The organism is Arthrobacter sp. R4-81 (assembly GCF_054792365.1).
Window position 1 is genome coordinate 1,030,828 of record NZ_CP096445.1, and the last position, 56,851, is coordinate 1,087,678.

Annotated in this window: 53 protein-coding genes (2 of these 53 running past the window's edge); 32 read left to right on the plus strand and 21 right to left on the minus strand. The window is 62.6% G+C overall.

Going from position 1 to position 56,851, the window contains the following annotated elements; translation table 11 throughout:
• Positions 1-754: the 3' portion of a MarP family serine protease gene (locus M1E05_RS04840; RefSeq protein WP_461164619.1), read on the plus strand. Its footprint begins 431 nt before the window's first position; only the last 754 of its 1,185 coding nucleotides appear in the window; the start codon falls outside the window, past its left edge; its stop codon occupies positions 752-754.
• Between the two features lie 15 nt (positions 755-769).
• Here the strand turns inward: M1E05_RS04840 and M1E05_RS04845 are convergent, their stop codons facing one another.
• Together M1E05_RS04845 and aroQ are read right to left on the minus strand one after the other, a co-directional pair.
• Complete coding sequence (locus M1E05_RS04845; protein WP_461164620.1) at positions 770-1,795, minus strand: DUF2332 domain-containing protein; 1,026 nt, start codon at positions 1,793-1,795, stop codon at positions 770-772.
• A 3-nt stretch (positions 1,796-1,798) separates the two neighbouring features.
• Positions 1,799-2,275, minus strand: coding sequence for a type II 3-dehydroquinate dehydratase (aroQ, locus tag M1E05_RS04850; protein WP_458111900.1), 477 nt, complete (start codon positions 2,273-2,275; stop codon positions 1,799-1,801).
• 110 nt (positions 2,276-2,385) lie between these two features.
• On the opposite strand from aroQ, the gene M1E05_RS04855 reads away from it, so the two are divergent.
• The 6 genes from M1E05_RS04855 to M1E05_RS04880 all read left to right on the plus strand — a co-directional run bounded on the left by M1E05_RS04855 (position 2,386) and on the right by M1E05_RS04880 (position 8,969).
• Positions 2,386-2,751: a hypothetical protein gene (locus M1E05_RS04855; RefSeq protein WP_461164621.1), complete on the plus strand. Its 366-nt coding sequence runs from the start codon at positions 2,386-2,388 to the stop codon at positions 2,749-2,751.
• A gap of 53 nt (positions 2,752-2,804) precedes the next feature.
• A complete protein-coding gene (locus M1E05_RS04860) occupies positions 2,805-4,466 on the plus strand; it encodes a sensor histidine kinase (RefSeq protein ID WP_461164622.1) in 1,662 nt (553 codons plus the stop codon).
• Positions 4,463-5,122, plus strand: a complete 660-nt coding sequence (locus M1E05_RS04865; RefSeq protein ID WP_458111897.1) for a response regulator transcription factor — start codon at positions 4,463-4,465, stop codon at positions 5,120-5,122. The genes M1E05_RS04860 and M1E05_RS04865 overlap by 4 nt, the downstream gene beginning before the upstream one ends.
• On the plus strand, positions 5,119-6,642 hold the full coding sequence (locus tag M1E05_RS04870) for an SLC13 family permease (protein WP_458111896.1): 1,524 nt from the start codon (positions 5,119-5,121) through the stop codon (positions 6,640-6,642). The genes M1E05_RS04865 and M1E05_RS04870 overlap by 4 nt, the downstream gene beginning before the upstream one ends.
• A 22-nt stretch (positions 6,643-6,664) precedes the next feature.
• The gene (locus M1E05_RS04875; protein WP_458111895.1) at positions 6,665-7,873 is read left to right on the plus strand and encodes a glycerate kinase family protein; all 1,209 of its coding nucleotides are present in this window, start codon (positions 6,665-6,667) and stop codon (positions 7,871-7,873) included.
• Between the two features lie 124 nt (positions 7,874-7,997).
• Positions 7,998-8,969, plus strand: a complete 972-nt coding sequence (locus M1E05_RS04880; RefSeq protein WP_458111894.1) for an SMP-30/gluconolactonase/LRE family protein — start codon at positions 7,998-8,000, stop codon at positions 8,967-8,969.
• 111 nt (positions 8,970-9,080) lie between these two features.
• Here the strand turns inward: M1E05_RS04880 and M1E05_RS04885 are convergent, their stop codons facing one another.
• The 4 genes from M1E05_RS04885 to M1E05_RS04900 all read right to left on the minus strand — a co-directional run bounded on the left by M1E05_RS04885 (position 9,081) and on the right by M1E05_RS04900 (position 14,725).
• Complete coding sequence (locus tag M1E05_RS04885; protein ID WP_461164623.1) at positions 9,081-11,285, minus strand: alpha-galactosidase; 2,205 nt, start codon at positions 11,283-11,285, stop codon at positions 9,081-9,083.
• Between the two features lie 103 nt (positions 11,286-11,388).
• Positions 11,389-12,729 (minus strand): ABC transporter substrate-binding protein, encoded by a 1,341-nt coding sequence (locus M1E05_RS04890; RefSeq protein WP_458111892.1) that lies wholly within the window; start codon positions 12,727-12,729, stop codon positions 11,389-11,391.
• Between the two features lie 63 nt (positions 12,730-12,792).
• Positions 12,793-13,764 (minus strand): carbohydrate ABC transporter permease, encoded by a 972-nt coding sequence (locus M1E05_RS04895; protein ID WP_461164624.1) that lies wholly within the window; start codon positions 13,762-13,764, stop codon positions 12,793-12,795.
• A 10-nt stretch (positions 13,765-13,774) separates the two neighbouring features.
• Entirely contained in the window at positions 13,775-14,725 is a 951-nt protein-coding gene (locus tag M1E05_RS04900; RefSeq protein ID WP_458111890.1) for a carbohydrate ABC transporter permease, read from the minus strand.
• Positions 14,726-14,932: 207 nt separating this feature from the next.
• Here M1E05_RS04900 and M1E05_RS04905 point away from each other — a divergent pair, with 207 nt between their 5' ends.
• The gene (locus tag M1E05_RS04905) at positions 14,933-16,135 is read left to right on the plus strand and encodes a Gfo/Idh/MocA family protein (protein WP_461164625.1); all 1,203 of its coding nucleotides are present in this window, start codon (positions 14,933-14,935) and stop codon (positions 16,133-16,135) included.
• Positions 16,136-16,149: 14 nt separating this feature from the next.
• Positions 16,150-17,181 carry a LacI family DNA-binding transcriptional regulator gene (locus M1E05_RS04910; RefSeq protein WP_458111888.1) on the plus strand — a complete coding sequence of 344 codons (1,032 nt, stop codon included), beginning with the start codon at positions 16,150-16,152 and terminating at the stop codon, positions 17,179-17,181.
• Positions 17,182-17,212: 31 nt separating this feature from the next.
• Here the strand turns inward: M1E05_RS04910 and M1E05_RS04915 are convergent, their stop codons facing one another.
• Together M1E05_RS04915 and acs are read right to left on the minus strand one after the other, a co-directional pair.
• Entirely contained in the window at positions 17,213-18,016 is an 804-nt protein-coding gene (locus M1E05_RS04915; RefSeq protein WP_461164626.1) for a DeoR/GlpR family DNA-binding transcription regulator, read from the minus strand.
• 199 nt (positions 18,017-18,215) lie between these two features.
• A complete protein-coding gene (acs, locus tag M1E05_RS04920; RefSeq protein WP_461164627.1) occupies positions 18,216-20,285 on the minus strand; it encodes an acetate--CoA ligase in 2,070 nt (689 codons plus the stop codon).
• 402 nt (positions 20,286-20,687) lie between these two features.
• On the opposite strand from acs, the gene M1E05_RS04925 reads away from it, so the two are divergent.
• The 3 genes from M1E05_RS04925 to M1E05_RS04935 are packed head-to-tail and all read left to right on the plus strand — an operon-like array spanning position 20,688 to position 23,613.
• A complete protein-coding gene (locus M1E05_RS04925; RefSeq protein WP_461164628.1) occupies positions 20,688-22,055 on the plus strand; it encodes a hypothetical protein in 1,368 nt (455 codons plus the stop codon).
• An 8-nt stretch (positions 22,056-22,063) separates the two neighbouring features.
• Positions 22,064-22,939, plus strand: coding sequence for an endonuclease III (nth, locus tag M1E05_RS04930; RefSeq protein ID WP_458111884.1), 876 nt, complete (start codon positions 22,064-22,066; stop codon positions 22,937-22,939).
• On the plus strand, positions 22,936-23,613 hold the full coding sequence (locus M1E05_RS04935) for an NUDIX hydrolase (RefSeq protein ID WP_461164629.1): 678 nt from the start codon (positions 22,936-22,938) through the stop codon (positions 23,611-23,613). Before nth ends, M1E05_RS04935 begins: the two co-directional genes overlap by 4 nt.
• A gap of 31 nt (positions 23,614-23,644) precedes the next feature.
• On the opposite strand, the gene M1E05_RS04940 is transcribed toward M1E05_RS04935, so the two are convergent.
• Positions 23,645-23,869 (minus strand): YegP family protein, encoded by a 225-nt coding sequence (locus M1E05_RS04940; protein WP_461164630.1) that lies wholly within the window; start codon positions 23,867-23,869, stop codon positions 23,645-23,647.
• 110 nt (positions 23,870-23,979) lie between these two features.
• The gene (locus M1E05_RS04945; protein ID WP_458111881.1) at positions 23,980-25,686 is read right to left on the minus strand and encodes a bifunctional 3'-5' exonuclease/DNA polymerase; all 1,707 of its coding nucleotides are present in this window, start codon (positions 25,684-25,686) and stop codon (positions 23,980-23,982) included.
• Positions 25,687-25,930: 244 nt separating this feature from the next.
• On the opposite strand from M1E05_RS04945, the gene ssd reads away from it, so the two are divergent.
• The 7 genes from ssd to M1E05_RS04980 all read left to right on the plus strand — a co-directional run bounded on the left by ssd (position 25,931) and on the right by M1E05_RS04980 (position 31,241).
• On the plus strand, positions 25,931-27,181 hold the full coding sequence (gene ssd, locus M1E05_RS04950) for a septum site-determining protein Ssd (RefSeq protein WP_461164631.1): 1,251 nt from the start codon (positions 25,931-25,933) through the stop codon (positions 27,179-27,181).
• Positions 27,178-28,443, plus strand: coding sequence for a TadA family conjugal transfer-associated ATPase (locus M1E05_RS04955; RefSeq protein ID WP_461164632.1), 1,266 nt, complete (start codon positions 27,178-27,180; stop codon positions 28,441-28,443). Before ssd ends, M1E05_RS04955 begins: the two co-directional genes overlap by 4 nt.
• Positions 28,444-28,661: 218 nt before the next feature.
• Complete coding sequence (locus M1E05_RS04960; protein ID WP_461164633.1) at positions 28,662-29,336, plus strand: type II secretion system F family protein; 675 nt, start codon at positions 28,662-28,664, stop codon at positions 29,334-29,336.
• Positions 29,333-30,022 carry a type II secretion system F family protein gene (locus tag M1E05_RS04965; protein ID WP_461164634.1) on the plus strand — a complete coding sequence of 230 codons (690 nt, stop codon included), beginning with the start codon at positions 29,333-29,335 and terminating at the stop codon, positions 30,020-30,022. Before M1E05_RS04960 ends, M1E05_RS04965 begins: the two co-directional genes overlap by 4 nt.
• A 145-nt stretch (positions 30,023-30,167) precedes the next feature.
• Positions 30,168-30,515 carry a DUF4244 domain-containing protein gene (locus tag M1E05_RS04970; RefSeq protein WP_461164635.1) on the plus strand — a complete coding sequence of 116 codons (348 nt, stop codon included), beginning with the start codon at positions 30,168-30,170 and terminating at the stop codon, positions 30,513-30,515.
• 14 nt (positions 30,516-30,529) lie between these two features.
• A complete protein-coding gene (locus tag M1E05_RS04975; RefSeq protein WP_461165188.1) occupies positions 30,530-30,898 on the plus strand; it encodes a TadE family type IV pilus minor pilin in 369 nt (122 codons plus the stop codon).
• Positions 30,888-31,241 carry an Rv3654c family TadE-like protein gene (locus M1E05_RS04980; protein WP_458111875.1) on the plus strand — a complete coding sequence of 118 codons (354 nt, stop codon included), beginning with the start codon at positions 30,888-30,890 and terminating at the stop codon, positions 31,239-31,241. Before M1E05_RS04975 ends, M1E05_RS04980 begins: the two co-directional genes overlap by 11 nt.
• A gap of 16 nt (positions 31,242-31,257) precedes the next feature.
• On the opposite strand, the gene M1E05_RS04985 is transcribed toward M1E05_RS04980, so the two are convergent.
• Both M1E05_RS04985 and M1E05_RS04990 read right to left on the minus strand, forming a co-directional pair.
• On the minus strand, positions 31,258-33,642 hold the full coding sequence (locus M1E05_RS04985) for a DEAD/DEAH box helicase (protein ID WP_458111874.1): 2,385 nt from the start codon (positions 33,640-33,642) through the stop codon (positions 31,258-31,260).
• Between the two features lie 53 nt (positions 33,643-33,695).
• On the minus strand, positions 33,696-34,388 hold the full coding sequence (locus tag M1E05_RS04990) for a GNAT family N-acetyltransferase (protein ID WP_458111873.1): 693 nt from the start codon (positions 34,386-34,388) through the stop codon (positions 33,696-33,698).
• A gap of 172 nt (positions 34,389-34,560) precedes the next feature.
• Here M1E05_RS04990 and trhO point away from each other — a divergent pair, with 172 nt between their 5' ends.
• Positions 34,561-35,454, plus strand: a complete 894-nt coding sequence (gene trhO, locus M1E05_RS04995; protein WP_458111872.1) for an oxygen-dependent tRNA uridine(34) hydroxylase TrhO — start codon at positions 34,561-34,563, stop codon at positions 35,452-35,454.
• Positions 35,455-35,471: 17 nt separating this feature from the next.
• On the opposite strand, the gene M1E05_RS05000 is transcribed toward trhO, so the two are convergent.
• The 3 genes from M1E05_RS05000 to M1E05_RS05010 all read right to left on the minus strand — a co-directional run bounded on the left by M1E05_RS05000 (position 35,472) and on the right by M1E05_RS05010 (position 37,465).
• The gene (locus M1E05_RS05000) at positions 35,472-36,008 is read right to left on the minus strand and encodes a hypothetical protein (RefSeq protein ID WP_461164636.1); all 537 of its coding nucleotides are present in this window, start codon (positions 36,006-36,008) and stop codon (positions 35,472-35,474) included.
• A gap of 78 nt (positions 36,009-36,086) precedes the next feature.
• Positions 36,087-36,662 carry a hypothetical protein gene (locus tag M1E05_RS05005; RefSeq protein WP_461164637.1) on the minus strand — a complete coding sequence of 192 codons (576 nt, stop codon included), beginning with the start codon at positions 36,660-36,662 and terminating at the stop codon, positions 36,087-36,089.
• Positions 36,659-37,465 (minus strand): hypothetical protein, encoded by an 807-nt coding sequence (locus M1E05_RS05010; protein ID WP_461164638.1) that lies wholly within the window; start codon positions 37,463-37,465, stop codon positions 36,659-36,661. Before M1E05_RS05010 ends, M1E05_RS05005 begins: the two co-directional genes overlap by 4 nt.
• Positions 37,466-37,639: 174 nt before the next feature.
• On the opposite strand from M1E05_RS05010, the gene M1E05_RS05015 reads away from it, so the two are divergent.
• Positions 37,640-38,212: a GNAT family N-acetyltransferase gene (locus tag M1E05_RS05015; protein WP_458111868.1), complete on the plus strand. Its 573-nt coding sequence runs from the start codon at positions 37,640-37,642 to the stop codon at positions 38,210-38,212.
• A 37-nt stretch (positions 38,213-38,249) separates the two neighbouring features.
• Here the strand turns inward: M1E05_RS05015 and M1E05_RS05020 are convergent, their stop codons facing one another.
• On the minus strand, positions 38,250-38,693 hold the full coding sequence (locus tag M1E05_RS05020) for a hypothetical protein (RefSeq protein WP_461164639.1): 444 nt from the start codon (positions 38,691-38,693) through the stop codon (positions 38,250-38,252).
• A gap of 138 nt (positions 38,694-38,831) precedes the next feature.
• Positions 38,832-39,230 carry a hypothetical protein gene (locus M1E05_RS05025; RefSeq protein ID WP_458111866.1) on the minus strand — a complete coding sequence of 133 codons (399 nt, stop codon included), beginning with the start codon at positions 39,228-39,230 and terminating at the stop codon, positions 38,832-38,834.
• A gap of 280 nt (positions 39,231-39,510) precedes the next feature.
• Between M1E05_RS05025 and M1E05_RS05030 the strand changes: the two genes are divergently transcribed.
• The 8 genes from M1E05_RS05030 (at position 39,511) to proC (ending at position 49,578) form a co-directional block, all read left to right on the plus strand.
• Entirely contained in the window at positions 39,511-40,290 is a 780-nt protein-coding gene (locus M1E05_RS05030; RefSeq protein WP_461164640.1) for a MerR family transcriptional regulator, read from the plus strand.
• 176 nt (positions 40,291-40,466) lie between these two features.
• On the plus strand, positions 40,467-42,056 hold the full coding sequence (locus M1E05_RS05035) for a DUF7059 domain-containing protein (protein ID WP_461165189.1): 1,590 nt from the start codon (positions 40,467-40,469) through the stop codon (positions 42,054-42,056).
• 60 nt (positions 42,057-42,116) lie between these two features.
• Positions 42,117-42,770, plus strand: coding sequence for an ArsR/SmtB family transcription factor (locus M1E05_RS05040; protein ID WP_461164641.1), 654 nt, complete (start codon positions 42,117-42,119; stop codon positions 42,768-42,770).
• Between the two features lie 180 nt (positions 42,771-42,950).
• A complete protein-coding gene (gene topA, locus M1E05_RS05045) occupies positions 42,951-45,677 on the plus strand; it encodes a type I DNA topoisomerase (RefSeq protein WP_461164642.1) in 2,727 nt (908 codons plus the stop codon).
• A 133-nt stretch (positions 45,678-45,810) separates the two neighbouring features.
• The gene (locus M1E05_RS05050; protein ID WP_458111862.1) at positions 45,811-46,257 is read left to right on the plus strand and encodes an SseB family protein; all 447 of its coding nucleotides are present in this window, start codon (positions 45,811-45,813) and stop codon (positions 46,255-46,257) included.
• Between the two features lie 63 nt (positions 46,258-46,320).
• On the plus strand, positions 46,321-47,349 hold the full coding sequence (locus tag M1E05_RS05055; RefSeq protein ID WP_458111861.1) for a Ppx/GppA phosphatase family protein: 1,029 nt from the start codon (positions 46,321-46,323) through the stop codon (positions 47,347-47,349).
• A complete protein-coding gene (locus M1E05_RS05060) occupies positions 47,350-48,183 on the plus strand; it encodes a sugar phosphate isomerase/epimerase family protein (RefSeq protein ID WP_461164643.1) in 834 nt (277 codons plus the stop codon).
• 561 nt (positions 48,184-48,744) lie between these two features.
• Positions 48,745-49,578: a pyrroline-5-carboxylate reductase gene (gene proC / locus M1E05_RS05065; protein WP_461164644.1), complete on the plus strand. Its 834-nt coding sequence runs from the start codon at positions 48,745-48,747 to the stop codon at positions 49,576-49,578.
• 22 nt (positions 49,579-49,600) lie between these two features.
• On the opposite strand, the gene M1E05_RS05070 is transcribed toward proC, so the two are convergent.
• Complete coding sequence (locus M1E05_RS05070) at positions 49,601-50,287, minus strand: potassium channel family protein (RefSeq protein WP_458111858.1); 687 nt, start codon at positions 50,285-50,287, stop codon at positions 49,601-49,603.
• Positions 50,280-51,713 carry a TrkH family potassium uptake protein gene (locus tag M1E05_RS05075; protein ID WP_458111857.1) on the minus strand — a complete coding sequence of 478 codons (1,434 nt, stop codon included), beginning with the start codon at positions 51,711-51,713 and terminating at the stop codon, positions 50,280-50,282. The genes M1E05_RS05070 and M1E05_RS05075 overlap by 8 nt, the downstream gene beginning before the upstream one ends.
• Before the next feature lie 104 nt (positions 51,714-51,817).
• On the opposite strand from M1E05_RS05075, the gene M1E05_RS05080 reads away from it, so the two are divergent.
• Entirely contained in the window at positions 51,818-53,029 is a 1,212-nt protein-coding gene (locus tag M1E05_RS05080; protein WP_458114559.1) for an acetoin utilization protein AcuC, read from the plus strand.
• A 62-nt stretch (positions 53,030-53,091) separates the two neighbouring features.
• The gene (locus M1E05_RS05085; protein ID WP_461164645.1) at positions 53,092-53,652 is read left to right on the plus strand and encodes an ArsR/SmtB family transcription factor; all 561 of its coding nucleotides are present in this window, start codon (positions 53,092-53,094) and stop codon (positions 53,650-53,652) included.
• A 111-nt stretch (positions 53,653-53,763) separates the two neighbouring features.
• Here M1E05_RS05085 and M1E05_RS05090 read toward each other — a convergent pair whose 3' ends face one another.
• Complete coding sequence (locus M1E05_RS05090) at positions 53,764-55,104, minus strand: alpha-hydroxy acid oxidase (protein ID WP_461164646.1); 1,341 nt, start codon at positions 55,102-55,104, stop codon at positions 53,764-53,766.
• A 125-nt stretch (positions 55,105-55,229) separates the two neighbouring features.
• Between M1E05_RS05090 and M1E05_RS05095 the strand changes: the two genes are divergently transcribed.
• A complete protein-coding gene (locus M1E05_RS05095; RefSeq protein WP_458111854.1) occupies positions 55,230-55,919 on the plus strand; it encodes a FadR/GntR family transcriptional regulator in 690 nt (229 codons plus the stop codon).
• A gap of 13 nt (positions 55,920-55,932) precedes the next feature.
• Here M1E05_RS05095 and M1E05_RS05100 read toward each other — a convergent pair whose 3' ends face one another.
• On the minus strand, positions 55,933-56,851 hold the 3' portion of the coding sequence (locus M1E05_RS05100) for a LacI family DNA-binding transcriptional regulator (RefSeq protein WP_458111853.1). The gene runs 95 nt beyond the window's last position; 919 of the gene's 1,014 nt are visible here — the last part of the coding sequence; the start codon falls outside the window, past its right edge — the gene reads right to left on this strand; it ends in the stop codon at positions 55,933-55,935.

Sequence of the window (56,851 nt, forward strand, 5' to 3'; positions counted from 1 at the left end):
AGACGGCCTGACACCAACCCCCGTCAAGGCCACCATGGCGCAGCTCCGTTCGACGGTCATCGGCAACGGCATTCCCACCCTGATCGAGGGCTTCGGTCAGGGCCAACCCGTCCAGGTTCCAAATGCCAGCACCGACACTCCGGGACTGAACCGCGCCGCCCAATCCGTTCTGAAAATTGCGGGAACTGCGTACCAATGCGGGCAGAACCAGACGGGCACCGGTTTCGTGGTTTCGCCCGACAGGGTAGTGACGAATGCCCATGTCGTGGCGGGCGTGTCGCAGCCCGTTGTGGAGCTGCCCGACGGCGGAGCGTACCCCGGGCGGGTGGTGTACTTCGATGGCCAGCGTGACCTCGCCGTCCTCGCCGTCGAGGGACTGCCTTCGACGCCCCTGGCCCTGAGCCCCGACCTCCCCAGCGGCAGCCCCGCCGCGTTTGCCGGCTACCCCCACGGCGGCCCTTTCCAGTCCAAGCCAGCTACCGTCCAGGACATTGCCACGGTGTTGGTGCCTGACATCTACGGCAATAATCCAACTCCCGACGACGTTTACCGGCTCGCGGGAGACGTCCAGCCGGGTAATTCAGGAGGTCCGCTCCTGACCGTCGACGGGCTGGTGGCAGGAGTAATCTTCGCCAAGGCAACGTCGGATGCCGCATTGGGCTTCGCCATTCCCATGGATGACCTCAACCCGGTGGCCGCCCAGGCGCCGTCGCTCACCGATGCCGTCTCGCCGGGGCAGTGCATCCAGAAGTAACGCCCTCAGTGTGAGCTAGAGCCACTCGAGGCTTTGGCCGTGAGGACCGGCGATGGCAACCGGCTTACTGTTGTGCGAGATCAGGAAACGACCCTTGAGCCGGGCCTCATCAATGTCCGGCACCACGCTTGATCCGTCCTCCTGCTCGATGACCGTGTTGCCCTCGTTGGACAACCAGTGACTGCCACGAGAGGTGAGGTTTGCCATGGTGGCCTGGAACTGCGCCCGTTCCCTGCTGCTCAGATAGCCCATGACGGCGCTGTGGAAAACCACCAGCGCAGCATCCGCCGGAGCCTGGTCAACAAGGTTCTGCAGTTGCTCGTTCAGATGCCCTGCCAGCAGCAGCGGAGGCTCCAGCTGGGCAACGGCAATTGCCTGGTGCAGGCGCTCACGACGGAACTCCTGCTCGGGCCAGACGAGAGCCTCAAGCCAGGCAACGTCGTCGGGATCGCGGACGTCCAAAGGGTTCAGGTCAATCCCTGCCCGCCACACTACAGGGGGCAGTTGCGGGGGTAGGGGGACCGGCCCCACAGTGGCACACCGCAGGAGCGGGGTGTTTGCAGGGCTGACTCCCACTGCAAGCGGCGAAAGGCGCGTGACCTGCTTCCCGTCGTCGAACTCGTAGCTGTACTTGTCCGGAAACAGCGCCAACCCGGCAGAGGCGCCCACCTCGATCAGGGCAAGGGGCCGGTCCTCCTGGCTTGCGATCAGGCCCAGCGATGGCAGCAGCGTGGCGCAACGCCCCGTCTCATTGGTCTGGGTCGCGCGGGAGAGCACCGTTCGTGTCACCTCGGACCAGTGGGAGTCCAGAAAGTTCCGGAACTGCGGGTAGGGGCCCACCTCCGCGCCGAGGAAGCGCGCAGCGGCAAAAAGCAGCAGTGGCTGACGCTTCGTGTGAGGCAGCTCATCGATGCGCTGGATCAGATCCGGATCCTGCGCGACGCCGAGGGCCCACTCCGCGTAGCAGTCCGAGGAGCCCGGGGCATCAACGGTCCCGAAGGTCCTGTACCAGTCAGCAGTTGCAGAGCCGCGGGAAGCCATTTGTCAGGCGTTTTCCGAACCTAGTGTGGCCAAGTATTCGATCGCGAACCGATAGCCCATGATGCCGGCACCGGCGATCACCGCTTTGCTGACGTCCGAGAGGTAGGAGTGGTGCCTGAACGCCTCGCGCGCATGGACGTTGGTGATGTGAACCTCGACGGTTGGCAGCTGCACGGCGGATATTGCATCCCGGATGGCCACCGACGTGTGCGTGTAAGCTCCTGCATTCAGCACGATCCCCAAGGCCTTGCCCCGGGCAGCATGGATGGCTTCCACCAGCGCGCCCTCGTGGTTGGACTGGAAGCATTCGACGTCGAGGCGGTGGGCGGCAGCGGTGTCTTTTGCGAGCTGTTCTACATCGGCGAGGGTTGCGGTGCCGTACTTCTCCGGCTCGCGCGTGCCAAGAAGGTTCAGGTTCGGTCCATTGAGGACGAGGATAATTCCGCGGCTGTGTTCCATGGCCGGCTGGGCGTCGTTCATGTCCCCAACTCTAGGGGATGTTGGTTCCCGGTTCCGGTGCTGGCGGCGTGATGAAGAATTTTTCATAGACGTTTCATGGGAGCTTCATGAGTGGCTGACACGATGAGTACATGGAAATGATGCGACGGGCTCTGATGATGGCAGCGGTACTGGTTGCCCCGGTGCTGCTTGCCTTGGGGGGAAGCCTGTTGGCGGCGCCCGCCGGTCCTCCCGATGTGGATGCCAAACCTGTGAAACTCGGTTCGGTCACCGGGGCGCCTCCGGTGCCGGCTTTGGAACCGGAACAAGGGCCAAGCCCCGCCCCTTCGCCTGCGCCACCCATTACTCCTGCGCCGACACCAGCTCCACCGGTGACTCCGACGCCAGGTCTTCCTGCACCCGCTCCCGCCCCTGAGCCGCCAGCAGCGCCCGGGCCGGCACCGGTGGTGCCGCCGGTTGTCATTGATGACGACGATGTTGAAGACGGAGACGACTAATGGCGGTGCGGGGGGCCGTGGATCGATCTGAGAAGGCTAACCAAAGAGTTGCAGTGCCAGAAGCTGCCGGTCTCGGTGAAGCGCCCAAGCCAGCTGAACCGTCATCGTCCGTTGATGAGACTGGCACTGGCACCGGAATCGGCACCGGCGCCGGTACCGAAACCGGAGCGGCTACCCGGAACGGCAGCGGCGCCGGGACGAGGCTCGGCTCGAGGGTGCCTGCCCGTTGGCGTATTGCGGGATGGATTCTCTTCACTACCGCTCTGACATTGTTGGCGGTGCTGCTTACCGTGCGCTCGCTGATGGTGAACCATGCACGGACCGAGGCACATGAAGCGATTGCGCAGGAGCTCAGCGAATTCCGGGCGTTCTCGGCGGAAGGCGTCGATCCAACCACAGCCAAGCCGTTCACCAGTATCGAGAAGATGCTGGAGCGCTATCTGAGCAGGCAGTCGGCGGCGCAGGACGAGGTAATCCTTGGCAGCGTGGACCGGCGTGTCCTCTATACGCCCACCGGGGCGCTCCACTCCTCGTCGATCAGTCATCGGCTACCGGATGACAGGGCCCTCATCGACTCCATCCGAACGGGGACTGCTTCTTCCGGAATCGCCCAGACCACCGGGGGCGAGCTCCATTGGGCCAGATTGCCCGTGGTCTCGGGCCCGGAAACAGGCTACCTAATTGTTGGCTATTACATGGCTCCACGTCTGGCCGGGGTGGCCGGAACCACCCTCATCATCTTCTTCGTGTCCCTTGGTGGTTTGGCCGTAACTGCAGGAATGGCATGGCTGGTGGCCGGGCAGATCCTGCGTCCGGTTCGCGAAGTCCGGCGGGTGGCGGCTGACATTTCCGAGAGTGACCTCACGGCCCGCGTCCCCGTGCAGGGAAATGACGACATCTCAGCCCTGGCCGTCACGTTCAACACAATGCTTGATCGTCTCGAGGTGGCATACAGGACCCAACGAGCGTTCGTGGATGATGCATCGCACGAATTGCGGACTCCAATAACGGTCATCAGGGGCCACCTGGAGCTCATGGAAGACAACCCGAATGACCGGCAAAGGACCTTGGCGCTCGTAGACGACGAGCTGGCAAGGATGGGGCGGATCGTGACTGACCTGCTGCTTCTGGCGAAAGTGGACAGGCCAGGCTTTACGAAATTGCAGGATATTGATGCTGCTGCGCTGCTCCTGGATATTGAAGCCAAGGCCCAGACTCTGGGGCATCGGGGATGGCCCATCCTTGAGATCGCAGAGGGCAGCGTAAGGGCGGATCCGCAGCGCATCACGCAGGCCGTACTGCAGTTGGCTACCAATGCCTGCCAATACTCGGATGAGGGATCCACAGTCTCTCTCGGCTCTTCGTTTACCGGAGAGGGAACAGGAAGGACGTTCTCCATCTGGGTCGCGGATCAGGGCATGGGGGTGACTGACCATGAGGCAGCAGCCATTTTTGGACGGTTTCATCGTGGGGAGGCATCACGGGCGTCTGCACGGTCCAGGCCAGGAGCTGGGTTGGGCCTGGCCATCGTGCTCAGTATCGCTGAAGCACACCACGGGACCGCATGGGTGCGCAGCAGTACAGGGGAGGGTGCCACGTTCGGTCTGACAATACCTGCACCTGGGCTGGAACCTGACACCGGGATCCTGGAGGACCAACTAAATCAGGAACCAGGCACGAGCCCCGCTGGTGGCTCACGAAAGGGGCAGGCATGAGCAGGATCCTTGTTGCCGAAGACGATCCTCGGATCGCCGGTTTCATCGAGAAAGGCCTCCGCGCCGCGGCGTACTCGTGCCTTGTGGTGGATGATGGTGCCAGCGCACTTCTGCTCGCCCGGTCAGGGGAGTTCGACATGCTGATCCTCGACATCGGGCTGCCCACCCTGAACGGTTTTGAGGTTCTGGCCCAGCTCCGTGGCGAAGGTTCCAAAACGCCGGTGATCGTGCTCACGGCCAGCGATTCGGTGTCCGACACCGTGTACGGGCTGGAAAGCGGCGCCAATGACTACATGACCAAGCCCTTCCAGTTTGCGGAGCTTCTGGCACGGATCCGGCTCCGGCTCCAGGACGAAGCCCAACCAGGCATGACCATGGCGCTCCAGCACGGGGACCTTGAATTGGACCTCCGCAGCCGCCGCGTACGCTGCGGAGACACGGACACCGATCTGACGGCAAGGGAGTTCTCCTTGCTGGAAGTGTTCCTCCGGCATCCCCGGCAGGTACTCACACGGGAGCAGCTCATCTCCCACGCCTGGAACCTTGATTTTGATCCTGCCTCTAACGTGGTGGACGTCTACGTGCGTGCCCTCCGGGGGAAAATCGGAGCAGACAGGCTGGAAACTGTCCGCGGAGCGGGTTACCGGCTGCGATGAAAACCGTCTATTTCGAATCGGCCGCGCGCTCTTCTGCGGACAGCGCCGTCAGGGAAACGAACAAGTGGCTCCCCTCCGGTGTCCTTACCCCCGCCTCGGCAATTTCGCTTCTCGTTGCCCTTGCGGCGATGGCTGGTCTGACTGCCACCGTGGTGTACGGCCAAGGCCTGAGCGCCCACGCTGCCATCACGTTGTGCATCTTTATCGGCGCCGTCTGGTTCTGGATTTTCACGAAGGTGGAGGACACCTACGTTGCGCTCGGCGCCGCCGTCGCCCTGGTGATCAGCGGAACCTTGCCAACCCAGAGCCTCTTCCACGCGCTCGGCGAAGAATCCGTCTGGCTGTTGATGGCCGCCTTTGTCATTGCCAGCGCTGTAGCCTCAACAGGGCTTGCCGCCCGCGGCGCGGCCTTTGTGATCACGGGGGCCCGTAGCGTGCGGCAATTGGCTCACCTGACTTCCCTGGGGCTGATAGTGACTGCCTTCGCGATTCCGGCGACATCCGGGCGGGCGGCACTGGCCCTTCCCATCTTCCTTGCCCTGCGCGGCTCCCTCCGCGACCGTCCGAACGTGGCCAAAATGCTGTCGATTCTTTTCCCCACGGTAATTCTGCTGTCTGCCGTGAGTTCCTTCCTGGGTGCCGGAGCTCATCTGATTACCAGTCAGGTCCTTGAATCCGCGGGACTCCGCAGCTTCGACTTCGCGTCCTGGCTGCTTTTGGGCCTCCCCCTGGCCATCGTCACATCCGGGCTGGCTACCGAACTGGTACTCCGGCTATTTACCAGCACAAGCGATCACTCACTGGGCCTTCGAGTCAGCATCGGTCAGCTCCAGGAGCAATCTGATGCCAGGCTGCAGGGTCCACTGGATCTGGACGAACACCGATCGCTCTTGCTGCTCGGTGCTGTTGTGGTCCTTTGGTGCACCGAACCTATCCACGGGCTGGAGCCGGCACTCGTTGCTCTGATCGGTGCGCTGGTGGTGTCCTCGCCGTACTATGGCTCGGTCAAACTGGGTGCCGCCCTCAAGAAAGTCCCTTGGTCCATGCTCATCTTCATGGCGGCCACCCTTGCCCTGGGATCCAGCCTTGTCACATCAGGGGCGGCTCATTGGCTGGCTTCATCGCTTCTGGGCCCCGTGGAATTCCTTGGCCCTGCCAAGCCGGTGATTTTTGTTGTTGCCGTTGTTGCAATTTCCACTCTTGCTCATCTGGTGATCCAATCCCGCTCGGCACGATCGGCAGTGCTGATCCCCATTGTTGTGGCATCTGCTGGGGCCATGGGTGTTGACCCTGTGGCCGCGGCCTTTGCATCAACAGCTGCTGCCGGTTTCTGCCACACCCTTACGAGCTCCGCCAAACCCGTCGCTCTTTTTGCCGAAACCGACGGCAAGGCCAACTACGAGCCCCGTGATCTCCTGCGGCTCTCCTTATGGCTGGGTCCGGCCAACGCCGCCGTCGTCCTGCTTTTCAGCTTTTTCGTCTGGCCGCACATGGGCCTTCCGCTCTTTCCGTCCCACTAACCGCTGGCAAAAGGTGGCTCCAATGGTCATGTCCATTCCGCAACGAATCCTCGTGGCACCTTCCGGATTCAAGGAAAGCCTTGATGCGGTGGAAGTCGCAGCGGCCATAGCCGCGGGCATCCGCCAGGTGATCCCCGGCGTTCAGGTCAGGTCCGTTCCGCTGGCCGACGGCGGCGAAGGAACCGCTGTCGCGCTGGCAGCCGCCACCGGGGGAAGGATAGTTGCCCGTCAGGTCACCGGGCCCCTTGGCCAGGACGTTGCGTCGCATTTCGCCATGCTCGGTGGAGCGGCGGGCAGGACTGCCGTGGTGGAAATGGCGGCCGCGGCAGGTTTGAAGCTGGTCCCCACAGACTTCCGAAATCCAGGCCTGACGTCTACCCGCGGCGTAGGGGAACTCATTCTTGCCGCCTTGGACGAAGGAGCCGACCGCATCATTGTGGGCTGCGGGGACTCCGGAACGTCCGACGGCGGTGCAGGCGCCTTGCGCGCCCTCGGGGCACGGATTTATGGCCCGGACGGGGACGAGTTGGAGGAGGGAGGGGAGTCCTTGGCCGGCGTTGAGGGAATCGATCTCAGCACACTGGATTCCAGGTTGGAGGACTGCAGGATCGATCTCGCCCTTAATCCCTTCAACATCCTGTGCGGTCCCCAGGGCGTGGCGCGGGTTTTTGGACCGCAAAAAGGAGCCACGCCTGAACAGGTCGAGGTCCTCTCCTCTGGTTTCGATCGGTGGGCAACGGTACTTGCCGCGGCGTCCGGCAAGTCTGAACTGCACCTCAGGACAGGCGCGGGAACGGGGGCGTCCGGGGGACTGGGGGCTGGCCTGCACGCCATTGGAGCCAACCTGGTGCCTCGATTTGAGCTTCTGCTGGACTCCGGGTTGGCTGGAATTGACCTGGACGCCTGCATCGCTGACGCGGACCTGGTGGTCACCGCCGAAGGAGCCATCGACTTCCAGACTCCCCGGGGAAAAGTACCTGCCGAAGTGGCAAAACGAGCCCAGGCGGCGGGCGTCCCGGTGCTGGCCTTTGCCGGCTCAATCGGTAAGGATGCCCACGACGTGCACGCCGCAGGGATCGACGCAATTTCCGGAATTATCCCGATTCCCATGAACATGGACCGTGCAGTGGCCGAGGGTGCCATGCTCCTCAGGGAAGCTACTGAACGAACATTCCGCGTGCTCCTGCTCGGTTCGGCGATCTCCTCCCGCCTCGGCCGTTTGGCAGCCTGAGTGGCCCAACAGGGAACTATGGCTACTCGTGGCCGGGTTCCCTACACTGGAAAAACCATCGTGCGGAGTAACCCGTTCGTACCCAGAAAAGCCCCGCACCGAAGAGCCCGAAGCGGGGAGAATCATGCATACAAAAACCAGGAAATCCACGTCATTCCGCGGTGCCGCCGCAACGCTTGCCGCGCTGGCGGCCATTTTGCTCACCGCACCCGCAACGTTGGCAGCACCCCAGGCTTCGAACGGGGGGAGTTCTGTCATTGACCTTCCCGAAGCCTCCGGAGCCGAAGGAATCGCTGCCGGTAAGGGGACCACGTTCTTTGCCGGCGATCTGGTGACCGGTGATATCTACCGCGGAGACATCCGTACCGGGACGGCCGATGAGTTCATCACGGCTCCAGGAGGCCGTGCCGCCGTCGGTATGAAGGTAGATGTGAAGAACGACCTCCTCTTCGTCGCCGGAGGCGGAACCGGCCAGGCCTACGTCTATGACCTCCAAACCGGCGATACCGTTGCCACCTACCAGCTAGTACCGGCTGGCACAGGCTTCATCAATGACGTCACCCTCACCCACGATGGGGCTTGGTTCACTAATTCAGCAGAGGGATCACTGTACTTCGTTCCAGTCAGCAACCAAGGGGTCCCGGGAACCCTCGAAGTCCTCCCCTTGAGCGGCCCCGCCGCCAATGACACCTTCGGATTCAACCTCAACGGAATCACGTCCGTCCGCGGAGGCCAGACACTCATTGTGGCCCACTCCGGCCTGGGAACCCTGTTCACCGTTGACCCTGAAGCCGGCGGCAGTGCAGCGATCATGGTCACTGACGCTGCAGGAAACCCGGTTGTGCTGACCAACGTTGACGGCATCATCGCGCGGGGCAACACCATCTGGGCGGTTCAGAACTTCCTGAATCAGGTCAGCCGCGTCCAGCTGGACGCCACCTTGTCCTCCGGTGTTGTTGAGGAAGTCATCACCAGCCCGCATTTCGTGATCCCGACGACGGCGGCCCTGATTGGCGGAACGCTCGCCTTGCCGAACGCCAAATTTATGACGGGTGCCACCGAGTTTGAAGTGGTCCTCGTGGATGCCCGGAGCTGACGGATCCTGTTGAAACCAGACCCTGAGGCTGTCTGACAAGCAATAAGCCGTGCCGGTCCCTTCAGACCGGCACGGCTTATTTGCAACAACGTGAGCGTTACAAGGCACTTGCTACAGCGTGGTGAACTTCAGCACCAAGGCATGCTCAGGGTTGAGGATGGGCATCGGCAGTCCGACCTCCGCGAGGAACCGTCCGGTGGCTTCGGCTCCTGAACTAAGCCATGAAGGCGGCTGCGTCTGGGTGAAGGTGTGGCCATAATCAGCGTCGCCAGGAGCCGGGAAGATGGCTTCCACCCGGTAGGACTGGCCGGAAACGAGGCCAGGAACGGCAAGTCTTCCGGGTTGCTCGGCGAAACCTGTCCCTGTGCTCACCACCGCAAACAATCCACCGGTTTCCCCCGGCTCCGGCAAAGAAGCGGGTACAACTCCGTGGAGCATCAGGGAATCACCGGGCACGTCCGCCCTGATCATCGTGCCGGAGTGGATCAGGCCGCGGTACTCCTTGTACAACGCGATGAAGCGCTGGAGTTCTTCACGCTCCGGACCCTGGACTTCACGGACGTCCCATTCCATGCCGAAATGACCGAACAGGGCAGTGATCGCACGGAAGGACAGGTCATGGGTCCGGGCTGTGGTGTGGGATTTGGTGGGACCAACATGGCCGCCGACCAGTTCCGGCGGCACCACCAGCCCGGTCCAGCGCTGGATCGTCTGCCGTTCCAGGGCATCGTTGCAATCCGATGCCCAGATCCGGTCGGTGCGCTCAAGGATGCCAAGGTCCACCCTTGCACCCCCTGAAGAGCAGCTCTCGATTTCGACGCCGGGATGCGCCTTGCGAAGCTCATCGAACAGCCGGTAGGCAGCCAGCGTCTGCTCGTGGACAGAGGCGCGGCCTGCATGGCCGTGCTCCATCAGGTCACGGTTCTGGTCCCACTTGAGGTAGCTGATCTTGTATTCCCGGAGAAGGGAGTCGATCCGGTCGAAAATGAACTGCCAGGCGTCAGGATTGACGAGGTCAATGATGTGCTGGGACCGCCAGGGCAACGCGAGCCTGCCGCCGTCTTTATACGAGGAGCTTGCCGGGCCCACAATCCAGTCCGGGTGCGCCCTGGCCGTGTCCGAGTCAAGGTTGACCATTTCCGGCTCCACCCAGAGCCCGAACTCCATGCCCCGGGAATTCACGGCATCGATGAGCGGATGAAGTCCGTCCGGCCACAGCGCGTCGTCAACATACCAGTCGCCCAGCCCTGCCTGGTCGTTGCGACGGCCAAGGAACCAGCCGTCGTCGAGCACAAAGCGTTCAACTCCGAGGTCAGCTGCGGAATCGGCGAGCTCGATCAGGGTGTCGAGGCGGTGGTCGAAGTACACGGCCTCCCAGACGTTGAGGACGACGGGCCGGGCTTTTCCGCCACCGCCCCCCGGGAGAACGTGGTGGGGGCGGGCTCGGAACCAGTCGTAGAAGGCCTCGCTGATGCCATCCAGGCCTCGGTCAGAATATGCCGCGAACAGTGCGGGGGTGGTGTAACCGGTTCCAGGCTCGAGGATCACTTCGGCTGAACCGAGGAGTTCCGAACCGCCGATCATGGTGCGGCCGTCAGCGATGGTGTCAGCGAACTGTTCGTGGTTGCCGCTCCAGGCCAGGTGGGTTGCCCAGACCTTGCCGTGGCGGTTGCCGAAGCCCGCGCTGCCCGCAGCGAACAGCAATGAGGAATCGTGGCCTGTTCGGCCGTGGCGTCCGGTCCGGACCCACGTCCCCTGCTGGATGGACCGGCGCTGGGGGTGGCGTTCGCGGCACCAGCGGCCCGTCAGGTCCAGGAGTTCGACGGCGTCAGGTCCCACGGGGAGGACAGTGGCCAGTTCATCGAGCTGGAACGGCGATGATCCGGTATTGGTGACGGTGTGGCGCAGCTCCAGCAGACCGCCGTCGTGAAGGGCGAGGGATGACTCCACCATAATTCCGGCTTCTTCGTCAGCCTGGACGACGACGGCGGAAGCACCTTTCCCGGGAACGTCACCCTTGGCGACCACCGAGGCTTTCACCGCCCGCAGCCGGACCGAGAAGTCGAGGCCGGAGACGCCGTCGGAAATCCGGTGGCCGCGGAGGGCGGGGCGTCCGCGCCAGCTGGAGGACGCCTGGGGAAGCAGGCCTGCGGGGACGGTCGCGTCCACGGCCGAAGGGGGAATGGGCTCGCCGAGGATCGAGAGGTCCGGCAGGGTGGGGCCAAGATCGGCCCCCCAATGAATGACCTCAGCCTCCCCGTTGTCGAAGCTAATCACCAGGCTGGTGCCGGCGGAACGGAGGTGCAGGGGATCCATTGATAAGTCTCTTTCTTTACAAAACGTGATCATTGCAGGGCCCGCCCTGCGTGCTCGAAACACCAAGCGCGCAAAGCGGGCCCCGGAACTGCTAGCTGATTTTTTACTTGAAGAGCGCGTTGACCTGGTCGTTGGCCTGGCTCAACGAGCTTGCCGGCTTCTTGCCCGACAGGACGGCGTCCATGGCCGGCTTCATGATCCCTGTCACCTTGGCGGAGTTGTCAGCGATCGGGAACAGGAACGTGGTCTCGTCTTTCACGTGGGTGGTGAAGGCACTGACGTCGATGCCCTTATCCGCAAATGCCTTCGCTGCTTTCTCGGAGGAAGTGCTGATAGCGGGGAACACGACTGCCTTGGAGGCAACAACGTCTTGGCAAGCTGTGGAAGCGAGGTACTCCACCCATTTGACCGAGGCGGCAGGGTTCTTGGTGCCGGCCCAGATGGAATCGGCCAGGCCGTTGAACATGCTGGCGCGCTTGCCGTCCGGTCCCTTGGGGGTTGGGGCTATGCCGGTCTCGACACCCTTGTAGCTGGTGTACTGTCCGATCATCCATGAACCGTTGGTGTTGATGGCAGCCTTGCCTGCACCGAAGTTGTCAGCCACGCTGGCTCCCACTGTGGTTTCAAGCTTGGGCATGTAGCCCTTGTCCGCAAGGCCGGACCACCAGGTGATGGTTTCCTGGAACTTGGGATCGTCATAGTTGAATTCCTTGCCCCACGGGTTCTTGTCCGTGTGCGTCCAGCCCATGGTGGCGCTCAGGAAGCTCCACTGCGTCTGGCCATCTCCGCCACCGGAGTTTTCCAGGCCCAGGCCGTAGACAGCGACGTTGTTCTTGTCGAAGCCTGCCTCGTCGCCGCGCTTGCCGTTCTTGTCCACTGTCAGGTGGGCGATTGCCTTTTCGTAGCTGCCGCCGTCCTGGGGGTTCCAGTCCAGGCCCTTGAGCTGCTCTTCGGTGTACCCGGCGTCGGCGATCAGCTTCTTGTTGTAGAACAAGGCAATGGTGTCCCAGTCCTTCGGGAGCCCGTAGCGTTTGCCATCTTCGGTGACCCAGAGATCCGTGAGGCCCTTGTTGTAGATCTCAAGGTCCAGCTTGTCGTTCTTGACGGCATCGTCCAAAGCCAGAAGTTGCTTCTTGGTGGCGAATTCCGGGTACTTTGCCAAGTGGTTTGTGAAGACGTCAGGGGCCGTTCCTGCCACAAAACCGTTGGTCAGAGTGGTCCAGTAATCGTCCCAGCCGCGCTGCGTGACCTTTACCTTGATGTCGGGGTTGGCCTTGGTGAAATCGTCAGCACACTGCTGGTAGGCCGGAAGCTGGTTTGCGTCCCACAGCCAGTAATTGATCTCGCCCTTGGCCTCGGTGGATGCCGGTGCGGAGCCTCCGCAGGCGGACAGGGATAGCGCGATGGCTGCGGCGGCAGCGACGACGCCGATGGATTTCTTCATGATGGACCTTTCGTTATTGACTGTGAAGCAGTGTGCGGTTGGGGGTGAGAGGGAACGGTGGGACTATTTGACGCCGGAGAAGCCGATGGAGTTGACCACCTTCTTGCCGAAGGCGATGAAGAGCAGGAGGACCGGAAGGGCGGCAATAAGGGTGGCCGCCATGAGGCCGCTCCAGTCCGGGGCGCCCTGGGGCGACTGGGACTTGAAGACCCCAAGGCCCACAGTGAGGACCCGGACGTTCTCGTCCTGGCCCACCAGCAGCGGCCAGAAGTACTCATTCCAGGTACCGATGAAAGTCAGCAAAGCCAGCGTGGCCAGGGGTGCCGCCGCGTTGGGCAGCACAATCTGGAAGAAGATGCGGAACTTTTTGGCGCCGTCCAGCATGGCTGCCTCTTCAACTTCCCGGGACATGCTCATGAAGAACTGGCGCAGGAAGAAGATTGCGAAGGGCGTCATGAACAGGAAGGGCAGGATAATGCCGGCGTAGGTGTTCAGGAGGCCCAGGTTCTTGATCATCAGGAAGTTGGGCAGTGCGGTGAAGATCGGCGGGACCATCATGGTCGCCAGGAACAGGGCGAACACCTTTTCGCGGCCGGGCCAACGCAGCCTGGAGAAAGCATAAGCCGCCATGGCGCTGAAGAAGACCTGTCCGGCAGTCACCAGGGTGGAAACGATGATGGAGTTTCGGAGGTACCACCAGAAGTTGATGGCCGCGCCGGAGCCGCCTTCAGCTATGGCTTCCTCAGGGGATTGGAGGCCCATAACCCGCTTGAAGGCGCCCCAGCTGAAGTCGGCCGGTAGGAGATTGCCTGCGTTGCCAGCGAGGGAGTGGTTGCTGGAGAGTGCCGTGCGAAGCATCCACAGGAACGGCGCAATAGTGACGATCAACGCGATGACAACAAGGGCCCATGCTCCTGCACGGCCCCAATTGAAGGGCTTCCGGGGCTTGGTGATGGCGGGCCGGGTCGGGGCAGCGGCTTCATGGCGGGCAGAGGGCTTGCCGGCACCTTGACGGGAAGGAGATGTAGTAGTCATTGCGGGGTCCTTAGTCCAGATCCGATTCATTGCCCTTGAGGAACTTCATTTGGATGAAGGCCACCAGGGCGAGGATGACGAAGAGAATGACGGACAGTGCAGAGGCGTACCCGAAGTCAGACTCGGTGAAGGCCTTCTGGTAGATGTACATCTGGATCACTCGTGAGGCGTTGATGGGTCCGCCACCGGTGGTGACTGCCACTGTGTCGAAAACCTGGAACGATCCGATCACGGTGACCACCAGGACGAGCACCAGGACGGGGCGCAGGAGCGGGATGGTAATGCCCCAGAAGGTCCTGGTGGGTGAAGCGCCATCCAGAGAGGCCACTTCGTAGACGTGCTGTGGAATGGCCTGGAGTCCGGCAAAGATCAGCAGGGCGGTGTAGCCCATGTGGCGCCACACGTTGACGGCCGCGATGGTCGGGATGGCCCATTGCTCGCTACCGAAGAAAGCGATGCGGGGAAGCCCGGTCCAGCTGATGATCTCGTTCACGATACCCAGCTGGTAGTCGAGCATCCAGAACCACAGGAGCGCAACGATCACGTTAGCCACGAGGAACGGCAACAAGAGGGCGCCACGGATGAAAGTTGACTTCGCAACACGGTGCATGAGGAGGGCCAGGCCCAGGGCGATGACTGTCTGGAATCCGATGTTGATTGCCACGTACTGGACGGTCACCGCCATCGAGTTCCAGAAGAGCTCGTCGGTAAAAATTGAGGTGTAGTTCTCGAGGCCGATCCAGGTGGGGTCACCGAGGATGCTGTACTCGGTGAAGCTGAGGTAGATCCCGCGGATGGTGGGGATCAGGAAGAAGACGATGAAGCCAATCATCGCCGGGAATATGAACACCAGTGCCATTTTGAGGTCACCGATGCGCTGCCCTTTTCGGACCGGGGCAGGAGTCCCGGCCTTCTTCGTTCCGCCCGCAGGCGGGTCAGGAAGTTTAGTGATGGTGGTCATCTTCGACCTTCCGTAGGTGTGACATGGATAACAGCTGGGAGTGAATCTACACGAGTAGAAAGGTGGTGGCAAGAGAAATTTCTTTTATTTCCAAGAAGAAGTTGTTGTTGGCCGCATGTCTGTTGACTCGTGTAGATGCCGATGTAACACTGGGAATCACTTGCTGCCCGCCCGGGCAGCGGGATTGAAACCATTCATGGAGGAACGATGGCGTTTTCGCTGGGGGTCGTAGGGGCCGGTCAGTTCGGGGGGCAGTTTGCCCACCTTTTCAGGCTTCACCCCGGCGTGAGCAGCGTCGTTGTTGTGGACGAACTTCCGGATAGGGCCGCTTTCGCGTGTAAGCAATGGGGCCTCGACGGCGTCCTGGACAGTTTCGAGGAGCTCCTTGCATCCGACGTCGACGCCGTTGCGATCTTTACCCAGCGCTGGACTCACGGACCCTTGGTGGAGCGGGCACTGCGCGCCGGCAAAGACGTCTATTCGGCTGTTCCGATGGCTGTCTCGGAAGAGGAGATCTCACGGATCATCGACGCCGTCCGGGAGACCGGGAACGTCTACATGATGGGTGAAACGAGTTACTACAACCCCGCTACCGTCTATGCACGGGAGCAGCATGCTGCCGGGCGATTTGGCCGCGTCTTCTACTCCGAGGGGGACTACGTTCACGACATGGACCTCGGCTTTTACGATGCCTACCGGTACAGCGGCGGCGAGAGCTGGAAAGAGACTGCGAGCTATCCGCCCATGCTCTACCCGACGCATGCCATCGGAGGAGTCCTGGGGGCCGTTCCTTCCCACGCTGTCAGCGTGAGCTGCGTCGGAGTAAGTGATGACCGCGGTGACGGCGTTTTCGACAAGGGCGTCAGCATGTTCGGCAACGACTTCTCCAATGCCACGGCCCTTTTTGAACTGAACGACGGAGGAGTGATGCGGACCAACGAGATGCGACGGGTGGGCTACCCCTCGCATATCCGTGAATCGCGCTTCAGGTTCTTCGGCACCGAGGCAAGCCTGGAGCAGCTGGCTCACGTCACTGTGTGGCAGGACAAGAAGGACGTTCACGACATCTCCGCCCTGATGGAGACGCGGCCCAGTATTCCGCTGGATGACCCTTCGCTTGCCAATGTTGCCCCGGAACTGCGCGACGCCTTCGTCTCGGGCCTGGCCCCCGTGCATGATCCCGCCCGGCTTCCGGACGAATTCCGCGGTGCCCCCAACGGCCATGAGGGAAGCCATCATTTCCTGGTGGACGACTTCGTTACAGCCGTCAACAACCGCAGCATGCCGCCGGTGAACGCCTGGGTGGCGGCCCGGTTCACCCTGCCGGGAATCGTGGCCCACGAGTCAGCCCTCAACGGGGGTGAGCGCCTTCCCATCCGGGACTTTGGCGATGCCCCGTCGACTCTCTAGCTAGGATCTAAGTCATGACGACTCCCACAGTGCAGGCTCCTCGCGGCCCGGTAACCCGGAAGGATGTTGCCCGGTACGCAGGCGTAAGCACCGCCGTCGTCAGCTATGTCGTGAATGGTGGTCCGAAGAAAGTTGCCCCGGCGACGGAAGCCAAAGTGCAGGATGCCATCCGGGTACTCGGGTACCGCCCCAACGCTGCCGCGCGTGCACTGAAGCTGGGTTCGAGTGAAACCATCGGCCTGGTGATCCCGGACAACAGCAACCCGTTCTTCTCCTTGCTCTCCCACGCCGTGGAGGATGCTGCCGCGGAGTGCGGATATGCTCTGGTTCTGACAAATTCTGACGGAAGTGTCGCCAAGGAGCGCCGTCATATCCGAAACCTGGCTGCCCGCCAGGTGGACGGTGTTGTGCTGGCCAGCGTGCTTTTTGAGCCGGACCTTGTGGAACTGGACGACGCCGATATCCCGGCGGTACTGCTGAACCATGGGGACGCGGCCCCGGGCTTCAGCAGCGTCGGCGTCGACCTGGCTGAGGGGGCGCGGATCGCTGTTGAGCATCTGATCGGCCATGGCCACACCAATATCGGCCTGGCCATGGGTACCAACACCGCCAATGACGTGGACGGCCGTGAAAAAGGGTGGCTGCGGGCGCTCTCGGATGCCGGGCTGCCGGAGGGGCCGATCGTCCGCGGACCCTTTTCGCGGGCGGGCGGCTATGCTGCCGGTCAGCGGCTGCTGGCGTCTGCGAACAGGCCGACGGCGATTTTTGCCAGCTCAGACATGCAGGCCATCGGAATTCTCCGTGCGATCCACGAGGCAGGGGTCTCCGTGCCCGGGGACATCGCGGTGGCTTCTTTCGACGGCTCGGTTGAAGCGGAGTACAGCTGGCCGGCCCTCACCACCGTGGAGCAGCCGGTCAAGGCCATGGCCGAGGCCGCAGTCAGTGCCTTGATCGGGGCCGATCGAGGTAAGCCGGCCGGGCACCAGCTGTTCCCCACGAAGCTGCTGGTACGGCAATCCTGCGGGTGCTCCAGGACAACCACCTAGAGCTTGCGTTCTTGCTCTTAGGCTTGGGCTTTCAGGCCCGGACAGGAGCCAGTTCCACAATTCGCAGTCTGCTGACCTGCTCCTGAAGGCTGCGTTGGGCATCAACGCCCAGCCCTGAATCGCTGATCACCTCATCGGCCTCGTCAAGCTTGGCGATGGTGCTGATTCCCAGGGTGCCCCACTTGGTATGGTCCGCCAGAACCACCACCTTCCGGGCCGATTCCATAAATGCCCTGTTGGTTTCAGCTTCCTGCAGGTTTGGCGTGGTGAACCCGGCCTCTGCGTCCATTCCATGGACTCCGAGGAACAGGATGTCCAGGTGCAGCTGCCGGAGTGCAGCCGTGGCAATTGGCCCCACAAGCGCGTCCGACGGCGTGCGCTCACCGCCGATGAGGATCACTGTGGAGCGGGCACGGTTGGACCCGGCCGGTACATCAGTGTGGAAAAGATCGGCGATGCGCACCGAGTTGGTGACAACTGTGATTCGTGGGCCGGTGGCGAGTTCGCGTGCCAGCGCCCACGTTGTGGTTCCGGCGCTTAGCCCGACGGCCATTCCTTCCTGGACCAGGGAGGCCGCCTCCAAAGCAATGGCGCGCTTCTCAGCCGTCAGCTGGGTGGACTTCAGTTCGAAGCCCGGCTCGTGGGTACTGGCATCGCCCGGAAGTTTCGCGCCGCCATGGATCCGCTCCACCCGCCCTGCTTCTTCTAGGAGATCGATGTCCCTGCGAACGGTCATCAGGGAGACGCCCAGTTGCTGGGCGAGCTCGGAGACCCGCACTATCCGATCGCGCTGGACTGCATCCACGATGGCTTGGTGACGTGCTGCGGCGAGCATCTCAGCGGAATCCTTAAGGCAGGGGAAAGGGCTGGTCCCAGTCTAGGCATGCATCACGCTGACGCGAGCGGGTCATCCTCCGCGTGCTGCTCGTTCCTCGCTTTGACGCACGCTTCTTGATAACCCCCTCGCGTCCGCTCACCGTGAGGTGGGACCAGCTCTTTACCTCGAGGGGCCGCTGAATGGCCCCCGCCTTTCCTTATTTTTTGAGGGACGCCGCGATTTGCTGCATGACGGTGTTGTCGGCCAGCGTGGTGGCGTCTCCGACGTCCCGGCCTTCGGCGACGTCTTTGAGTAGGCGGCGCATGATTTTTCCGGAGCGGGTTTTGGGCAGTTCCGGCACGATAAGGATGGTTTTGGGTTTGGCGATGGGGCCGATTTCCTGGCCGACGTGGTTGCGGAGTTCCAGAACAATGGCGTCCCCAGTGTCAACGGCGTCCCCACGCAGGATGACGAACGCGACGATCGCCTGCCCGGTGGTGGGGTCGGTGGCGCCCACGACTGCAGCCTCGGCAACAGCGGGGTGGGAGACGAGGGCTGATTCAATTTCGGTGGTCGAGAGGCGGTGCCCGGAGATGTTCATGACGTCATCAACCCGGCCGAGGAGCCAGATGTCGCCGTCGTCGTCCTTTTTGGCGCCGTCGCCGGCGAAGTACATGTTTTCGAACCGCGACCAGTACGTTTCCTTGAACCGCTGGGGGTCGCCCCAGATCCCGCGGAGCATCGCTGGCCAGGGTTCGCGGATGACGAGGTATCCGCCCGAGCCGTTGGGTACTGATTCGCCTTGCTCGTCTACAACGTCCACGGCGATGCCGGGCAGCGGTGTTTGGGCGGAGCCGGGTTTGGTTGCGGTGACCCCGGGCAGTGGTGCGATCATTTGCGCGCCGGTTTCGGTCTGCCACCAGGTATCAACGATCGGCGCCCTGTTTCCGCCGATCACGTCGCGGTACCACATCCACGCCTCGGGGTTGATGGGTTCCCCGACTGATCCAAGGACACGGATGGAGGAGAGATCGTACTTGGCGGGGATGTCCTTGCCCCATTTCATGAAGGTCCTGATGGCGGTGGGGGCGGTGTAGAGGATGGAAACTTTGTATTTTTCGATGATTTCCCACCAGCGGCCCTGGTGCGGGGAATCCGGGGTGCCTTCGTACATCACCTGGGTGGCCCCGTTGATCAGCGGTGCGTAGGCGACGTAGGAGTGCCCGGTGACCCAGCCGACGTCGGCCGTGCACCAGTACACATCTGTTTCGGGGTGCAGGTCGAAAACAGCCTTGTGCGTGTAGGCGGTCTGGGTGAGGTAGCCGCCGGTGGTGTGCAGGATGCCCTTGGGCTTACCGGTTGTCCCGGAGGTGTAAAGGATGAACAACGGGTGTTCGGAGTCGTGCCCCACCGCGGTGTGCTTGGTTGAGGCGGCGCCGACGGTATCTTCCCACCAGTGGTCACGCCCCTCGTGCCAGTCCACGCCCTGGCCATTGCGCTTGACCACTATGACGTTCCGGACGCTGTGCCCATCGCGGGACAACGCGTCGTCGACGGCGGGTTTGAGGGCGCTGGGCTTCCCGCGCCGGTACGTGCCGTCGGCAGTGACGACGAGTTTGGCTTCCGCATCCTCAATACGTGAACGCAGGGCATCGGCCGAGAAGCCACCGAACACCACCGAGTGCACGGCGCCGATCCGGGCGCAGGCCAGTAGGGTGATAACGGCCTCGGGGATCATGGGCAGGTACACGGCTACCCGGTCGCCCTTGGCCACGCCCAGTGATTCGAACGCGTTTGCGGCTTTCTTGACCTCGTCCGTGAGCTGGGCGTAGGTGTAGGTGCGGGTATCGCCGGGTTCGCCCTCGAAGTGGATGGCCACCCGGTCCCCGAGTCCGTTCTCGACGTGCCGGTCCAGGGCGTTGTACGCGGCATTGACCTTCCCGCCCAGGAACCATTTTGCGAACGGCGGTGTGGACCAGTCCAGCGCCTGGGTGAAGTCCTGATCCCAGGTCAGCAACTCCCGGGCCTGCCTGGCCCAAAAGGCGGGCCGGTCGGCGTCGGCCTCTGCGTAATCCGCCTCCGTCACCACAGCATTGGCAGCGAACTCCTCCGACGGCGGGAAGCGGCGGTCCTCATGCAGCAGGTTCTCAAAAGCGTCTCCCTGCCGGGCAGGCTGGTCAGACGAAGCCTGGATGGCTGCGGCGTCGGCCTCTGTTCTTCCGGACCCTGCGGGGGCGGCGATAGCAGCAGAGCCGGGCGTTTCCTGGGACATGGTGAACCTCATCATTCATCGATCTTTGCTGAGCGGAACTCCTGCACGGCCGTCCGTCCGGTGGTTGACCAAGGACAGCGGCCCGTCATGGAAATTCCGCAAAGAGCTGTTCCGAAATACACACTAACCCTTGCTCACGACAGTAAGTGGCGCGGCTCACAAAGTCCGCCACGAGCGGCATTTATTAAGCGCTGAACGGTGCTGTCCCGGGTCAAAACGCCCCTGCGTTCCCGGCCAGTCAGCTAGTGATCGGCGGGGCACTTGGCTAGGCTGAGATGGAATCGTGACATCCGAGGGAGCCATCCGAGGGAGCACTGGCCCGCTAGCGGTCCAGCTTGTGTCTGCCTTAGGCAGCACTATCCAGGCGGCACTATCAGACGGCCCTGTCCAGAGTGCCGTCATGCGAAGGAGAACAAAATGAATGAGCAACGTGGCCAGCAGGACGCCGCCCCAGAGAACCGGGTCCCGCAGTCGGCCGAGGATTCCCGGACCGGCACGTCCCAAACCAATATCTCCCAGCCCAGCGACTCCCAAACGAATTACTCGCCAACGAATACTTCCCAGCCACTGGCTTCTGATCCTCACAGCACGACTGCGGACCAGGCCACCGGCAGCCCTGCCACTCCTGGTACAAAAACGCCGGCCGCAACGAAGCCTGGTGCAAAAAACGAGGCAGTTCTGGGCCATTTCACCATCCGGGACCTTACGGTTTTGGCTTCGACGTTGATCCTCTTCGTGGCATCGCTCATTCCCATGTTCGCCGGGCGTTACAACCTCTGGAATATGGGCAGCCTCTTCTTCCTTGGTCTCGGGGTTATTCTCCCGTTGATTGTCACCGCACTCTTTGTGGCCCGCCGTCTCACGCCCGGCTCCAAGGTCCGGATCGGTTCGCTGTCCGTGGACCAGTTCGCCTCCGTCACAGCTTCCTTCGCCCTCGCCTTCTTCTTTCTGGCCGTCGCGGACGACTTCGCGCCCAGCCTTCTGGTGGGGCTGATCGGCTCCGTGGGACTTTTCGCCGCAACAGTGTTGGCACGGTTTATCCCCTATTTCGCGGGTGACTTCCTGGACCGGAGGGAAGAGCCGGCCCATGTGGTGGCGAGGGAATCGGCCGCTCCAGTACGGAAGCCCCACGTGGCCAAAGCACCTAAAGCCGGCAGGGAACCAAACCAGGCCAAAGAAGCGCTGGCCAAAATCCTGCCCGGCAGGGGAGCGCGCACGACGACGGACAGCGCATCAGTGCGGCCGTCAGCTGGCCGCGCTACAACGGCCGGCGCAACCGCTATCGGCGGAGCAGCAGCAGGCGGACCGGGTGCCGGGGCCGCAGGTGCAGGTGGACAAGGTGCGGCGGCCGTCTCCCACCCGACTGCAGCGGAACAGACCCAGGCCGCCGCCGTCGTTCCTTCCTCCGCAGCCGAGGAGACCCGGACTTCGGCGCTGCCCACTACGCGCTCCACCGCTGGTGCAACCGCCGTTCCCGAACCCGCAGCGGCCACGCCCGCGACGACGGTGAATCCCCAGGTAAGGTCCCAGGAGCCCATCGGCGCCACCGTGGATCCGTCCCACCGGCCTGAACAGGATGAAGACCAGCCCGTGCAGGAGGCTTTCTGGTTCGCTGTGGCTCAGCCCCGCACTGCCTTTGACGAAGCAACCGGGGCGCCTGCCTTCATCATTGAGCCTGGCGGTTGGGTGCTTGCACTGGAGGACCGCGGCAACGAGTTCCTCGTTCAGCACACGGACGGCCGGCTGGGGGTCTTGCGGGATCTCAGCAACATTGAACGCGGCTAGCGGTACCCATGGACCTGGATCCCGGCCAGCAGCCAGAAGCTGAGTTCACTGCGGAGGAAAAGCAGGGGGCCAGGCCGCGCCGTGGCGCAACGTCGGTGAGGCCGGTCGAATCCCTGTTGGCACAAAAGCGGCGTGCACGCAGGATTAACCGGGAGTTGGCGAAGGTCTATCCCTACGCCCATGCAGAGCTGGACTTTCGCAACCCGTTTGAGCTGTTGGTGGCAACGGTCCTCTCCGCCCAGACCACCGATGTCACCGTCAACCAGGTCACCCCTGTCCTGTTCGCCCGGTACCCTGATGCCCGCAGCATGGCCGAGGCTCCGATGGAGGAGCTCGAAACCCTCATCAAGCCCACGGGGTTCTTCCGCGCCAAGACACGGAGCCTCCTTGCGTTGTCCACGCGGCTGGTTGATGAGTACGACGGCGTTGTGCCCGGCCGCCTTGAAGACCTGGTCACGCTCCCTGGAGTGGGGCGGAAGACGGCCAATGTGGTGCTTGGCAATGCGTTCGGTATTCCCGGGATCACGGTTGATACCCATTTCGGGCGTCTTGCCCGCCGCTTCGGCTGGACCACGTCCGATGACCCGGTGAAGGTCGAATCGGATGTCGCTGAGCTTTTCGAGCCAAGGGACTGGACCATGCTGTCCCACCGTGTGGTGTTCCATGGCCGGCGTGTTTGCCATGCTAAGAGACCGGCGTGCGGTGCGTGCGCAGTGGCTAACTGGTGCCCCAGCTATGGCATGGGCGAGACGGATGCGCAGAAGGCCGCCAAGCTGCTGAAGTACGAACTTGCTCCCGGTAACGAGGAGCTGCTGGCCCGTCTGCAGGCAGAAACCCACCGTGCGGCCGAGATCCGGATGGAATCCCAGAAGAGGCCGCAGTGACAGCCAGGCAGGATCTTCTTGACCTGGCCGCGGCCATCCAATCCGGGGCCGGACCTGCCCCGGACCCGCGGTGGCGCGAGCTTTCGGTGGACCCGGCGGTGGTGCGCAAAGCCGCGGTCCTGATGCTTTTCGGCGTCCTGGACAATGTTCCCGCGGCCTCGGACAAGAAGCTGGTGGCGGCTCATCTTGATGTCCTGCTGTTGCAACGCGCCAACACGCTGGTGGACCACCCGGGTCAGGTCGCGTTTCCGGGAGGCGGCATTGATCCCGGTGAGACCCCGGTGGAGGCCGCCCTCCGTGAAGCCGAGGAAGAGACAGGCCTGGACAGTGCCGGAGTGGAAGTCCTGGGTGTCATGCCGGAACTTGCACTTCCGCGCGGGAACTTCCTGGTAACACCGGTCCTGGCCTGGTGGGCATCGCCATCCCCGGTGCGGGTAGTGGACTACGCGGAATCGTCTCGGGTCTTCCGGATCCCGGTCAGGGATTTGCTGGATCCCCAAAACCGGCGAATGGCCGCGGTGACCAGGCGAGGCGAAACTTTCCAAAGCCCGGCGTTCACTGTCAATGGTGTGGTTGTCTGGGGCTTTACCGGACTTATCCTGAACCAGCTGTTTGACCAGCTGGGGTGGTCAGTACCTTGGGACAGGTCCCGGCTGATCCCGATAGAACCCTGAAATGGGCCTTCGCATCAGCCGGAAACCTTTCCTATCCGGACACCTTCGGAACGGAGCAATCAACAATCAGCCCCGTTGCTGCGTTCTCCCTGACGGCCATAATCCCCGCAGCAACTCCTTTGAGTGTTTTGAAGGCCGGCGATACTGCAACCACTGATCCGTCCTCTGTTGTGAGCCGGAAATGGAATGACTCGTGTCCTTCTTTAACTATTTCAAATGTTCCAGCCATGGCTGTTGTTTCCCCCTTGTAACGCATAGTGCTGATCGGCTTAGCCCTTGCGGCAAACCGACCTCAGTCGACAGTACCCTTGCCGTAACGGGCTGTTCAACGCTACTGAGGGGTAAATGACTAAAAGTGTCTCGCGACTACTTGGCTTTGTCATAGGAGTCAGTCACGGCAATGCTGACGGGGAATTCGACCGGGATCCTTCCGAACAGCAATTCCTTGGCTGCGCTTGCCGCCTCTTCAATGGCAGCGATACTTGCCTCCACCGCATTATCAGGGCTGTGGACCATCACCTCGTCGTGGAGAAAGAACACGAGTTCCCCGGCAGGTGAGCCGTCGGAGCGCAATGCGCGCAGCCGCCGTCGTAATTCCGCCAGCCAGCATGCAGCCCAGTCCGCCGCAGAGCCCTGGACCACAAAGTTTCGAGTGAAACGTCCGCGGGACCTGGCTATCGAGTCCGCCCTGCGCTGTTCCTCGGCGGTCGCGGTCTGCTGGCTTTGGACCCACCTTTCTGAGGGTGGCGGACTGCTCCGGCCCAACCGCGAAGTCACCGTTTTTCCTGCCTCGCCATCGCGGGCTGCGCGTTCTACGAGGCCCACGGCCCGGGGATACGTCTTGGTGAGCTGTGGCATGAGCCGCCCTGATTCACCCGATGTCGCACCGTACATGGCCCCAAGCATGGCAATTTTCGCCTTTGCCCGGTCGCCGCCAAAACCCTGTGCTGCAACGCCGGCGTAGAGGTCCTTATCCTTCGCGGCCTCGGCCATCACCGTGTCCTGGGAAAGGGCCACCAATACCCGGGGCTCCAGCTGTGAGGCGTCCGCCACGATGAGCTTATGGCCGGGATCAGCATGCACAGCTCCGCGGATCTGGTGCGGAATCTGCAGGGCACCGCCGCCACGCGATGCCCAGCGACCGGACACCACTCCGCCCACCACATACTCAGGCCGGAAGCGGCCCCCGTCCACCCAGGCGTCCAACCATGCCCAACCATTAGCCGTGTGGAGGCGGGAGAGTTTTTTGTACTCGAGTAGCGGGCCGATCGCCGGATGATCGGACTGCTTCAGCTCCCATTGCCTGGTGGTCTTGACCTCAATCCCGTTGCGGTGCAGCGAACGCATGAGGTCCTGAGGCGAATCCGGGTTCAGGGCCGGTGAGTTGAGCAGGCTTCTGAGCTCGGCGGTGAGCGCTTCGAGTTTCGCCGGACGCTGGCCATTCGCAGGACGCTGTCCAAGATAGTCCACCAGGATTTTCTCGTGGAGTTCTACCCGCCAAGGCACGCCGGTATGTCGCATCTCTGCCGCAATCATGGACCCGGCGGACTCGGCGGCGAGGAGCAATTGGAGGCGCTGTCTCCTGTTCCCCTCGGTACTCGCGCCGTTAAGGGCGTTTTGCTGCGCTGCGAACTCCGTGCGGAGGTGCTCAATTGAGGGTTGCGCGGCGGTGGCGGGGCCGAGATGTTCGAACAGGGCCCCTTGTTCCTTGGGAGGCGGAGGCGGACGGAGTCCGGCGGGCGGCCCCTGGAGGTCGTCGTCCTGGATAAGCTTTTCGGCGGTACGGGCATAGTCAGTATGGGCGGTGAACTCCGAGTGGGCCAGGATCGCCCCGCAGAGAGTGAGGTCGTAGCACCGCTCCAGCTCAATGCCGGAACGCAGCAAACGCGGGTACCAGTCCTGCGTCCGGTTCCAGATCCAGCGGGGCCGGCGCTTCTCAAATTCACGTACGACGTCGGGGAGCTCGCCGAGGGTTATCACCTGCGGTTCCGGATGGGCTGGGGCCGGTTCGCCTGCCGGAGTGAGTTGCTGAAGGGCTGCGCCGTCGGCGTGGGCGGCAAGCAGCAGATACATGCTTCAATTCTGCCTTGCCGTGACCGACGTCCCTGACAGAACCGGTTCTATTGAGGACGTTGCGTGTCCTGATGCACATGCTGTGGTTGGGGCCCTCTGTTCTTTTGCAGGGCCGGAGCTTTTGTTCCGGGCTTTGGGCTGGAGCTTTCTGCTGGCCTCCGGGCGTTCCGCCTCTGACTGCGACTTGTCCACATAGCCTCGACTTTGTCTTACATGCAGCCTCCGGCCCCGGCAAGGTGGCCGTATGAGCAGGCACCACCTCAAGCACCCTCCCCACACCGATCCACCTTCGGGCGCGGCATCACCAGCGGCACAGGCAGATTTAACCGGCCCCGACGCCTTGGCCGCCCCGCCAGCGCTAACCGGCGCGGCGTCGAGGCGAACGGAAAGGGGAGCCCTGTTTCGTGAAGGAACGGGGAGGCCACGCCCCACACTGGCTCCCTGGCTGCCTGACGAGGGATCGGAGACGCTGCTCGTTACCGGGTTCGATGTGCTCAGATCCGAGGTGGAGCGCATAGTGGCGGCGACAGGCGGGCAATTGCGGGTAGTCGCAGACGCCACCGAGGCTGCACCCTTCTGGGATTCGGCCGGTGCAGTGTTGGTAGGAAGCGATGTGCGGGAGCTTCCTCCAAGGCGCCGCGGGCCTGCGGTCCTGGTAGGCCTCAGCGGGGAAGGCGACAGCCTGTGGCATCTCGCGGCCGCCCTCGGAGCAGAGCGTGTGGCTGTGCTGCCGGACGCGGCAACATGGCTCGCTGAGTACCTGAGCGGGGCTGGTTCACCGGAAGCAGGAGGGTTGGTGGTCGGGCTGACCGGGGGTTGCGGCGGGGCAGGTGCCACCACCGCAGCCATCTGGATAGCGCAGGCCGCAGCAGGGCTCGGAGCCAGGGTGCTCCTGGTGGACGGGGATGCCTGGGGAGGCGGCCTTGAATTGGCACTCGCAGCCGAGGAAGCGGCGGGATTGCGCTGGCCGGACCTTGCGGATGCGCGCGGGAGCATAAATCCCGAACAACTGAGCGATGCCTTGCCTGTGGCTGGAGGTTTTTCGTTTCTTTCCTGGCCCGGCAGCCGGGACCGCTCCGCAGTGGTGGAGCCCGGCACGGTCGTAGGAGTCCTCGACGCCGCCAGACGAGGCTATGAACTTGTGGTCGTGGACATCGGACGGGGTGCAGAACCCCTTCGGAACTTCGCCTGGGATTGCGATCGGCTTCTGCTCGTAGTGCCTGCCCAGCTCAAAGCCGCCGTCGCCACAGCAAGAATCCTGCAGGAGCTTCCGCCAGTGGGAACGTCGTTGGTAGTGCGGGGAAAGGCGGGGGCAGCACTGGACGCCGGCCTCATAGCGGATTCAGTGGGGCTGCCCCTGCAAGCCGTCTTGCCCGAGGTGAGGGGGACTGCGGGGGCTACTGAGCAGGGCAGGTTGCTGGAAGTCGGGCAGCGGAGGAATGTCCGCCGGTTTGTGGCATCGGTCCTGGAGCTCTTCGACGAGGAGGGGGAATGACCGCCCGCCGAAACCTGCTTGGTCTCCCTTCTGCCCCCATCATTTCGGATGGTGGCCTCACCCGTCGCAGGCAAAGCCGATCAGTCGATGCCAGGCTGCTTGAATCCGTCCGTGAATCTGTCATGGCCGATTCCGGACCTGTCACCCCTTTGCGGGTGGCATCGGCAGTCCAGGCCTCGGGGCGGCTCCTCGGTACAGCGGGTTCCTTGGCCGCCGTGGAAAGCATCAGCGCTGAGCTCAACGGACTCGGGCCGCTGCAGGCGTTGGTCCGGGATCGGGCAGTGACTGACATCTTCGTAAATGCACCGGACTCCGTCTGGCTGGACCGGGGCAAGGGCCTCGAGCGGGCTCCCGTCACCTTTTCCAACGAGGTCCAGGTACGTGCCCTTGCCTCGCGGCTTGTAGCTGCCGGAGGGCGCCGGCTGGATGACGGTTCTCCCTGCGTCGACGTCAGACTCGACGGCGGTTATCGCGTCCATGCCGTACTTCCTCCAATCTCTACTGCCGGAACGCTGTTATCGGTGCGGATCCGGCGCGATCAGGTGTTTTCGCTCGACGAACTCAGGCAAGGCGGAATGTTCGGGCCTCTTGGTCAGCAGGTGCTGGAACGGATGGTGACGCACCGGTTGAGTTTTCTGATCAGCGGGGCCACAGGATCCGGGAAAACCACGCTCCTTTCAACACTGTTGGGCTTGTGCCATCCAAGCGAAAGGCTGGTCCTGATCGAGGATGCTTCGGAGCTCAATCCCGTGCATCCCCACGTGGTCTGCCTGGAATCAAGGCACGGGAACCTGGAAGGCGGAGGCGCCGTCGATCTGGGCGAACTGGTGCGGCAGGCATTGAGGATGCGGCCGGACCGGCTGGTGGTAGGAGAGTGCCGCGGGGCGGAGGTACGTGAGCTGCTGACAGCAATGAATACGGGCCATACCGGAGGAGGCGGCACCATTCACGCCAACGCGGCGGCAGCCGTTCCTGCGCGGCTTACGGCGCTGGGCGCGCTCGCGGGACTAAGCCAGAATGCGGTGCGTCTGCAGGCATCCAGCGCCTTGGACGTCGTGGTCCACGTTGAACGATCAGTCCATGGCCGGCAGTTGGCATGCATCGGCCTTTTTGAGGATGGGAGGGAAGGGCTCACTGTTTCGGCAGCACTGGAGATCCGTGGCGGTGAGCTGTGCCAAGGGCCGGCGTGGTCCAGACTGGCTAGACGCCTGGGACTCGAAGGGCCCGGGTTTGCAGTTGGGTACGGTAGGGAATCGGCGTGAGTTTCGCGATGGCTGTTGCCCTTGGAGCCGCACTCTGGCTCATCATTCTTCCTGGGCGAACCTCCGCACACCGCCTCCGAGTCACACTCCCTGCTGCTGGCGGACGGTATGGGAAGGGCCGTGCCGTTTCAGGGTCTCCCGGATCATCCGCAGCTGGACTGGCTCCGGGCCGAAGTGCCCGCTTTCGGAAACGGAACCGCAGCCAAGAGTCCAGTCACATGACGGTGGTAATTCAACAGCTCGCCGCCCTGTTGAAGGGCGGCCGAACTCCCTCCCGGTTATGGGACGAGCTCGCTACTCTTTACCCGGCAGGATCATCCGAACTCACCACAGGCCGGGATCCTCGTGCGGGCCGGGCTCCTCGTGCTGGCCAGGTCCCTCATGTTGGCAGGGCTGCTCGTGAAGGCGCCGGCCAGACTACGGCAGAAGTCTCGGGCTCTGCTTTTCAACTCGTACTGGCCGCAGCCAGAGCGGCTTCGCTCCGGGGGTCACCTGTCTCGGACGCTATTCGATCAGCTACAACAAGCGCCTATCCCGGCAGTTCGCGGAACCGCCGGATTTGGGGTGAACTCGCCGCTTGCTCCGACATCGCGGAAGCCAGCGGATGTCCATTGGCTGATATCCTCACCCGGTTCGCTGCCCAGCTGGAAGCCGAGGACGACGCCGACGCGGCCCGGCAAACGGCGCTGGCAGGGCCAAAGGCCACCGTGAAGCTGCTGACCTGGCTGCCCTTCCTGGGACTGGCTCTTGGCACGGCCCTGGGAGTAGATCCGCTGAAGATCCTTTTGGGGACACCGTACGGAATCGCCGCCCTCGTTGCCGGCATCTTGCTGACTGTGGCAGGACGAGCTTGGTCGGCCCGCCTCGTCCAGCACGCGGCAGGGATGCCATGACGGTTGTCTTGCTCCCTGCCATTGCAATTGCAGCGCTGGCTACCATGGCTGCTTTATTCGCGTTGGCTGGCCCGGAGAGGGTGCGGAGACGGTTGGCCCGGCTACTTGCACTTAGTAAAGAGCGCTCCGCCCTTGAGAACGGCAATCGATACACACCAGCTGGAAATGGCCGGGATCTGACGGGAACTGGGGCTGACTTAAGGGGAAAGCGGGAGCCACCGGCAGGGGGTGCCGTTACCTCCGCGGAGGACGGCCTGGCAGACACCGCCATGATGCTTGACCTAATTGGCGCGATGCTGGACGCTGGCGCCGGAGTGGGGCGCTCACTTCAACTTGTGGCGGACTGCTCATCAGCTAAGCACGCGCTGTCCCTTCGCCCGGTTGTTTCAGCGCTTGCGATTGGTGCGGATTGGGATACGGCATGGCGCAGTTCAGCCGTTCAGACCCGAGGAATGGTCGAACTTCGTGATGCGTTGGGTTTTGCGGCGCTCACCGGTGCCCCTTCATCGGCGATCCTCTATGCCCAGGCCGCCCGGATGCGGAGGGAGCGGTTCCGGGCCGCCGAAAAACGGGCGGCTGCACTGGGTGTGAGGCTTGTTATCCCCCTGGGGCTGTGCTCATTGCCTGCCTTCATCTGCCTTGGTGTTGTTCCCGTTCTTCTGGCGATGATGCCGTCAGCGGGCTAGAGGCGTACTCCAGTTTCCCTCCACAGCCAAGGAATTCCACGGTTATCCACTTAGCGGTCATGGTCACTTATCTGCCGGAGAACAAGTCGGAAGAGTCGAAGCAGCCGGTGCTACAGCCGGCGCCCCACCTATGGAAGGACACATCATGTCGACCACAGCACATCCCCTCGAAAAGCGTGAGCCTGCCCAGGCGGAACAGTCTGAAGCCAAGGTCAGTGAAATATACCCGGGGGCAAGCGCCGCTCCTCAGGTCCGGAACAACGTCGCTGGCCTTCGAAACCGGCATGGTCGCATCCGCCGCCTGGGCTTTCGGCGGTACAACCTTCGCCGGCAAACCTCATGGGGTTCGGAAGCGGGCATGGCCACAGCGGAATATGCCATCGCTACATTGGCTGCCGTGGGTTTCGCCGGTTTGTTGGTCTTTATTCTCCGCAGTGAGGAGGTCAGAGGCTTTCTGCTCAACCTCATCCGTACGGCGCTGGCCTTGCCATGATGCCCGGCTTGGAAGTGCTCCCAGTCCCTGGCGCGGGGAAGTGCCGGGGTGCTGTAACGGCTGAATTTGCCGTCGCCTTGCCCGCCGTGTTGTTGCTGTTGGCCATGCTGCTGGCCGGTTCCGCCGCTGGCCTGACCCAGCTCAGGCTGGAGGAGGCAGCAAGGGCAGGGGCCAGGGCGCTTGCAAGAGGTGAGGATCCCGAAGCCATTGAGGGCATTGTCAGGCAAGTTGCAGGCAGCTCCGCTTCGGCTGCCATCAGCGCAGACGGGGAATGGCTGAGCGTCATCGTGTCAGGCAGGAGCGGCGGGTCAGCGGGTTCGCTGGTCCCGTGGACTTTGTCTGCGAAGGCAACGGCCAAGGGAGAGTCCGGCAGTGCACCGTGATTCCCACCCCGAGCGTGGTTCCGGGACCGTCCTGGCTGCGGCCCTGGGCCTTGTAGTAATGACGGCGATGGTACTTCTGCTCGTGCTCGCGCAGTCAGCAGTCATGGCATCCAGGGCCGCATCGGCCGCAGACCTTGCAGCTCTGGCCGCAGCCGATGCGGCACGGGGTCTGACGGAAGGGGAACCCTGTGCCGTCGCAGCCGCGGTCGCAGCCCGGCACAACGCAAGAGTGACGGCCTGTGCAGAAGGAACAGGCCAGACAGTTGAGGTCCGCACCGAGCTGGAGGCCCGGACTGTTGTTGGGTCAGCCACGGGACATGCCCGAGCCGGCCCGCCGCCCTGATAGGAGGGCCGCACTACTAACTGCGATCCGGGCTGGTTTGAAGGGTTTCCAAACGAGGGGCTTCACTTGCATCCCGAAGCAAAACGTCGAGCAGGACCACTGCTGCCGCCTTGTCCAGAGGGTTGTTCTTGTTGCCGCATTTGGGCGATTGCACGCAGGACGGACAACCCGACTCGCATTCGCACGCTTTGATCGCTTCACGGGTAGCTGACAGCCACACCTTGGCCTTGTCGAAACCACGTTCCGCGAAGCCTGCCCCACCGGGGTGCCCGTCGTACACAAAAATGGTGGGCACCCCGGTATCGGCATGGAGGGCGGTGGAAACCCCGCCGATGTCCCAGCGGTCACTCGATGCCACCAGGGGCAAAAGTCCGATCGCGGCGTGCTCAGCGGCATGCAGCGCACCGGGAAATTGCGCTTCGATGAGGCCGGCAGCAGTGAGTGAGCGGTTGTCCACCTCAAACCAGACTGCCTTAGTGAAGAGCTCCCTGGCCCCCAGCTCCAGCGGCTCCTCGCCCAGGATCTCGTTGGAAATCAGTGCCTTGCGCTGGAAGGAGACAACCTGGGTGGTTACCTTCACGTCTCCGAAGTGCACTCCTATGTCGCCCCACCGAACGTGGCGCTGACTCTCCAGGACCTCGATCTGCGTTACATCCCTGGCCGTTGTGTAGTAGTCCGGGTTCGCCCGCCGAACCACAACGCAATGGTCATCCTCGTTCAGATCCTCAACCACGTAACTCTCGCCCTGGTGAACATACACGGCACCGGTGTGGGCCTGGTAATGAGTCTGCGGCGAATCCATTGTGCCCAGGAGGGAGCCGGTGTCGGCGTCCACAATGCTCACCGGCCCGCCGCCGTCGGCTCGAAGGTTCACCATGGCGGCAGCACTTTGGGAATGCGTCCAGAACCACCCGGCCGGCCGTTTTCGCAGGTATCCCTGGGTTACCAGCTGGTCCAGCAGCTTCTCAGACGTATCGCCGAAAAGTTCCAGTTCGCCGTGGCCGAGGGGGAGTTCTGCCGCTGCCGCGCAGAGATGCGGACCAAGGACATAGGGATTGGAGGGGTCAAAGACGGTAGCCTCAACCGAGAGGTCAAAGATGGCTTCGGGATGATTCACCAGGTAGGTGTCCAGTGGATCGTCACTGGCAACGAAGGCGGCGATGGCGTCCTGGCCCGTCCGTCCGGCACGGCCGATCTGCTGGAACAAAGAGGCTCGGGTACCGGGCCAGCCTGCCACCAGAACCGCGTCGAGACCGGAAATGTCGATGCCGAGCTCAAGGGCTGAGGTGCTGGAGACACCCAGGAGCTCACCGGACCGAAGAGCTTTTTCCAGCGCACGTCTCTCCTCCGGCAAATACCCGGAGCGGTACGCTGCCACTCTTTGCGGAAGGCTCGGATCCACTTCATCAAGCAGCCGCTTGGTGATGGACGAAATGGTTTCCGCCCCACGGCGGGACTTGATGAAAGCAATCGTCCGGACATGGGAGGAAACCAGATTGGCCAGGAGATCTGCCGTTTCAGCCACGGCAGTCCGCCGCTCCGGGGCGCCGTTTTCGCCCCGGACTTCCATCAGGGCCGGCTCCCAGAAGGCCACTGTGGTGGAACCGTGGGGTGAGGAGTCCTCAGATACGGCCCGGACCGGAGCACCGATGAGCCGTCCAAACGATTCGCCAGGTTCAGAAGCCGTGGCGGAGGCGGCGATAAACACGGGACCCGGGGATCCGATTCCGGCGTAGTAGGCACAGATCCGGCGAAGCCGTCGCATCAGGTTGGCCACATGTGAACCGAAGACACCGCGGTAGCTATGTGCCTCATCCACAATCACATAGCGGAGCCGGCGGAAAAAGCTTGCCCACCAGGCATGGTTTGGCAGGATCCCGAAGTGCAGCATGTCGGGATTGGCGAGGATGAAGTTGGCGTGGTCACGAATCCAGCGTCTGGAGGCGGGATCCGTGTCGCCGTCGTACGTTTCGGCCCGGACGGTCGGAAGGTTCAGCGCCCGAATAGCGGAAAGCTGGTCAGCGGCCAGGGCTTTCGTGGGGGAGAGGTACAGCGTTACGGCGCCGTCGTCGTGGATTTTTCCCGGTTGGGACAGCACTCCCAGCTCCGAGCGATGGATCGAGTCCAGCGCCGGAAGCTGGTAGGCCAAGGATTTTCCTGAGGCCGTCCCGGTGGCTATCACCACATGTTCGCCAGAATGGGCGAGGTCGGCGGCGAGTACCTGATGCCGGTAGGGCTGGTGGATCCCCAATGACCCATAGGCAGTTACGAGGTCGGGGTGAGCCCACTCCGGCCAGGTCTCGTGGATGGCTTGTCGGGCCGGAATGGTGTGCACATGACGCAGCTGCTCCGGGTCCGGGCCCCGGCCCAGAAGCGGGATCAGCGAGTCATGTGGGTTCACCTAAACATTGTTTCACCCGGGCTCAAATCGCTGGTTTCCGCCGGGTCTTCGGACTAGGCGACGGAGAGGTCTGCGCCCTCGTCAGAGGCGGAGACCATCAGTACATGGCAGACGGTTTTCCAGCCCAGGTGCGAATACAGCTTCTGTCCGTCCAACGACGCCAGCAACAGTCCATTCTCAACGTCGTGCTCAAAGGCCTGTGCGGCCAGCGCTTTCATGATGAAGCTGCCCAGACCGCGGCGCTGGTAGCCGGGTTCGGTGACGATCCTGTCGAACACGGCGGTATTCCCCACCACGTAGACCCGGCCACTGGCAGCAACCTCGTCGCCACTCCGGACCACGGCATGGTGCACTCCGTCCGTTTGGGAAGTCTCGAGCCTGAGGTCATCATCAGCAAGCCAGGGATCCTCAGAGTCCTGGGTCTCCATGTCTACGAACATCATGGTCTGCGACGCCGATGTCACGTTCAGTCCGTGCTCCTGCGCCAGGAAACTGTACCGGGCGGCGTCGTTGGTGAAGACCGTGATGATCCTGGTTGGGGATTCCGCTGCCTTTGACACCAACTCAGCGAATTCGGCGTTGGAGGGATCATGGGCGAAGTAGACCCAGTCCCTGTTGGCATCAGCTCGGAGGACCGCAGGGAAGCGGCCCTCGTTGCGGGTCTCGTAGCCCCGGCAGCCGGCCCAGCCGGCTACCCAGACTTCCAGCAAGTGGGTGATGTCTTCAACCATGGCGTCCGGAGTCATGTGATGAGGGTATTCCAGCGCTGTCACAAGCAACAGGGGTAGGTGGAGGAGAAAGGCCTTGCTTATGAAATTGTGACCGAGGCAAGGCGCTCCCGCAGCCAGGACAATGGAATACCTCCCAAGCGGAACACCTCGCCAACGGCGATTTCCCGTACCAAGTACCCTTAAATACGTGGCTTTGAACCGAATTGTACTTTTCTACGGCTTTACCCCTCTCCCGGACCCCGACGCCGTCCGGCTCTGGCAGCGTGCCTTGTGCGAGAAGCTGGGACTGACCGGGCGCATCATCATCTCCAAGGACGGCATCAACGCCACAGTCGGAGGCGAGATCGGCGCAGTGAAGCAGTACGTCAAGACCACGCGCGAGTACAAGGGCTTCCACGAGGTCGACGTGAAGTGGTCCGACGGCGGTTCCGAGGACTTCCCCAAGCTCAGCGTGAAAGTCCGCGACGAGATCGTGTCGTTCGGGGCACCCGGCGAACTGAAGGTTGATGAAAGTGGCGTTGTGGGCGGCGGCACGCATCTCAAGCCCGAAGAGCTGCACCACTTGGTTGACACCAAAAAGCAGAGCGGCGAGGACGTGGTGTTTTTCGATGGCCGGAACGCCTTCGAGGCCCAGATCGGGAAATTCAAGGATGCTGTAGTTCCCGACGTCGCCACGACGCACGATTTCATCAAGGAGCTGGACTCCGGAAAATACGATGCGTTGAAAAACAAGCCCGTCGTGACCTACTGCACGGGCGGCATCCGCTGCGAGGTCCTCTCCAGCCTCATGGTCAACCGCGGCTTCAAAGAGGTTTACCAGCTGGACGGAGGGATCGTCCGCTACGGCGAAACCTTCAAGGATCAGGGACTCTGGGAGGGCTCCCTCTACGTCTTTGACAAGCGCATGCATTTGGAATTCAGCGAGGATGCCAAGACGATCGGACAGTGCATCCGCTGCTCGGCCCCCACCAGCAAGTTCGAAAACTGCTCAAACCTCAGTTGCCGCACGCTGACCCTGTACTGCGCCGAGTGCGCCGCAAGTCCCGAGACCCTCCGCTGCCCCGACGGCTGCGCCGCCTAACCCCCTCCTGGGAGACTTCAGATCCGGCTCACGATGTAGGCATAGTTTGCGGCGGGAACTGTTTCCATCTGCACAGTCAGCACTGAGTCCTTCGTCAGCTCGATCACGTTGACCCGCGCAGTTCCGCACCGCAGGCTCAGATTTATCAATTCATCGTCCCCGTTGCGGATGATGAAGCTCATCCGGTAGTGGCTTCGGCATGCCAGCGTCAGCGCATAGGTGCCGCTGGGCAACTGCGCGGTGCTTTCGGTTCGGGTCGCGTGGCGATCCAGCGAACCGAAGCCGGTATGGAACACCTGGCCCTGCGTGTCCGGCAGGACTGACGCCACCCACAGCTCCAGTTCGTCCCCCGACACAGGCTCATTCATCCTCGGGTCCCGCGGGAGCCTTACATCCGTGTAGGTCGGCGTGGGCGTCGCGATGAGCGGACGCCCGTCGTCGTACACGTACTCACAGCCGCTGGTGATCGCCGCGGCTGCCAAGGCAACGGAAAGGACGACGGCGGCGCCCGGCCGGCGCCTGAGCGTCGCCCGCGGTGCCCGCACTCTGGGCATACTCTGACTTTAGGCCCGGAAAAGTCGCCAATCCATAGGTAGTACGGGGGGACGCCAGCGCTATCCCTGCCCTTCCAACTACCGCCTGAATTCAGGGCTGGGAGTGGCTTGGGGTGCCGTCGCTCTGCCGAGGTGAAAACCCACTCTCGCCCCTGCCCCCGGCGCGGGCTTCTCGCCCGTCACCCTGGTTGAGATTGAGAGAGCCCCGGCGGCATCCAGTTCGTGCACTACTGGTTCCCCGCACAGGTAGGTTGTCTGGAGAAGCACAGCACCTCCTGTCCCCACAACAACCAATTCGGCTTCGGACGCGCCCAGGCACTCTGAAGCCACAATGTACTTACCGGACGGGAGCGCCTTGGTGCTGGTGGAAACGCCATCCGCAGGACCGTCCGCGCCTGATATGAGGTCAGGTGCTGCAACCGCCAGATGGCGTCGCATGATCGCGGCGTTCCTGTCCTGGGCAGCTGCTACCTCCGGATCAAGGGTAGGAAATGCAGTAAAAGAGGGCGGAAGGCTGGGATCACTGCTCGTGGAGGAAGCACGTGGGGGAGCTCCGACGTCGTATTCACAGCCCCCGCAGCCGAGGAGGAGGACTCCGGCCATCAACAGCGCTGAAAGCGGCGGAAGCAGCCTCCCGAGGGCCGGGCTCATCATCCGGCTTTCTGCCCCGGAAGGACGCTGACGGCGGCTCGCAGCTCGTCTGAATCGGAATCCACCAGGATCTGGGCACCGTCTGTATTGAGCTCGAAACTCGTTCGGAATGCCGGCCCGCAGGGAACATCCGGTAGCTCGGCAATCGGATCGCCGTTCGCGTTCATCGCCAGAAGGTCCACGGCGTCAGGTCCGGAACAAACAAAGGCGAGATCATATGTTCCCGCACTTGCCAGCGGACCCGTGGCGGTGCCTTCCCCTGAAGACAGGAAGCGCCGGAACTCGCCTGGCTTTTCCTGACCCAGCTGCTCAGTCATCCACGCCTGATTCCTGGCCGCGATGTCGCGAGGTGCGGGGTGGTGCTCAAGTTTCAGCCCTGTTACAGCACCGGTCAGGGGTTCCTGAGGCACCACTTTTGCCAGAACCTGCCCGCTGGTGTGGTCGATTTGAATGACCTTGCCCATGCCGCAGGAGAAGGAATACTTCTCCGGGGACGAGTCGCCAAACGTAACCGACACATCTGCGCCCGGAGCCCCGACACACCCCGCAGTAAGAAGGTATTGTCCGGACCCGATCTCAGCTTCAACGGTCGCTTCCGGGCCGGTCTCATAGGGTAATCCCGTTGAGTCAGGAGGCCCCAAAACCCTCATCAAAGCGACCATGTTGGATTCACCGGATGCCGGGGCTGAGTCGGAAGGCTGGCCAGGTGAACCGCTGATCGTCCGGCCACCTCCTGACGAATATTCGCAGGCACTTAGACCGCCAGCGAGCGATATCGCCACCGCAATCGAAACACGTTTGTTCATGAGCTGCCTTCCCCCAAATGCTGCCGTAGACGACGAGCCTACTAGTCACCGCCTCAGTGCAGCAGTCGACTCTCTTGGATTCCGGGACGATGTCACTATCGTTGGGCCTAGAAGCAATGGCAGATAGCGGCTTCAGCATCGGTTTCTGGGAACCAGTCGAGAGGACTCCACCAAGTGGCGATCGAGATTCGTCCTGCCAACCAGTTCGAGGACGTGAAGACGATGGTCGGACCGAAACGGCCCGACGCGAACGTGTGCTGGTGTCTGAGCTACCGCATCCCCTCAAAGCAGAACCTGGAGCTGCGCGGCACCGAACGCGGGGAACTCGTCAAACAACTGGTCGGGCAGGAGCCGCCGCCCGGGGTGCTCGCGTACGACGGCGACGAGGTGGTTGGGTGGGCGGGTGTCCATCCACGCGCCGACACAAGCTTTGCCCGCAACCGGAAGATTCCCCACGTGGACGATCTTGACGTTTGGTCAGTCTGGTGCATCCGCGTTCGGCCAGGCTATCGCGGCAAGGGGATCTCCCATCATCTCCTCGAAGGCGCCGTGGATTTCGCCCGCGGCTACGGCGCTCCCGCCATCGAGGGCTACCCCGTGGATAACCAGGGCAAACACGTTGACCTCACCATGGCCTACGTGGGCACCCGCAAGCTCTTCGAAGCAGCGGGATTCACCAAGGCGGCCGACACCGACTCCCTGATCAATGGCTTCCCGCGGGTACTGATGCGCCTGGACCTGCGCTGAGATACTGCTTTCCGAGCAGTCTGTCGCCCGCAGGAGGCTAGCTACCGGGGGTCAGCTGATACGCGAAGATCAGGGGTGCGTCCACGCTGGATGTGCTGACCTGCAGAGACCCTGCTTCAGGAACAGAGACCTTGGCCCGCTCGAGGCTTCCGTTGCAGGCAGCTCCGGCGTCAACGATTTCCCGGCCCTGCTGCGTGACTGCGAAGAAGGCCTTCCCTCCACCCTCACACGTCATCGTCAGCGTGTAGACCCCTGCCTGAACGTCGGCCGCTTCCTGCGTCAGCGCCTCCCGATCCAGAATCTTCCCGGAGTCCTCCAAGACTGCGCCCGCTGCAGACGGTAGCGCAGTGGCCTTCCACGCTGGGACATCAGCGTTTTCGATTGAGAGGGCCGAAGAGCACGCCGTAATGCTGCCTGCTGTGAGGGCGGTGAGCGCTGCTGCTGCGAGGGCACGCCGCAGCACTACTTCAGATCGGGACATGCTCCCAACTTACCCGTTGCCGCGCTGCTCCCCGTTGATCAACTCCACTACCATCCCCCGATGCAGCCCTCAGTACACCGGCATCTGAGTTGGTTTGCCTCCGCACACTGCCAGCCGAAGCGTTGAGGGTGTTCTCCTCTAGGACGGCGGGTATTGCTCATGCTTTTTGGCCAGTGCCTCGAACTCCTCGTCCCAAGCTCTAGCCAAGTACTTGTTGTATTCGCGGTCCTTCGGAATGAAGTCCGCGGGGGCGACCTTGACTTGAGGGGAGATGAGGTTCGGAGGTGGTGCAGGCGTGATTGTCCTCAGGGGAGGAGGCTTGGCGACCATCGTCCTCGGCACAGGTGCCGGTATTCTCCGCGGGGGAGGCAGATAGCGAACCTTCTTCGGGCGGTTGCCAAGAATGACTATGAGAAAGAATGTCAGCGGCAACAGGAGCAGCCATGGATAGGTGACCACCAGCGAGACCAGGATGGCCAGAAAAAAGAACACGCAGCCAGCTCCCAAGCCCTCGGGCTCTTCCTGCTTTTTGCTCATTCACCTCACCGCCGAGATGTATTTCCCGTCATTTTATCGTGCTCTACGGGCTAGCTCCTAGCGCATCCGGCGAGGCAACTGGGTCTACTGATCGTCCTGGACTTCTGGCGGGGACAAAATTCTCTTGAGGTTGTCCAACAGATGTTGACCTTGACGCAACGTCAACATCTATGGTCCAACAGATGTTGACCTTGACGCAACGTCAACATCTACAGTCGGAAGTGCCGGTAATTCAGCCGGTCGAGAGCACCTTGGAAACGACTCCAGGAAGGGGGCCGCTATGGAATGGTCGATCCAGGAGATCGCCAAAATCGCCGGAACCACGAGCCGGACCCTTCGTCACTATGACAACATCGGGCTCCTCAAACCGAGCAGTACAGGTCACAACGGTTACCGCTATTACAGCCAGTCGGCCCTGGTGCAGCTCCAACGCATCCTGCTCCTTCGGGAGCTGGGGCTCGGATTGCCGGTCATCGCCCAGGTGCTTGACCGTGAACAGGACACCGCAGGGGCCCTCCATGGGCACCTCGGCTGGCTTCAGCAGGAACAGAACAGGTTGGGCCGGCAAATAGCGTCGGTCCGCCGGACCATCAAAGCAGTGGAAGGAGGTGAAAATCTCATGGCAGAAGAAATGCTGGATGGCTTCGACCACACGCGCTACAAGGACGAAGTCGAAGAACGATGGGGTAAGGACGCCTACGCAAAGGGCGACGCCTGGTGGCGGGGAATGGGTCAGGACGAAAAGCGGGCCTGGAAGCAGCGCGCCCAGAAGCTCGGCAACGACTGGATCGCTGCCGCAAAGGCCGGCATCGCGCCGGACAGCGAGGCAGCCCAGGAACTGGCAAGACGCCATGTGGCGTGGCTCCAGGAGATCCCGGGCACTCCGGCCTCGGCCAACAGCCAAAACGGCGTCCAGAGTGGCATAGACATTAAGGGGTATGTCACAGGTCTGGGGGACATGTACGTTGCTGATCCCCGCTTCGGGGCCAACTACGGCGGCACGGAGGGAGCCATGTTCGTGCGGGACTCGCTGCGGATCTACGCCGAGCTGAATCTGTAAGCACAACCGGGCAGGAAGGGCATCCCCTTCCTGCCCGGTGATCCGGCCGTGCGTTCTTGTCTCCGTACGTTGTCTTGTCCAGGGCCGCGAATAGACTTGCACCCGTGACCGAACCAACTGCCCTTTCGCCCGTATCGTTCATTTCCGGAAATACGCCGGATGCTCCGCGTAGCGATATGCCTGGCCTTCTTGAGGCACTTGCAGCCGACCTGAAAAGCCTCGACTACACGGTGGATGGTGTTGCCCGGTTGCTGGGCGAATCAGCCTCCGAGGCGCTGAACAGGGACCAGCTCGTCCCGGCTTTGATAGCCACCGAATCCGCCGCGGAGGGTGAGCATGCAACAGCCGCGCTGGCCGCCGTCGTACGCTTATTTCTCCTGGCGCAGCCGCAGCAGCCGGCAACGCTCGACGCCGCGTTCCCCACTCTCCGGTCGGAAGGCCTAATGACGCTGGGTTTGATCCAACACGGCGATGACGGCGTGAGCGCGGTGGTGGATCTGCGTCCATACGGTTGGGAGGGCGGTCCGGAAGTTTCCGCCGGACATGGCCTCGGCGACACCACCGGTGTGGAATTGTGGGTGGCGAGCGACCTTGCCGCCCACCAGCGGCCCGGCGTCCTGCGCCACGATCACGTGCTTGGTATCGGCCAGGCGTCCACGACGCTGGTTCAGGCAACCATCCGTCGTCCTGTTTCCCGCGCACTGGATCTCGGCACCGGGTGCGGAATTCAAACCTTCCACTTGCTGCAGCACGTCAGGCACGTCACGGCAACTGACATTTCCGAGCGGGCGCTTGCTTTTACCCGCTTCAACCTGCTGCTCAACGCCGGGCCGCTGCACATTGATCCATTGAACCTGGAAGAGCGCGTGACGCTCCGGCTGGGATCACTGCTGGAACCTGTGGCGGGCGAGGCGTTTGACCTGGTGGTCTCGAACCCGCCCTTCGTCATCACGCCTCGGAGTCTGGACCTCTCCGGGCCCAACCAGTTCACTTACCGCGACGGCGGACTTCCGGGTGACCAGATTGTGTCATCGCTGATCCGGGGCCTGCCAAAAATCCTGGCGCCTGGAGGAACAGCACAGATGCTGGGTAACTGGGAAATCACCGCGGGTACGTCCTGGGAGGAGAGGCCTCAGAGCTGGGTCAGCCCGGACGTTGATGTGTGGATAATCCAGCGTGAGCAGTTGGGACCAGATCTGTACGCGGAAACCTGGCTTCGTGATGCCTCCGAAAGCCGGGACCGCAGGAGGTATCAGGAGGCATACTCTGCTTATCTTCAGGACTTTGCGTCCCGCGATGTGTCCGGAATCGGCTTCGGGATCGTTTGGCTGCGTCGGCCTGCAGGAGAGGCCGGCAGGGCGATCGAACGGTTCGAGGAGATCACGTACCCGATAGAAAAGCCTGTCGGTCCCCACCTTGGCGCCGCCGTCGAACGCTCCGACTGGCTGGTTGCCCATGACCTGGCCGCTGCCCATCTTGTGGTCGCTGACGACGTGACCGAAGAACGGCACCAGCGTCCGGGGGCAGAGCACCCTGGGGTGATCCTGCTTCGCCAAGGAGCCGGGCTCCGGCGGACTAATCTGCTGAGTACGGAGCTGGCCGGGTTTGTTTCGGCGTGCGACGGTGACCTCAGTGTGGGACAGATTATCGGCGCATTGATTGCCTTGCTGGGCGGGGAGGACGGATTCGACGCCGGGACCTTCCGAACCACTCTCCTGGCCGAAGTGGGCAACCTGGTCCGGGACGGATTCCTCCTCCCCGCCTGACAGGGCGGGAGATGTCAAACAGTTATTTCAGGGTTGGGTTCTGCTGGATAGAATGGAGCAGTGAATACACCAGCGTTGGGGTCCGAACTTGCGGCTCAGGCCGGCAGTGAGAAGGTGGAAATCACCGACCCCAAGGCCATCCGTGCACTTGCCCACGCCGCCCGGCTTGAGGTGATCTCCGAACTGTATTCCACCCAGGTGAGCCGGACAGCAACTGAGCTTGCAGCCCAGACGGGGCTGACGCCGAGCGCCATGAGCTACCACCTACGCGCCCTCGAGAAGTGGGGGATAGTGGTGCCCGCAGAGACGGCTGGGGACGCCAGGGAAAGACGGTGGCGGGCAGCCGGAAGCGATGTCACCATCAACTCGGGCGGCAGCCTGGCCAATCCGGAGTTCGCAGTTCTTGACCTGGAACTTGATGCCTTTCGCCGCCGGGCAACCACCTACGCCAAGTCCAAGGCAGAGTCCACGCAGGCCCAGCCCCTATCAGAAGAGCCGACGCCGGGCAGCGGGGTCCAGACCACCCCCGCCTCTGTCGTTCTGGCCAGCAACCTGCTGTACCTGACCGTGGAGCAGCGAAGGGAGCTGAACGGCAGGATCTTTGAATTGCTGAGTGACTATGAGCTGAAGGATCCGGCTCACATTCCGGAGCAGGCCGAGCGGATGGCTACGCTTTGGTCCATGATTCCTGATGACCGCCCGCGTGCCTCCTGATGCTCTCCTGAGCGGCCACCCAAGGTGGAGAGCCGGGGCCGGCTGAGTAGAATAAGGCCTCCCCATCCAGCGGTTTTTGCCGTGCGTTTTCCACATGAATGCGCATCATTCCGGAAAATATGGTGAACTAGGCCAATATGGGCTCATCTGCCCGAGCAAATCTTTTTCTGTAGGAGCACCGTGCCAAGCAAGGCCAAAACCGGCAAGAAACTCGTCATTGTGGAGTCTCCTGCCAAGAGCAAGACCATCGCCAAGTACCTCGGCGAGGGCTTCATCGTAGAGGCCTCCATCGGTCACATCCGTGACTTGCCGCAGCCGTCAGAGCTCCCCGCGGAACTCAAGAAGACCTCCGTAGGCAAGTTCGCCGTCGACATCGAAAATGGCTTCAAGCCGTACTACGTCGTGTCCCCCGACAAGAAGAAAAAAGTCGCCGAACTCAAGGCCCAGCTCAAGGACGCCGACGCCCTTTATCTAGCAACCGATGGGGACCGGGAGGGTGAGGCCATTGCCTGGCACCTCCTGGAAGTGCTCAAACCCAAGGTTCCGGTCTACCGGATGACCTTTGGAGAAATCACCAAGGAAGCCATCCACCGTGCCATGGACAACCTGCGCGACGTCGATACCGCTCTGGTCGATGCCCAGGAAACCCGCCGAGTCCTTGACCGCCTGTACGGCTACGAGATTTCCCCTGTGCTGTGGCGGAAAGTGGCCCGAGGGCTCTCGGCCGGCCGTGTGCAGTCCGTGGTCACCCGCATGGTGGTGGACCGTGAACGGGAACGCATGGCGTTCAGGGCAGCCTCCTACTGGGACCTGACCGGCCAGTTCGGCGCAGGCACCGGTTCCTTCAAGGCAAAGCTGGCCTCCGTTGATGGTGCCAAGGTGGCCAGCGGCCGTGACTTCAACGACGACGGCGAACTTACGTCCCGCAATGCAGCGCACCTTAATGAGGAACTCGCGACGTCCCTGGCGGCAGCGCTGCAGAATGCCGACTTCCGGGTCAGGTCCGTTGACACCAAGCCGTACACCCGCCGTCCCGCCGCGCCGTTTACCACTTCGACGTTGCAGCAGGAAGCCGGACGAAAGTTGCGGTTCTCCTCCAAGAGCACCATGCAGGTAGCCCAGCGCCTGTATGAAAACGGCTACATCACTTATATGCGTACGGACTCCTCCGCGCTGAGCAACGAGGCCGTGACTGCTGCCCGCCGTCAGGCTTCAGAGCTCTACGGCCCGGAGTACATTCCGCAATCACCCCGCGTCTACAGTGGCAAGGCAGCGAATGCCCAGGAAGCCCATGAGGCCATCAGGCCCGCCGGTGACTCCTTCCGCACACCGGCCCAGGTTGCCAAGCAGTTGTCCGGTGACGAGTTCCGCCTCTACGAGCTCATCTGGAAGCGCACCGTCGCTTCGCAGATGGCTGATGCCAAGGGTTCAACCGCCACGATCCGCCTTGGTGCTGTGGCATCGGATGGCCGGGACGCAGAATTTTCCGCCTCAGGAACGGTCATCACCTTCCCGGGCTTCCTCGCCGCCTATGAAGAGGGCAAGGACGAGAGCCGTGGGGATGACGAATCCGACGAAGCGCGCCGGTTGCCAAACGTGGCCAAGGATGACGCCCTCACTGCGACGGACCTCGTCGCCGTCGGGCATGAGACTTCGCCTCCGCCGCGTTACACGGAAGCGTCCCTGACCGCGGAGCTGGAGAAGAAGGGCATCGGCCGCCCGTCCACCTATGCCTCCACCATCTCCACCATCCAGGACCGGGGCTACGTCCGGAAACAGGGCTCCGCCTTGGTGCCCAGCTGGATCGCCTTCTCCGTCATCCGGCTGCTGGAGCAGCATTTCACGGACTATGTGGACTATGAGTTTACGGCTGACATGGAAGGCGACCTGGATAAGATCGCCAACGGACAGGCCGTGGGTGCCGCTTGGCTGAAGCACTTCTACTACGGTGAAGACTCCGATCCCGGGCTGTTGAGCATTGTGAACAACCTCGGCGAAATCGATGCCAGGGAGATCAACTCGGTTCCCATTGCGGAGGGCATCACCCTGCGCGTGGGCAAGTTCGGCCCGTACCTGGAAAGCTCCATCCCCACTGTGGATCCGAAGACCGGTGAAGTTGTTGAGTCGGCGCGTGCCAACGTTCCCGAGGACCTCGCGCCCGATGAACTCACTGCCTCCAAGGCTGTTGAGTTGATGGAGACGGCGGCTCCGGAAGAGCGCGTTTTGGGTGCGGATCCGCACACGGGCCACACCGTCGTCGCCAAGAACGGCCGGTACGGCGCTTATGTCACCGAAATCATTCCCGAGATGACGGATGAGCAGTTGGCCAACCAGCCTGTTGAGTACTACAAGAACGGGAAGCCGAAGCCGGCAAAGAAGCCTGTTAAGGCCAAGCCGCGCACCGGCTCGCTGTTCGGCTCCATGAGCGTTGACACCGTCACTTTGGATGAGGCACTTCAGCTCATGAGCCTGCCGCGTGTACTGGGGGAGGACGCCGAGGGGAACGTCATCACGGTGCAGAACGGCCGCTTTGGTCCTTACCTGAAAAAGGGAACGGACTCGCGCTCTATCGGCTCCGAAGAGGAAATCTTCACCATCACGCTGGAACAAGCATTGGAGATCTACTCCCAACCGAAGCAGCGCGGGGCACGGGCTGCAGTTCCACCGCTGGCCGAATTCGGCCCGGACCCGGTGTCTGAGAAGAACATCGTGGTGAAGGAAGGACGCTTCGGGCCCTACATTACCGACGGCGTCACCAACATCACTGTTCCGAGGACCACTTCACTGGAGGAGCTTACGCGGGAACGCGCCGTCGAACTCCTTGCGGAAAAGCGGGCCAAGGGACCCGTGAAGCGCACCACTACCGCCCGGAAGGCTCCGGCGCGGAAGGCAGCAGCGAAGAAGTAGGCACGGGGAGTCGAGTTCGCCGGAAACGTGCGGGTTCGCCGGGAACTACCGGCGAGCCCGCACGCTTCCGGCGATTTCGCGTTCGGGCAGAACTCCGTTTGCGCGTCACTCCTCAACATGATCGAGTAGAGACATGACTGAACAGCCTGATCCTATGGATACCCGGCCGCTGAACGACCTTGAGGAGAAGCTGGCCAAGGGGGACCAGCCGGACGCAAGCCCGGTGGACGTCATCCTGTCCTTCCTGAACAACGAGGTCTACATCATCAGCGCAGACACTGTCGAGGGCCCCGATTCCCAGGTTGAGCCGCTGGTGCTGGCCAACTCGGAAGACCAGCCTGTTCTTGCTGTCTTCTCCCACCCCAGCAGGGTTAACGAGCAGTATCTTGCCGCGGCACCAAACATCCTCGGCACCCAGGGCGCTGCCATCATCGGCAATCTCGGCGATGAGCTCGGCATGGTGATCAACCCAGGCAGTGCCTTCGGCTTCGAGATCGACCCGGAAGGTGTGGCCAACATCCGCCGCGACTTCAAGCGGGAAGACGAGCAGGCGGCCGAGGACCAGGCAGCGGAGGAGTAAGCGCCGAAGACTTCGAACGGACGCAGTTGGGTCTGCTGCCTGATCTCCGGCGATAATGGCAGAATGCGTCTGGGCGTCCTCGATATCGGTTCCAATACTGTCCATCTACTCTTGGTGGATGCCCATGCGGGCGCCCGGCCGGTGCCATTTGCCTCCCACAAGCGGCCACTGTCCCTGGTGCAGTTCCTCGATGGGGAGGGCAACATCAACGAGGACGGCCAGCATGAACTGATTGAGTTCGTCCTGGAGGCCTGGGAATTCGCTGCGAAGCACAAGGCCGAAGACTTGCTGGCTTTTTGTACGTCCGCCATCCGTGAAGCTACCAATGGCCCCGAGGTCCTCGCCCGGGTGAAGCATGAAACAACGGTGACGCTGCAGGAACTTACCGGCAGCGAAGAAGCGTCCATGACCTTCTTTGCCGTCCGGCGCTGGTACGGATGGGGAGCCGGGCCAATCCTGGATCTGGACATCGGAGGCGGATCCTTCGAAATGGCCATTGGGCATGACGAACTCCCCGAGCTGGCTTTGTCCGTCCCCCTGGGCGCGAGCCGCCTCACCCGTGACTGGCTGCACGAGGACCCACCCACAGCCAAGAGCGTCAAAGAACTGCGCCGGTACATCCGCTCGACGATGAAGCCAGCCGTCAGGAGCTTTGAAGCCCTCGGCAGGGCCAATCTGGTCGCCGGTACATCCAAGACCTTCCGTTCCCTGGCACGAATCGCCGGGGCAGCGCCCAGTGGCGCCGGGCCCTATGTTAAACGTGAGCTTTTCTCGGCTGACCTCGGTTTGTGGGCGCAACGGATCTCGGCGATGAAGGTGGAGGACCGCCTGCACCTGCCCGGCGTTTCGGAGGCCCGCGCGCCGCAACTGCTTGCCGGTGCGCTCGTGGCGGAGGCTGCCTTGGAGCTTTTCGAGTTCCCCAGCATGGAAATCTGCCCTTGGGCTTTGCGTGAGGGCCTGATCCTTCGCCGGCTGGACCAATTGGTTCTGGACGGCCCCCTTGAGCCTGCCCCGCACGTGGAAGCCAGGCAGGCGGTGTCCGCTACGTTGGCCGCTTCCACGGTGCACGCCAGCAGCCAGGCCGGGGGTTAGATGGAAGAGCTGTCGCAGGGAAAGGACATTGCCGTTCCGGTGGCGCTGTCCAGTGCTTCCGTCTATCCCTTGAGCGTTCATCATGCCTTCGCTGCTGCCCAGGAGGTGGGGTACGACGGCGTCGAGGTCATGGTTAGCAACAACACCACCAGCCAGAACGCCCACGCCCTCCTGGAGTTAAGTCATCGATACCGCAAGCCGATTGTTTCCATCCACGCGCCGACATTGCTTTTGACGCAGCAGGTCTGGGGCACGGCGTGGAACAAGATCGAAATGTCCTGCCGGATGGCCAGGGAAGTCGGCTGCGGTACGGTCGTTGTCCACCCGCCTTTCCGCTGGCAAGGAAACTACGCCGGAAAGTTTGTTGCCGGAATCCGCGAGCTCGCGGAAATGTACCAGGTCCGGATCGCCGTCGAAAACATGTTCCCGTGGAGGGTACGCGGCCGGGAAGCAGTGGCCTACGCGCCCCATTGGGACCCCCGCGACCAGGATTACGACGACGTCACTTGGGACTTCTCGCACGCCTCCACCGCCGGTTCCGACAGCCTGGACGCCATTAAAGGCCTCGGCCCCAGGCTCCGCCACGTCCACTTGTCCGATGGATTGGGATCCAGGCGAGACGAGCATCTGGTTCCGGGTACGGGTAACCAGCCCTGTGCAGAGGCACTGCAGTATCTTGCTGCCACTGGCTTTGACGGTGTGGTGGTGGCGGAAATTTCCACTCGCTGGGTCCGGACCGCCGGTGAACGGCAGCAGCGGCTTGAGCAGACGCTACGGTTTGCCCGCCAGCACCTGGGCCTTCCGCTGGTAGGAGCTTCCGACAAGCACTCCTAGAGTCCCGTAACAACGAGAGAAGCATTTAACGAGTGAAGCGCCGGGTGGTTTCGCAGAAGAAGTTGGGGGAACGCTTCTACAACCACCCGGCGCGTTCGCCGGTTCGGGGGGAACCGGCTTCATCACTCGCACCTGCTCAGGCACTTATAAACCTACTTGCCTTTTTTGGGCGTTCGGGGAGATTTTCCTGTGAGTAGACTGGGAAGCCTAATCACCCTGCCGCCCCTTGAACCAGGCACCACGTTGATGGTTTAGCCAAGGTCTAAGCCCGGGTCCAGCGACTGCCTTAAATGCGAAAGCACCGGCGATCCGCTGCAGGAAAATGGGGGGAAACCTGCTGCAGAATCACCGGTGCCAAGGCAAGCATCCCCATGCTTGCTGCATCACTCGCACCCTCAATGAGGTAGTTATTACGTTAGGGGTCCACTTTGTGTAGAGCCTGCGCCCAAGGTGGGAATGAGCTGGGAATGCGGGTTTTATGGTTCGCTCTTCATCCTGCCGTGGCCGGTCACGGGAGAGTAATCTCCTGCGCCCGTCTTGGCGAACTGCAATGATGGAGCAATGAGCAACCGAATCGCCTTCCTGGGCTGTGGATCCATGAACGAGGCCATCCTGACCGGACTCCTGGAGGCCGGAACGGATCCTGCCGATATTGTCGCCACTGTCCGTCGTGGCGAGCGCGCGGCTGAACTAGCCGAGCGCCACCATGGCATCACTGCGATCGCCGGCGAGGAAGAGCCGGACAACAACAAGGACGCAGCGCGAGGTTCCGCCGTCGTGATTCTGGGTGTGAAGCCGCTGGGCATTGCTGACCTGGCACGGGAGATCAGCCCGTCCATTTCTCCCTCCACCATTGTGATCAGTGTTGCCGCGGCCGTGTCCATCGCTCAACTGGAGGCTGCCCTGCCTGCAGGCCAGCCGGTCATCCGGAGTATGCCGAACACGCCCGCGAAGCTTGGCAGGGGAGTGGTTTCGGTGTCGCCGGGCACAAGCTGTTCCCCGGAGCAGTTGCAGCTGGCCAAGGACGTCCTCCGAGGCGCCGGCAGGGTAGTTGAGGTCCCGGAAGAGCAAGTGGATGCGCTCGGAGCCATCAGCGGCTCCGGTCCCGCCTACGCCTTTTACCTTGCCGAGGCAATGGCCGCTGCCGGAGTCAGGCTCGGCCTGGACCCGGAGCTGTCCCTCCTGCTGGCTACCGAGACGGTTGCCGGCGCGGGCTTTATGCTTGCCGAGCCCGGGGCTAACCCCACCGAGCTCCGCAAGGCGGTCACCAGCCCGAACGGAACCACCGAGCGTGCCATTGCAACCTTCGACGAGCGCGACCTGCCCTCGATCATCGCGGATGCAGCCCGAGCGGCTGCCGACCGGTCGGCCGAAATCACCAAGCAGCTCGCCTAAGCCGGACGCCGCTCTCAGGCCGTCAGGGCCTGGAAGCGAACCGTTCCAGGAGATCCACGTGACCCGACACAATGAGCATGTCCCTGGCTGAAACCTTCGTCTCCGGCCGGGCATAGGTGAAGTCCTCGCCCGGAGATTTCACCCCCACAATGGTCACCCCATACTTGGACCTGACCTTTGATTCATCCAGGGTGAAGCCGACTGTTTCCCGCGGCGGGTACATCTTCACGATGGCGAAATCGTCGTCGAACTCAATGAAGTCCAACATTCGCCCGGAGACCAGGTGGGCGGCCCGGACGCCGGCATCGGCCTCGGGGTAGATGACGTGGTTGGCGCCAATACGGGTCAGGATTTTGCCGTGCGAGGGCGTGATGGCCTTCACCCAGAGGTGTTCAATGCCGAGGTCCACCAGGTTCACCGTGATGAGCACTGAAGATTCAATGGACGTTCCCACGCCGACCACTGCGGAACTGAATTCCTGGGCACCGAGTTGACGAAGGGCGTCAATGTTGGTCGCGTCGGCTTCCACCGCATGGGTGAGCACGGGTGCCCATTTCTGGACGAGGTTACGGTCGCGCTCAATGGCCAGGACTTCACGGCCTTGTTTGACGAGCTGCTCCGCTGTGGCGGACCCAAACCGCCCAAGACCAATGACCAGGACCGGGGCGTTGTGGGCGGGGCGGTTAGCCGCGCCGGACGAATTAGCCAATGATGGGCCTTTCTTCGGGGTAGTGGTAAAGCTGGCTGCGCTGGCGCAAAGCCAAAGCGGCGGCAAGGGTTACGGTGCCGATGCGTCCCATGAACATGAGGGCTGTCAGGACATAGGCACCAGCAGGCGGTGCTTCAGCGCTCAGGTTCGTACTCAGGCCGCAAGTGGCGAAGGCGGAGATTGCTTCGAAGAGCACGCGGTCCAGTGGTTCCCCGGTGATGGAGAGGAGCAGGAACGCTCCTACCGAAACCAGCGTGGCGCCCGCCACGATCACCGAGATCGCCACGCGCATGGCTCCCTCAGGGATAGTGCGGCCATGGACTTTGACGTCCCTGTCGCCTCTGGCCTCGGCGAAGATGGCCAGGAACATCACAGCAATGGTGGTGACCTTGATACCGCCGGCGGTGGATGCAGAGCCTCCGCCCGCAAACATCAGGGCATCAGTCAGCAGCATCGTGGTGGATTCCATCTGGTTTTGATCCACTAGGTTAAACCCGCCGGAGCGGATCATGACAGATGCAAAAAGCGAATGCAGGACCTTCTCATCGAAACCAAGGGATCCGATTGTCCGCAGGTTATCCCACTCCATGACAGCCCAGAGCACGGTGCCTGCAACCAACAAGATGAGCGACACCTCAATAGTCAGCTTGGTGTGGAGGTTCCACTTCTTCCAGTTAAGCCCGTTTTGCTGCAGCACCATCACCACGGGGAACCCTAAACTTCCCAGGAATACGCCGACCATCAGCGGTATGAGGATCCACAAGTCGTTCTGGAAGGGGATGATGCCCTCTGCATGTGCCGTGAACCCGGCATTGTTAAATGCCGAAATGGCATAGAAGAAACCGTGCCAGACTGCGCGCCAGAAAGTCTCCCCAAGCATGAGGAAACGGGGGATGAGCGCCAGCGCCAGCACGCCTTCAATAACCACAGAGGTGGTGATCACGATCCGAAGGAGGGTGCCGACCTCCCCCAGCCGGCCGGCATTGTTCATCGACTGGGCAGCAATGATCTTCCCCCGCACACCAAGCCTCTTGCCCACCATGAGGGCCAGCAAGGAAGCCAGCGTAAGGGTACCCAGGCCACCAACGAAAATACCGATGAGTATCACCAGCTGACCGAAAAAGGACCAGTGTGTGGCAGTAGTAACGACCGTAAGTCCGGTGACGCAGACCGCAGAAACGGCGGTGAACATAGCTTGGTGAAGCGGTGTGACGTCACCGCTGGCTGATGCTGCCGGCAAGGAGAGCAGGCCGGTGAAAAGCAGGACAACAGTCGCGAAGGCAGTCAAAGCCAGCCGGGATGGTGATGTATTCGCAATGTTGTCAATAAAATCGCGAAGCCTTACGAGGAATCCCGGCCGTTCCCGCTCCGGGGCGCCGGGACGCCAGCTGGCCGGGCTCTTTGACCTCGACTGGATCTGCGTCATGTGTGGCTTTTCCTCGGTCGAAACTGCTTCCTTGAGTAGTAAACCACTTATTTTCGCACGAATGCGGGGCTGTCTGCCCGCCACGCTCGGGTAGCCTGTCCATGATGACATTCCTGCCCGGACTCAGCCTGCCCGCATTGCCAACGACGGTGGTGTGGGATTCCGCCATGACCTCGTACAACTTCGGCCTCGGGCATCCGATGGCTCCGGAGCGCATGGAGCTGACCGCGCGGCTTGCCCGCAGCTTGGGACTGCTGGACCTGGAGCACGTCACTGTAGCCGCGCCGGAAGTAGCCGGGGACGAAGAGCTTCTCAGAGTCCACAGCCCGGAATTTGTCGCCGCCGTCCGCCGCGTCAGCGAAGCCCCCGAGGTGCCCGATCTGGACCGAGGCCTGGGCACTGAAGATGACCCGGCCTTCGCGGGGATGCACGAGGCGAGCGCCCGGATAGCGGGGGGTTCACTGCTGGCCGCAACGTCCATCCTGGACGGCAGCGCGGTGCATGCAGTGAATTTCGGCGGAGGAATGCACCACGCCTCGCGCGAACGCGCCAGCGGCTTCTGTATCTACAACGATGCCGCGCTGGCCATCCAGAAACTGCTCGACGGCGGAGTGAGCCGTGTTGTGTATATCGACGTGGACGCTCACCACGGGGACGGAACGCAGAGCATCTTCTGGGACGATCCGCGCGTCATGACCATCTCGCTGCATGAAAGCGGCATGTCGTTGTTTCCCGGCACAGGTTTCGCCAACGAGATCGGCGGCCCCAACGCCTTGGGCACCTCGGTCAACGTCGCTTTGCCGGCCGGCACGGGTGATGCCGGCTGGCTGCGTGCCTTTCACGCCGTCGTTCCCCAAGTGGTGGGCGCCTTCGAACCCGAAGTCATCGTCAGCCAGCACGGCTGTGATGCGCACCGGCTGGATCCGCTGACGCACCTCAACATCAGCATCGACGGCCAGCGGGAGGCGGCCACCGCCGTCGGGAACCTGGCGGCCCGCCATTGCGGCAACCGCTGGATCTCCACCGGGGGCGGCGGCTACAGCGTGACCAATGTTGTGCCGCGTTCCTGGAGCCACCTGATTGCCATCGCGGCGGGGCGCCCCGTACCGCTCCGGACCCCCGTCCCGGAAGATTGGCGCAGCTATGTGCAGGAAAAATATGGCACCCACGCCCCCGAGCTGATGGGCGATGATGTCGATCTGTGGTGGCGCTCCTGGGAAGTGGGCTTTGACCCCAATGACGCTGTGGACCGCAGCGTCATGGCCTCCCGGAAGGAAATCTTCCCGCTTCACGGGCTGGATCCCTGGTTCGACTGAATTCACGGTTCGATGAACAGCAAGTGATGCCATCTCAGGCATATGTTCGCTAGGGTGGACCCATGGTGACAGACGACGTATTTGCCGTCATTGCTGAGGCAACCCGGCGTGACATTCTGGTATCCCTTCGGGCAGGGGACAAAGCAGTGGGTGAACTGGTCCAGGAGCTGGAGGCGAGCCAGCCCACCATTTCCAAGCACTTGAAAGTTCTCCGGGAAGCGCACCTCGTCACCATGCGGGCGCAGGGACAGAAGCGCTACTACGCGCTGAACCCGCAACCGCTGATAGGTATCGCCAACTGGCTGGAGACTTTCGACGTCGGACATTCAGCTGCCGCCGGAAAGTCACCGGCAGCGGAGGTTGCGCCCCTGTCGGAGGCGGAGGGGTTGCCAGCTGGCCAGCGGGGCACCGCCGAGGCTGGCCTTGCAGCTGCCGTCAGTTCGGAGGCCCAGGCCATCTCCCCCCGCTCGGCACAGGGCCAGCTCAGTCCCGCCGTCGCGATTCCGGTTGCTGTTGGTCCCGACGGAACTGTGCCCCAGCAGATTGGCCGGACCGTGGGGCGTGCTGCCGCCAAGGCTTCGGACCTTCTCTCCAACCTTCCCAAGTTCGGCCGCAAGAAGTAGCCCGCCGTTCCAACCCCGCGACATGGCATTTAACGGCAGTGTCCGGCGTCGGCACTGCTGTTAAGTGCCATCTCGGGTGCCATCCAGGCGGAGAGCCTAACTCCGGAGCGGTTACTTGCCGAGGATCCGCACGTGGTCCGGGGTCAGTTCTGAGAGATTGGTGACGCCCAGGAGCGCCATGGTGCGGGTCATGTCCTTTTCCAGGATCTGGAGGGCGCGGTCCACTCCGGCGCGGCCACCGGCCATCAGCCCGTAGAGGTAGGCGCGGCCGATCAGCGTGAAGTCTGCGCCGAGGGCGAGGGCCGCGATGATGTCGGCGCCGCTCATGATGCCGGTGTCGAGGATGATCGCGGCGTCGCTGTTGTCGGCCTTGAATGCCGCGGAAACTTCGGGCAGCAGGTGGAACGGGATGGGCGCGCGGTCCAGTTGGCGTCCTCCGTGGTTGGAGAGCACCACGCCGTCGGCTCCATGGTCCACCACCTTGCGGGCGTCCTCGACAGTCTGGATGCCCTTGACTACCAGCTTGCCCTTCCAGGTTTCGCGCAGCCAGTCCAGGTCCTCGAACGTGAGCGTCGGATCGAACATGGAGTTGATCAGGTCTGCGACGGTCCCGGTGTAGCGGGAGAGCGAGGCGAAGGTCAGGGGCTCGTGGGTGAGGAAGTTGAACCACCACGCCGGCCTGTACGAGGCATCCAGGACGGTCTTGAGTGTGAGCGCCGGAGGGATGGTCATGCCGTTGCGGACATCGCGGAGACGGGCTCCGGCGACGGCGGTATCCACCGTCACCATCAGCGTATCGTTCCCGGCTTTGGCAGCCCGTTCGATGAGTTCAAGTGAGCGGTCACGGTCCGTCCACAGGTACAACTGGAACCAGTTCCGGCCGTTCGGGGCTGCCTCGGCCACGTCCTCTATGGAGGCGGTGCCCATGGTGGAGAGGGTGTAGGGAATACCGGCGGCTTCGGCGGCCTGGGAGCCTGCATACTCGCCCTCGGACTGCATCATCCGGGTAAAACCGGTGGGAGCAATACCCACAGGCAGCCGGGATGACTTGCCCAGAATGTCGGTGCTCAGATCGATGCTGGAAACGTTCCGCAGGATGCCCGGCCGGAACTCGATGTCCAGGAAGGCTTCCCGGGCCCTTCGCAAGGTGATCTCAGCTTCGGCTGCGCCGTCGGTGTAATCGAACGGAGCCTGTGGAGTCCGCCGCTTGGCGATATCCCGCAACTCCCAGATGGTGCTTGCCCGGCGCAGCTTGGCCTCCCGGCTGAACTCAGGCTTCTTGAATTGCATGAGCGGAGCAAGGTCTGAGTATTTGGGCACCCGTCGCCTGAGGGCCGCCGGGATGCGCTCCCTTGAGCTGGAGGTTTCGACGGCGTTCGCACTTCCGCCGGGTGTGGTGGCTTCAGGAGTGGTGGGTGCTTCTGGATTTGTGGGTTGAACAGTCTGCGTCATGTGCTGCCTCGTCAAGGGATAAGGGCGCTGAATCATCCGCGGCCAGGGTTTGGGCGAAAGAAAGCTGCTGTGGTCTAACCACACTTTAGGGCATGTGGTCCAACCACATCAAGTACCATTGCTCCATGCGCACGCACCAGCTTGTCCTGCAGTGGATCGAAAGCCAGCTCCTCGGCGGCCACCTGGCATTGGGTGGGCGGCTTCCCGCTGAACGGACCCTTGCAGAACAGCTTGGGGTGTCGCGTACTTCCGTGCGGGAGGCCATCCGGATCCTCGAAGCTATGGGGGTGGTGCGGGCGGGTGTTGGCTCAGGCCCCGACGCGGGCACGGTGGTTATTGCGGACCCGACCACAGCCCTTGGCTCAGCCTTGAGGCTTCATGTTGCAACTTCGCACCTTCCTGTTGCGGATATTGTCCAGACCCGCGTGCTCCTGGAGTCCTGGGCGGTGGCCCGGGCCACCCCTGGTTCACCCGCACTGGCTGAGGCTGCGGCGCTGCTCGACGAGATGGAAAAAAGCACGGAAACGGACCAGTTCCTGGCCTTGGATGTGCGCTTCCATCTCGCCTTGGCTGAAGCTGCGGGTAACGCGGTGGTCAGTGCCATGATGGGCTCCCTGCGTGAAGCCATCCAGAGCTATGCAGGCCGCCTGACGGCGAACCTTCCGGATTGGGATGCCACCGCCGCCCGGCTTCGGGACGAGCACCGATCGATTCTTGCAGCCATCAACAAGAACGACGGCGCCGCGGCGGCGAAGCTGGTTACCGACCACATCCAGGGGTACTACGAGGAAGCCGGCCTGGGCTCCGGACGGTAACCCTGGTCCTGGACTACCCCTTCGCTGGCCCTGTGCTGCCACGGACCTCCAGCTGTGGCTGGAATGTGCTGGGTGTTGGAGGAGTCTCCGCCTGCTGGATGAGGGCCCGCATGCTGTGCCATGCCTGCTGGCCAAGCTCGGTAATGGGAACTGCGGCAGTGGTCAGCGGCGGTGTGGTGTAGCGGGCGAAGGGAATATCGTCGAAGCCTGTCACAGAGATATCTTCGGGAACCCGCACACCCTTCTCGTGCAGCCCGCTCAGGAGGCCCATCGCCACAAGGTCGTTGAACGCAAGGACGGCCGTGGCTCCGCTTGCAATGACTTTGTCCGCCGCTTCATGGCCTGCTTCAAAGCTTGATCCGCCTTCAAGCATTTGCAGCTCAATATCAGGATGGGCCGCGGAGAACTTCTCCAAGCCATTGAGCCGCATGCCGTTTGAAGCGCTGCGGGCAGGACCGGCCAGGAATGCCAGCCGGGTGTGGCCCAGACTGACCAGATGGTCTGCCAGCTCCTGGATCCCTTGGCCGTAGTCAACCATGAGGCTGGGTGCCTGCGTCGATTCAGTGCTGCGGTTGATGAGCACCATGGGGTGGAGCGAGGGGGCAAGCTCTTCCAGCTCCGCGGCACTCATGCGCGGGGCGCACAGGACCAGGCCATCACAGCGCCGCCTGGCCTCTCCCGCCAGGATCGCTTCTTCGCTGGAGACTTCCGAGGAATCGGCGATCAGCACGCGATATCCGTCCTGGGCGGCGGCCATGCTGAGGCCCCGGAGGATGGCTTGGAACGTGGGGTTGGACAGATCCGGCACCACGATGCCGATCGTGTCGGTCTTACCCAGAGCGAGGCTTCGGCCCACGGGGTTCGGCTGGTAGTTCAGCTCAGCCGCAGCCGCACGAACCCGCTCGGCAATGGTTGCATCCACCGTGAAGTTG

Bases quoted from the DNA above. Each gene is read 5' to 3' on its own strand.
- M1E05_RS04895 (WP_461164624.1), bottom strand. From the start codon at position 13,764: ATGACTACTACATCTCCTTCCCGTCAAGGTGCCGGCAAGCCCTCTGCC.
- M1E05_RS04890 (WP_458111892.1), bottom strand. From the start codon at position 12,729: ATGAAGAAATCCATCGGCGTCGTCGCTGCCGCCGCAGCCATCGCGCTA.
- M1E05_RS04900 (WP_458111890.1), bottom strand. From the start codon at position 14,725: ATGACCACCATCACTAAACTTCCTGACCCGCCTGCGGGCGGAACGAAG.
- M1E05_RS05030 (WP_461164640.1), top strand. From the start codon at position 39,511: ATGGAATGGTCGATCCAGGAGATCGCCAAAATCGCCGGAACCACGAGC.
- M1E05_RS05025 (WP_458111866.1), bottom strand. From the start codon at position 39,230: ATGAGCAAAAAGCAGGAAGAGCCCGAGGGCTTGGGAGCTGGCTGCGTG.
- acs (WP_461164627.1), bottom strand. From the start codon at position 20,285: ATGATGAGGTTCACCATGTCCCAGGAAACGCCCGGCTCTGCTGCTATC.
- M1E05_RS05010 (WP_461164638.1), bottom strand. From the start codon at position 37,465: ATGAACAAACGTGTTTCGATTGCGGTGGCGATATCGCTCGCTGGCGGT.
- M1E05_RS04960 (WP_461164633.1), top strand. From the start codon at position 28,662: ATGACGGTGGTAATTCAACAGCTCGCCGCCCTGTTGAAGGGCGGCCGA.
- M1E05_RS05095 (WP_458111854.1), top strand. From the start codon at position 55,230: ATGCGCACGCACCAGCTTGTCCTGCAGTGGATCGAAAGCCAGCTCCTC.
- M1E05_RS04875 (WP_458111895.1), top strand. From the start codon at position 6,665: ATGGTCATGTCCATTCCGCAACGAATCCTCGTGGCACCTTCCGGATTC.
- M1E05_RS05075 (WP_458111857.1), bottom strand. From the start codon at position 51,713: ATGACGCAGATCCAGTCGAGGTCAAAGAGCCCGGCCAGCTGGCGTCCC.
- M1E05_RS04880 (WP_458111894.1), top strand. From the start codon at position 7,998: ATGCATACAAAAACCAGGAAATCCACGTCATTCCGCGGTGCCGCCGCA.
- M1E05_RS04970 (WP_461164635.1), top strand. From the start codon at position 30,168: ATGTCGACCACAGCACATCCCCTCGAAAAGCGTGAGCCTGCCCAGGCG.
- M1E05_RS04955 (WP_461164632.1), top strand. From the start codon at position 27,178: ATGACCGCCCGCCGAAACCTGCTTGGTCTCCCTTCTGCCCCCATCATT.
- M1E05_RS05080 (WP_458114559.1), top strand. From the start codon at position 51,818: ATGACATTCCTGCCCGGACTCAGCCTGCCCGCATTGCCAACGACGGTG.
- M1E05_RS04965 (WP_461164634.1), top strand. From the start codon at position 29,333: ATGACGGTTGTCTTGCTCCCTGCCATTGCAATTGCAGCGCTGGCTACC.
- M1E05_RS04925 (WP_461164628.1), top strand. From the start codon at position 20,688: ATGAATGAGCAACGTGGCCAGCAGGACGCCGCCCCAGAGAACCGGGTC.
- M1E05_RS04845 (WP_461164620.1), bottom strand. From the start codon at position 1,795: ATGGCTTCCCGCGGCTCTGCAACTGCTGACTGGTACAGGACCTTCGGG.
- M1E05_RS05035 (WP_461165189.1), top strand. From the start codon at position 40,467: ATGCCTGGCCTTCTTGAGGCACTTGCAGCCGACCTGAAAAGCCTCGAC.
- M1E05_RS04855 (WP_461164621.1), top strand. From the start codon at position 2,386: ATGGAAATGATGCGACGGGCTCTGATGATGGCAGCGGTACTGGTTGCC.
- aroQ (WP_458111900.1), bottom strand. From the start codon at position 2,275: ATGAACGACGCCCAGCCGGCCATGGAACACAGCCGCGGAATTATCCTC.
- M1E05_RS04885 (WP_461164623.1), bottom strand. From the start codon at position 11,285: ATGGATCCCCTGCACCTCCGTTCCGCCGGCACCAGCCTGGTGATTAGC.
- M1E05_RS05050 (WP_458111862.1), top strand. From the start codon at position 45,811: ATGACTGAACAGCCTGATCCTATGGATACCCGGCCGCTGAACGACCTT.
- M1E05_RS04990 (WP_458111873.1), bottom strand. From the start codon at position 34,388: ATGACTCCGGACGCCATGGTTGAAGACATCACCCACTTGCTGGAAGTC.
- M1E05_RS05085 (WP_461164645.1), top strand. From the start codon at position 53,092: ATGGTGACAGACGACGTATTTGCCGTCATTGCTGAGGCAACCCGGCGT.
- M1E05_RS04915 (WP_461164626.1), bottom strand. From the start codon at position 18,016: ATGCTCGCCGCAGCACGTCACCAAGCCATCGTGGATGCAGTCCAGCGC.
- M1E05_RS05000 (WP_461164636.1), bottom strand. From the start codon at position 36,008: ATGCCCAGAGTGCGGGCACCGCGGGCGACGCTCAGGCGCCGGCCGGGC.
- ssd (WP_461164631.1), top strand. From the start codon at position 25,931: ATGAGCAGGCACCACCTCAAGCACCCTCCCCACACCGATCCACCTTCG.
- M1E05_RS05090 (WP_461164646.1), bottom strand. From the start codon at position 55,104: ATGACGCAGACTGTTCAACCCACAAATCCAGAAGCACCCACCACTCCT.
- M1E05_RS05005 (WP_461164637.1), bottom strand. From the start codon at position 36,662: ATGATGAGCCCGGCCCTCGGGAGGCTGCTTCCGCCGCTTTCAGCGCTG.
- M1E05_RS04905 (WP_461164625.1), top strand. From the start codon at position 14,933: ATGGCGTTTTCGCTGGGGGTCGTAGGGGCCGGTCAGTTCGGGGGGCAG.
- nth (WP_458111884.1), top strand. From the start codon at position 22,064: ATGGACCTGGATCCCGGCCAGCAGCCAGAAGCTGAGTTCACTGCGGAG.
- M1E05_RS05055 (WP_458111861.1), top strand. From the start codon at position 46,321: ATGCGTCTGGGCGTCCTCGATATCGGTTCCAATACTGTCCATCTACTC.
- M1E05_RS04940 (WP_461164630.1), bottom strand. From the start codon at position 23,869: ATGCGTTACAAGGGGGAAACAACAGCCATGGCTGGAACATTTGAAATA.
- M1E05_RS05060 (WP_461164643.1), top strand. From the start codon at position 47,350: ATGGAAGAGCTGTCGCAGGGAAAGGACATTGCCGTTCCGGTGGCGCTG.
- M1E05_RS05020 (WP_461164639.1), bottom strand. From the start codon at position 38,693: ATGTCCCGATCTGAAGTAGTGCTGCGGCGTGCCCTCGCAGCAGCAGCG.
- M1E05_RS04865 (WP_458111897.1), top strand. From the start codon at position 4,463: ATGAGCAGGATCCTTGTTGCCGAAGACGATCCTCGGATCGCCGGTTTC.
- M1E05_RS04870 (WP_458111896.1), top strand. From the start codon at position 5,119: ATGAAAACCGTCTATTTCGAATCGGCCGCGCGCTCTTCTGCGGACAGC.
- M1E05_RS04945 (WP_458111881.1), bottom strand. From the start codon at position 25,686: ATGTATCTGCTGCTTGCCGCCCACGCCGACGGCGCAGCCCTTCAGCAA.
- M1E05_RS04910 (WP_458111888.1), top strand. From the start codon at position 16,150: ATGACGACTCCCACAGTGCAGGCTCCTCGCGGCCCGGTAACCCGGAAG.
- proC (WP_461164644.1), top strand. From the start codon at position 48,745: ATGAGCAACCGAATCGCCTTCCTGGGCTGTGGATCCATGAACGAGGCC.